The sequence below is a fragment of the Ohtaekwangia kribbensis genome (genome assembly GCF_042676245.1).
In the GTDB taxonomy this organism is placed as follows: Bacteria; Bacteroidota; Bacteroidia; order Cytophagales; family Cyclobacteriaceae; genus Ohtaekwangia; species Ohtaekwangia kribbensis.
In genome coordinates, this window is the sequence record NZ_JBHTKA010000016.1 from 346,028 (window position 1) to 403,698 (window position 57,671).

The following is a 57,671-nucleotide window of genomic DNA, read 5'->3' on the forward strand; positions in this document are numbered from 1 at the left end:
ATATGCACGATTTTCATTACCGTTTCCGGAGCAGGTATTTATTATGTCGGGTGGGACAATCAATGTCAGCAACCCGGAAGCGTCAACGTCATCCGGAGATGCGGTATACGGAGGGATTCACATCGGGTGTAACACCTCCAACTACAATGTTACTGGCGGAACCGTGAATGCTATACTTTCCGGTTCCGCTTCGTTTTTTAATATAGCGACTGTCGCTCCCTTCTGGGACTTCAACATTACACGAACGGGCGGTACACCGACCACCGTACGACTGGCCGGTATCGGTAGCGTTGGCGGAACGGTTACAACAGCACAGCCTCTGGTTGTGCTGAATGATTTTACCATCAACGGTACAAACACTCCAGTGTTCAATGCAAATGGATTGAATGTTACAATAGGTGGTGACTTCGCAATCAACAGTGGCGGAACATATACACCCAATGCGAACACGACTACCTTTAATGGTAGTGCCGACCAGATTTTTTCGAATGACGGTACCATCACATCCGGACTATATAATCTCACCGTAGATAAAGCGGCCGGTACATTAACATTGAGTGGTTCTGCTACAACCTATACGGTTACACAAATGCTTACGTTGCTGGGGGGTATCCTTAATGATGGCGGAAAGACTTTACAGGTTACCGGCAACATCTATAACGAAGCGAGTCACACAGGTACCGGCAACATTACACTTGCCGGAAGCACCACACAAACTGTATCAGGCGATGGCACGGGTATATTTGGTAATCTTATTCTGAACAATGCAAGTGTACCGGGAGTAACCGCTACATCTGATCTTGCCGTGAGTGGTATACTGACACTGGCCGGAACCAGCAATAGCTTATTTGATATAGCACACTATCGGTTGTCATTAACTTCTACCTCGGCAACTGCGCTGACCACAACCGGGAATGGATTCAGCAGTACAAAGATGATTCGTACTTCCGGCTATCAGTCCGATCGTGGTGTGCAGAAAACGTATGGTAACTTGTCGGCCTTTACGTTTGCGTTTGGTGTCGGCAGTAATTATACTCCGGCTACTATACAGCTTACCACTGCACCCAGTGTATATGGAACGATCACGGCACGTCCGGTTAACTCCAGGCATCAGTTTATAGTCGCGGCAAATACCAATAACCTTACGTGGTATTGGAAAGTAGTAAGTTCAGGATTTACCGGTATAGGTGCCACCGGTGTGTCACATAACTATCAATACGTGGAGTCGAGTGTATCTCCGGCCAACGATGACGCGAATTATGTGCCGGCACGTTACAATCCTACGAATTGGACAGTGCTTAACAATACTTCTTTTGTAAATGAAGGAACCAATATCATCTCATTCTCCAACGTAAGCTATATCGATGGTGATTTTACGGCAGGTATACCGGCATCGTTCGGTACGGTAAAAATATTCTATAGCAAGCGAAGCGGTAACTGGGATGATGCCGGGGCAGGAACAACACCGTGGTCAAACGTAAGTCACACGGGGCCGGATGCAACTACGATACCCGGTGACGGTGACCAGGTATTTATTGGTGACGGAGTAACGTACAATCATACCATCACGATTACCTCCAACAATCGCTCTTCGGGTGGACTTGAGATCAACTCCGGAAGCACGCTGGATCTAGGTATATATACCGGCCACAATTTCGGTCGTTTGGAAAATGTTCCGATCTCCGGCAGTGGCTTGTTACGAATATCATCAGCAACAGCCACAGCGGAATTTCCTGCCGGTGACTTTGGTAATTTTATACGTGCGAATGGTGGAACGGTTGAATACTATACCACCGGTACACAAGACTTTACCATTCCGACCGGTTCCAGTGTACCCACGAGTTTGCCACTCATCTCCTATAAAAACCTGGTGCTTAAACCGGCAAGTGGTCAATATATAGCAATGCCCAACCAAGACGAACGTATCTATGGAAACATAACGGTGCAAGGTGCATCCTCTACCGGTGTAGCACGTCTCAATGCGGCAGCATCACGCACGCTTACAGTTAACGGTAATGTTGTTGTAACCAGTGGTAATCTTCAGTTCATGAACGGCACCGCCCAGACACTTGAAGTTGATGGTAACGTAACCATTAGTGCAGGCGCTATTGTTAACCTTGCCAGCAACGGATCGGCTGCAGTCAATATACTTACTATTGAAGGTAATCTTGTAAACAACGGTACACTTGATCTGTCGAACACAGCTTCGTATGTGTGCAATGCTATATTTACCGGTACAGCCAATACCTCGATTACCGGAACAGGATCGGTAACGGATTTTAATATACTCACGGTGTCCAAAGGTACATCACAAACACCGGTGCTCGATGTAAATGCTTCAGCCTTCACACTATCCGGAGCAACGTTGCCATTGGTATTGAACTACGGTACATTCCGGTTGTCCAGCGCACAGACGGTTACCATTGCTACGAGTGCAGATTTTTCTATTCCGTCAACGGCCAGGCTATCCGCCAATGGGGGCACGCTGCAAACAACGGGAGGTGATGGTCATGATTTGCTGCTGGCAGGAACACTGGAGATACTGAGTGGTACGGTTAATATAGGAACGACAGCCAACGACAATGCTATTGAATATGCAGCAACAGGACAACCGACTATTGCTGCTTCAGGTGGTACACTGAATGTGAAGGCACAGATCAGAAGATCATTTGCCAGTTCGCAAGGTGCATTGATCTATAATCAGTCCGGGGCCAGTATCGTATCCGTTGGACGGGACAACGCAACGGTAACAACACGCGGTGTATTCGAGATCCTCAATACCGGAAGTTCGTTCACCATGTCAGGTGGCACGTTGCAGATTGTGCGTACCTCCGGCAGTACATCGATAGCAGATCTATACCTGCAGCCTGCATCGTATTCCGTTACCGGTGGAACGGTCGAGATCGGTACTGGTGCAACGTCACAAACGGTGGACATTAACTCGATCATTCCGGTTTACAACGTAACGGTTACCGGCACAACCAACGCTGCGCGCCTGGAGTATAACCCGCTTACACTCTACGGTTCACTTACCATCAACAGCGGAAATATATTTAACGCCAATACACTCAATGTATCTATAGCCGGTAACTTTGTCAATGCGAATGCAACCAGTACTACCGGCACTACGGTGGGAGGGTTTCAGGCCGGATCTGTTTCGCAGACCACCACGCTGAATGGTTCATCATCGAATCAAACCATTACCGGTACAAGCGGAAACCTGACCAACTTCGGAAACCTGGTGATCAACAATACATTTCCAGGAGGATCAGTTGCGTTGCAGGCGAATACGAATCTCCAGGTAAACGGTATACTCATGTTATCGAGTGGTATACTTGCCGGTGGTGCCAATACCATTACCGCTATAAGTACAGTATCAAACTCCTCAACGCATACCAGTACATCGGGCGGAAGTATAACTTTGGCGGGAACTTCCGCGCAGACTATTACCGGTAATGGCTCCGGTAAATTTGGCGATGTAATTCTGAATAATACAGCGGGTGCTGCGTTCGGTGCGAACCAGGAAATTACCGGAACGCTAACGTTCACCAATGGTGCGCTTACCATTGGTACATATGGGCTTGTGCTGTCCAACACCAGTCTTACATCGATTGTCAACGCAACGACTACAAAGTATATCATTACTTCCGGTCGGCTTTCGGATGGTGGTATTACCAAAGCATTTTCAGGTTCACTGGCCAGTGCCGGTTTTATATTCCCGATTGGCGTAAGTGGGAAATATACCCAGGCCGATTATACTATATCTACGGGTACAGCGGGTGGTACCATCACCATCAAGCCGGTTAACAGCAAGCATCCCAGTGCTACGGGTTCCGGTACATCCTATATTAATTATTACTGGAGTGTAAGCCATACCATTGCCAACCTAACAGCGCTTACGCATAAATATACCTACGTGGCAGCGGATCAGTCCGGGGCTCCGGGTAACTACCGTGATGCGCGCTTCAGCGGAGGTGCCTGGACCATTGGTGTTACCGCAGGCAATCCGAATACAACAACGCGCGTTATTACCTTTACCAATATAACGGATCTTACCGGTGACTATACTGCAGGGCAGGCTACTGCTTTTGTAAACCCGACAACCTATACAAGCATTGCTTCGGGTAACTGGGAATCGGACGCAGCGGTTTGGGATATAGATCCGCCCGGAACAAATATAGGGCCACCAGCAGGTTCGTTTGTAATTATCAGCGAAGGACATACGGTAACGGTTACATCCAACGCAAAACGTATGGCAACCTTGGAAGTGCGTGGCAGACTTCACCTGGGAACCACTACCGGTCACGACTATGGGACAGTAACAACGAGTGGTGCCGGAGCGCGTACGATCCAAATACAGTCTTCGACTTTCCCGACTGGTAATTTTACAAGCTTCACGGCAGCCAATGGCGGTACCGTTGAATACGATGGTGCTGTTACTTTGCCGACACAATCAACCTATAACAATATAGCGTTTACCAGTGCGGGTACAAAGACACTGTCCAATGTTGATCTTACCATCAATGGTAATTTAACAGTTGATGCAGGCACCGTTACCAATGCCGTGAGCAACCGCGATATAACACTGGCAAGTACTACCGGAGATTTTACAAACCGCGGCACATTCGTAACCGGTGCGGGTACTATAATAATAGGAAGAAACTTTACCAACACCGGAGCGAGCGCATCGTTTACTGCAGGTAGTGGTACCGGTGGATTGCGCATTGCCGGAAATTTTACAAACAGCACCAATGCAACATTCACGGCAAGCACAGATAGTATAGGAGTGCGGGGCAGCCTCACAAACAGCGCTACGTTTACCGCGAGTTCCGGTGCAATTCGTGTAACCGGAAATCTGAATAATACTGGAGGTACATTTACTGCGGGTTCTGGTACAGTGACTATATCAGGATCACTCATAAATAATGCCGTGTATGCTGCAGGTTCAGGTGCTACAACGGTGCGTGGATCGTATACCAACAGCGGTATAGGTGCCGTGCATCAGGCGAATGCCAATGCATTAACAATTAACGGAAGTTTTACCAATACACTGAGCGCGATCTTCAATGCGGGTAGCGGGTCCGTTGCAGTAGCCGGGAACTGGAATAACTCGGGAACATTTTCTCCGGCTACAAGCTCGGTAACTTTTACAGGCGCGTCTTCGCAGACATTAACGGGTAACACAACCTTTAATAACCTGACCCGCTCGAATGGCGGATCGCTTACGGTAAACAATGATATCGTAGTAGCGGGAAGTCTTACGCTTACCAGCGGAAATGTAGCTACAGGCAGTAACATGGTGCGCGTTACGAACACGGCCACACAATCAGTATCCGGCAGCGCGTCTTCATTCATTGATGGTATACTGGCGATCAGTTATCCGAACACTGCCGGAGCAAGCCGTATATTCCCGATCGGAAAGGGAAGTATATATCGTCCTGTAACGATTCAGCAAACCGCAGCATCCACCGCACCCGTTGTAAGCGTGGAAATGGTTAACTCTCCACCTTCGGGAAGTTACCCTTCTTCCATCGAAGGACTTTCGCCAGCACGATACTATGCGATCACACAGGTGTCGGGTACTATGAATTCGCCTACGGTGGAGTTGAGCTTCAATACAAATTCACCAACAGACGAACCGATTGCCGTACCCGGTAATGCACGCGTTGTACGAGCTACCGCTTCTTCCGGCCCGTGGACCGATGAGGGTGGCGCAGGAGTATATTCGCCTGCATCGCCTTCCGGGTATGCTACATCCGGAGTTACATCATTTGCAAGTCCGACTTATTTTGCACTGGGTTTCAAGAACCAGGTATTACCGATAACACTGAAATCTTTTGATGCAAAATTGAAAGGCGATGTTGTATTGCTTAACTGGGTTACCTATACCGAGATCAATAATGCATACTTTACCATCGAGCGAAGTGCAGATGGTATTCACTATGATTCGATCGGTTTTGAGGAAGGGGCCGGCTATAGCGCGGCAGTGCTTTCGTATCAGCAAACCGATTATCGTCCGTTATACGGTGTATCCTATTACCGTCTGAAGCAAACTGACTTCGATGGAAGATATAGCCATTCGAACGTTGTGCGAATTGAGAATACAAACAGTAAAGGTTCATCCATGGTAGTATATCCGAATCCATCGCAGTTATCAGGCAAACTGATGGTGCGGGTAAATGCCGACCAGGTAACCGGTATATATATGGTGATTACTCACGTATCCGGCAGAACTATCTTTAGTGATTATGTAACACTCAACGAAGATCTCGAAATAGACCTGTATAACCTGGATTCAGGTTACGCGCTGGAACGTGGCGTTTACTTTGTGAGTATAACTTCCGGAGGTCTCAAGGAAACTCAGAAACTGATTATTCATTAACAGAATAAGTAAAAAGAGGCAGACCGAAGTATAGTATATATTCTTCGGTCTGCTATATATTAGTTACTAAAAGTGTTACCCTTTCCGGTCGCGCGCTGCTTTAACAACTTTCTTCCGCATATCCTGTTTCTTTGCCTGGTATTGCTCAAATTGTTCCGGGCTTAATATAGCTTTCAGTTCTTTGTCCTTCGCATCGTCAATCGACTTGACATCTTTGAATTTTGATCTCCGGCTTCCTCCTTGTGCGCGAACCGATTCGGTTTGTTGCGCATACTTCAGGTTGATCTCGTGAACCTTCGGCTCCTGTTCGGCTGAGATACTTAATTCAGTCTTCATCCATTGTGTCCATTTGGTGGCACGTTCTTCCGGTGTCAAAGGCGTGCGCTCTTCTTCCTGTGCCCATGCACCTATTGTGATAAACGACATGCATACCAGCAAAGCAATGGATCGGGTTATGTTTCTTAATGACATACGTTTCGTTGTTAATACTATAAATTGATTTGAAATATACCTATGCCGCTTCTGCCGTACCGGTTGTCAGGTCCACTATATATACCGTTCCGTTGATCGTAACCTTAGCCGTTCCGTCTCCTTCAAATACAATGGTAGCTGTATAGGTAAATGAACCTTTACCTGTTACTGAACCTGTAATGGTTACTGAGGCACTTCCGCTCAATATCTTTTGACTGGTTTTGTCTACCGTAAGATCGTTGACTGAAAAATCAACCGTGCTGGTACTGGAGTTTTTGTTTCTGATCTTGGATTGGAATGATCCCGAACGATTATAGCCACCGTTAATGATATAGCTGGTTGCTTCGTCATCCAGGGCCGTAACCGTTAGCTCGCTGGTGCCGGAGTGTTGAGATGCGAGGCGTGGTGCATCGAATTGTCCGCTATAGGCAACGGTTGCTGCGAAACTTTGCGGCACATCATTTCCACACGTTAATATATAGCTATAATTATAGTCGTATGCATACGTAATGAGTGCACCGGGTAAACTGGTGGCAGCGAACGTAAGTTGATTGGTATAGCCACATGCTGCCGTGCGACCGCCATCACTTGATTCCAGCGCTGCGTCAGTTCCATCTACAGAGGCATTTACCACCGTGGTGAGACCTGATGAATTTACCGCCAGCGAAGAGCCAATCACATCCGCTGCTTCTTCCGATGTCATGGCTGATGAACTATCATCATCATCGTTACAGGCTACTGCTATAGACAAAAGACAAGCTGCCAGGAATAATTTTGTTGTTTTCATAATGGTGTAATTAAGATAGTATGACCGTATAGGGTTTAAAATTTTTATGGCACTTGGATACCGGCCGACATCAAAGGTTTAACGGCACTGGAAATTTTTTTACAGAAATTACTGTTTTGGCCGGATAACGCAGAATTTGGATAGAGCTGATCTGTAAAATAAATTCTAAAGATATCCTGATTCCTGTTGGCAGGATTATTTTTGTCAGGATAGAAACGTATGTCGGGTTATGGCTAAGACAACCGCTGGTATATTGCTTTACCGTTATTCGAATGGAATGCCGGAATTTTTCCTGGTGCATCCGGGTGGACCGTTCTGGAGTAAAAAAGATATAGGTGCCTGGTCTGTACCGAAAGGGGAGTTGAATGAGAATGAAGATGTTCTTCTGGCAGCCAAACGTGAATTTGAAGAGGAGACCAGTATAAAAGTGGATGGCGAATTTATAGCACTGAAAGCTGCGAAGGGGAGCAACGGTAAGACTATCCGCATCTTCGCATTGCAGCATGACGTTGATCCTTCGCTTGTAAAGTCTAATCTATTTTCAATGGAATGGCCTGCAAAGTCCGGTAAATTTCGGGAGTTCCCGGAAGTGGATCGGGGCAAGTGGTTTTCATTTGAGGAAGCTGTTGTCAAGATCAATAAACACCAGGTTCAGGTATTGCAGGAATTAAGAGAGAAAATTGATTTGCAGATATAGTATATTTTTAGGTGGAGAGAATGTATGCTCCATCATAAATTTTCAGGCTTGAACTTCCTTCGGTAACTCACTGATTTTCCCGAGATCATAAAAACACCATCGCCCCGGTAGTGAAGTGTTGTGGGATATTTGGGAGAACCCGGCACATGCGCTTTTACGACTTCCAGAATGAAGAAACTATATTTCCGAAGCAGGCTGGTGTCGGTTACTTTGCATTCAAAGTTTGCGTAACATTCTTTAATGAGCGGGGCCTTTACTTTATCAGCAGGTTCAGCGGTAAGCTTGAACTTTTGAAATTTATCTACTTCGCTGCCGGAGCAATTGCCGATACCCACCACTTCGTTTACAAGATCAGCTGTAGGAATGTTGATAACGCATTCCCTGCTTTTACGAATCAGCTCGAAACTATAATTAGCGCTGGTGATGAAACATCCTATACGCGAAGGAGAAAATTCCATTACCGTGTGCCATCCCATGGTCATGATGTTGTTCTCATTTTTCCAATGCGAGCTTACCAGTACAATCGGACCGGGCTCCAGATACCTGCGAATCATCTCCACCGGAAAATTTTTCTTTCTATAGGTCTTCATGAACAATAGCGTTTCTCAGTGAATAGCTACCGTAAATTATCATACCTGCCAAGCTGCTATTTATAGCTGTATATTTTGTATTTCAATATACTATATCCACCGTCAGGTTGCTTTTGAAAACGCAAGGTAGCCGCTGGCTGCGGAGGTGCATAGCCAAAACCATAGTCACCACCACCGGTGCCTTCATCGCCATTCAGCCTTCTGATCACTTGCCATTTTCCATTCACAAATTGTCCCTCCTCAATCGACTCAACATCCAGCCGCAAGGATTTGTCTGTTATGCGCTCGGGTATAAATGTGAGCAAGTAATCTTTGCCGATCACCACAAATTCATCTTTACCGGTATGTATAATAATTCCTCCGGCCACAGAGGGAGGAGGCGGTGGTGGAAGTCCGGGTATATTGGTAAAATTAGATTGTCTGCCGAGCTCCGCTTTTATCGTATAGCCTCCCAGCTTGAGGCGTTGTATGCGCTGCACCGTGTCCACCAGTATACCGGCCATGGTACCTTTACCCTGGTGCTGAAGGATCAGGTCCTTTACCTGTTGCAGCGTTGCGTAGGTTGGTGTTATAGGATCGTACGCAGCAGGATAATCATCAATACCAAAGGGTGCATAACCAAATATATCATACTGTCCAAAGGCCCAGAAGGCTTCGTGTGCCGAGCGCTCTCCCGGGCGAACCTCCGGTATAAAAAATGCATTGCCGGGCCGGTGGTATTGCTGCACGGTATAGCGTATATCGGGTACATATATATCCGGCACAATAAGATCGATAGCCGGTGCTGCAGCGCGCCATATATCCAGTGTGTGTGGTGTAGGTCCGCCACTGGGATATTTACCCGGCCATGCACCGCCCACACCCGGTTGCTTTATCCACGCGTTTACATACATCGGTAGCGGGTATGCTTCTTTTCCGGCAGCAGCTATTTTACCTATATATTTAGCGTAATGGTATACGGTGAATAATTCTTCCGTCAGGTGCGAAAGTGTTTTCCAGTTCTTGTCATCGAATATACTTTTTCCGAAAACTTCTTCCCAGGTACCTTTCAATTTATACCCGCGTATTTTTAAGACACTGTCCAATTCAGGCTGCAGCTTTCCTTTGTTTGCCGAGATATAGTCGGCAAGATCTTTGGGTATAGGCGATTGATAAGCCTTGTTTGCAGCGTCACTATAGTCGCGCGGTGTATTGAATAATCCCACTTCATTTTGTACCTGTACCATAATAACCGTCTGCTCTTTTTCATCGATGTTTCGTATATGTTGCATCATGGCACGAAAGGCGCGTGCGTCTGCCGTGGCTGTTGCGTCACCGAAAGCAGAAAGATGTTGTAACGTATTGCCCTTCGCGTCTTTGGCCCGCGGATATTTTTGTGTGTTGTTCTTCACCCAGGCCGGAGCATACATGGAATAGCCGTTCTTCCATGAACCAAACCAAAGTATAACCAGGTGCAAGTCTTCTTTACGCGCACCGGTAATCATGCTGTCGAGTAACGTGAAATCAAATTTACCTTCCATCGGTTCAACCAGTTCCCAATAAGCAGCAGCAATAACGGTGTTGAGATTTTTTGCTTTCATGTTTTTCCAGATCGGGCGCATATAGGCAGCTCCCGATGTGCTGGAGTTATGTAACTCTCCACCCAGTATCAGAAAAGGTTTACCCTTCACGATAAGTTGTGTGGTCGCTTCTTTTTTTATAAGGTGAGGAGCCGCTGAAGACTGAGCCAGTACAGGTATCGTAATAATTAAATAGAACAGAAGTGCGAGATATCTTTTCATTTGTCAAAAGTTAGAAACCAACAGTCAAGACTAGTATTGCAACGATCGCAGGCAGGCATTGTTGAATGACGTACTTTTCAGTGATTCACCCTGACGCAATTCCTTATTACAACGTTAAACATGCAGATCAGGTAAAAGTATTTCGTAAGGATACGACAGGATTTATACTTGGTGATGGAGATTTGGGAACATGAGCCAATCCGCTCCATGAAAGGTTGTATGACGTGACCAATGTCTCGTTTTGCGTCCATATTCGTCTTGTTTTCAACAGGGGCAGATATTAACTTCACACTATGCCTGCTCTTAAAACTATTTTGATAATCGATGATGATGTAGATGATCAGGAGATACTAATAACCGCTATTCAGGAGTTGGATGAGACGATCACATGCGTCACAGCTTTGAACGGTATAGAGGGGCTGGATAAGTTGAAGGCAAAAGAAGTAGTACCGAAGTTGATCTTTCTTGATCTGAACATGCCCGCTATGAATGGTTTTCAATTCCTGGAGCATGTAAAGGGTAACGATGAACTCAGCAAAATTCCGGTTGTTGTCTTTTCCACTTCTTCGAACTCTTCCGATGTGCAGCAGACTAAAAAGCTGGGTGCTATTGATTTCTTTACAAAGCCAGCGAGCTTTCTTAAACTGAAGCAATTATTAATTCCACGGCTTGAGTTTATCAGGTAGGTACAGGTATAATTTTTTTATAAGCCGGGATATCCTGGCCTTACGTGACGAACTACATGCGATGGAAAATGCTCTTCGTAAAATAGAGGAAAGGGAACAGCGATTCAGAGATCTTCTGAAGGAAGCTCCTGTCTCTACCGCGTTGCTAACGGGGCCTGATCTCATTATTGAAATAGCCAACGATATATCGCTTGATCTCTGGGGGCGTGATGCTTCTATCATTGGAAAAAAGTTACTGGAGGCTATGCCGGAGATGGAGTGGCAGCCTGCCTATAAAGAATTACTGAAAGTTTATTCTACGGGAGTTACGTATGTAGGCAAAGAAGTTGTAGCCTATCTGAAGAAGCATGATGTGCTGGAAAAGGTATATGTAAATTTTACCTATAAAGCCATTTTTGATTCGCATGGAAAAGTTACCGGTGTATTTGCCGTTGGTTATGATGTAACAGAACAGGTAATAGCGCGCGAACGGATACAGGATGCAGAGGAGCGTGCACGGTTGGCGATAGAGTCGGCCGGCATGGGCACTTTCGACCTGACGTATGAGACAGGAGTGTTGATTACGTCAGCACGGTTCAGCGAGATCTTTGGAATTTCAGGACCGCGTACGCGCGATGAATATATAGCTTTCGTTCACCCGGACGATCATCCTATATACCTGGCGGCCCATAGAACAGCCGAACGAACCGGAGTGCTGATGTATGAGTTGCGCATCATTCATCCGGATGGAAGTATACATTGGATCCGTTTGAACGGGAAAGTGTTTTACAACGATGACAAGAAACCGTCCCGGCTTATAGGCACTGCGTTGGATATAACGGAGCAGAAGCAATCGCAAAGAATGCTCATCGAAAGTGAACAGCGGTTTCGGACGTTGATCACAGAAACGTCTATGGTAGCCATGGGGCTATATATAGGCCCTGAGCTCCGGATTCAATATGTGAATGATGTAATGATGCAATTCTGGGGGAAGGATGCGTCTGTTATTGGTAAAACCTTCGAAGAAGCTATACCGGAATTAAAAGAACAACCCTTTCTGGAAAGGCTTCACCATGTATATACTACCGGTGAAACCTATGAAGGAAAAGAAGATATAGCACGGTTGGTTGTAAACGGTCAACCGCAGGATTTCTATTTCAATTATATATATAAGGCATTGCGTGATTCGGAGGGAAGAATCTACGGTATACATCATATCGCTATTGACGTAACGGAGGCGGTATTGGCCAAGACGGAGTTAACGGAACGCGAGATGAGTTTTCGTATGCTTATTATGCAGGCGCCTGTTGGCATTTGTATTGTACGGAATAATCCTGTTGAGGCAGAAGTTGTGAACGATGCTTTTCTTCAGCTCATCGGTAAAACACGGGCAGAGTTTAACAGCAAGTCGTATTGGGACGCATTGGATGGAATACGGGATGTATACGAACCTATTGTTACTTATGTGTTTAATACCGGAGTGCCCTTTGTTGGAAGAGAACATGCTGTGACGCTTACTCGCAATGGCCGGGAACAAAAACTGTTTATTGATTTTGTATGCGAGCCTTTCCGCGAGGTTGGTAACGCAGTAAAGAAAGTAATTATCCTTGCCATTGATGTAACGGATAAAGTAATTGCCAGAAAGAAGATTGAAGAATCGCGCGATTACCTGAGCTCCATTATGGAATCATTGCCACAGATGGCATTTGCTGCGAGTGCAACAGGTGAAGTTACGTATGTAAACAAACAATGGAAGGATTATACCGGATTGAAGAATGAATTGGATCATTTATGGATGACGTTGTTGTATCCGAATGATGCGGAAGCGTTTATAGCACAGTGGAACGCAGCTGTTACCAGTGGTATAACGTTCGAGCGGGAAGCCCGGTATAAAAAACACTCCGGTGAGTTTCGATGGCATTTTATACGGGCCGTACCCATTGTTAATGCCGGCAACCAGATCGCCAAGTGGGTAGGCACCTGCACTGATATTCATGATCAAAAACTTTCATTGGAAGGACTTGAGATCAAAGTCAGCGAACGTACACGCGACCTGCAACGGTCGAATGTTGAACTGCAGCAATTTGCCTATATAGCTTCACACGATCTGCAGGAACCTCTTCGTAAAATAGCAACCTTCACGGAATTGCTGAGCAACAATCTGGGCAACGATATCGATGAGAAATCAAAATCTTATCTCGGCAAGATCACCGCTTCTGCCAGGCGAATGCTGGCGCTTATACAGGGTGTATTGAACTTTTCGCAATTATCGCGGGGTGAAGAGTTCTTTGATATGGTTGACCTGAATGAAGTTATAGCAGAAGTAAAAAGCGATTTCGAGTTGACTATTGTTGAGAAGGGAGCCCGCGTTCATGCTGAGCGGTTACCGTTTATACCCGGCATCCGGTTGCAGTTAGTACAGTTGTTCTCAAACCTGTTAAGCAATGCATTAAAATTTTCGAAGCCGGGAAAATATCCGGAGATCTTTATAAAGGTATGCGACCTGGCATTGCGCGAGGTTAGCGACTATCCTGCGCTCAATCCGAGACGACCCTATATTTGCCTGGAGTTTAAAGATAATGGTATAGGTTTCTCGCAGGAGTACGCCGAGCAGGTCTTTGTAATTTTTCAGCGGCTCAACGATCGTCAGTCATATACAGGAACAGGCATAGGCCTGGCGTTGTGTAAGCGTATTGTGCTCAATCATAAAGGAGAAATTTACGCACGATCAAAACCCGGTGAAGGTTCTTCATTCTATATCATTCTGCCGAAAGAGCTGGATGAAGAACAGGCTGTGGAGGGACGGTTTGTATAAATCATGTGTAAGTTGGTATAAATCATAAATTTTATAGTCGTTTTAAATGCAGGTGCTATATTTTTGTATAGTTCTTTGCTAGATTCAATAGTTTATTTTTTCATCGATAAAACCAAACATGCTGAAACGAATAACAACCTGTGCCCTGGTGATGATGATTATAGTCACCGCCTGTCAGAAGAAAAACGTAGTGCGTACACTTACAGTAAAAAATAGTCTGGATATAGATCGTCCTGCTTCGACAGTATCCATACCGTTGGATACATTGCAAGAACTGGTAACAAAATACGGTGCTGATCACCTGGTAATAAAAGATCAGGATAAACTCCTGGTAACGCAGCTTGTTGATACGGAAGGCGATGGTATACCCAACGAGTTACTTTTTCAAACAGACATAAAAGCCGGTGAAGAAAAAGACTTTACCATAGAAGCAGTTAAAGATGTTGCTGCTTCTGCACCGGAGCATACAACCTACTCGCGCTTTGTGCCGGAGCGTATTGATGACTATGCGTGGGAGAATGATCGTGTAGCCTTTCGTACATACGGTCCGAAAGCACAGCAAATCACCGAATCGGGTAAACCTGGTGGAACACTTACCAGTGGTATGGATTGCTGGTTCAAGCGTGTAGCCTATCCGGTAATTGACAAATGGTATAAAAAGAACCTGGATACAGCCGGATACTATCACATTGATCATGGCGAAGGATATGATCCCTATCACGTGGGCAACAGCCGCGGATGCGGTGGTATAGGTATATGGGAAAGCGACTCACTCTATGTGTCAAAGAATTTTATATCGTGCAAGACTATAGCCTCAGGTCCCATACGAACCATCTTTGAATTAACGTATGCACCGTGGAGTGCGAATGGTGCTACAGTGAATGAGAAGAAAATTATCAGCCTTGATCTGGGCAGTAACCTGAGCAGGCATGAAGTACATATACAAAGCAATAAACCGCTGCCGAATATTACCACAGGCATTACGCTGCACGATCAGAAAGGAGAAGCAAAGCTCGATTCAGTAACGGGCTGGATTCGCTATTGGGAACCTATAGATGATTCTGAGCTGGGTACTGGTATCGTAGTAGCACCACAGCAAGTTATAGCGCTGAAAGAATATCGCACCAAGACCAAAGATCAAAGTCATGTACTGATAGTAGCAAAGCCTGAAGATGTAGTGGTATACTATGCCGGCTTTGGCTGGAAGAAGAGTGGACAGTATACTTCTGTCGCTGACTGGGATCAATACCTGACAAACTTCTCGAAGCAAATAGCTTCCCCGTTAACCATCCATATTAAATAAAACTATAAGATTGCTATAGCGATCGATAGAACTATAGCATATATAGTCTGGAGTGTTAAGTTTTTTGAATGACTATAGATGCATCAGAAACTTTTGAGTAATCTTGAACCGGATTTTAATTTTTTGAGCAAACATGCTGGCAGCAAAACAAGTACGAAGAGTCGCGATAGTAGGGTATAACCGCATTCCTTTTGCAAGGCAAAATACATTTTATGCCGAAGCTGGTAATAAGGATATGATGGTAGCCGCCTTGCAGGGACTGATAGATCGGTATAAATTGCAAGGCATGTTGTTAGGAGAAGTGGCAGGTGGTGCTGTGATCAAACACAGCTGGGAGATTAACCTGATGCGCGAATGTGTTATGGCAACATCACTCAACCCGGCAACGCCAGCGTGTGATATACAACAGGCTTGTGATACGGGTATAGAAACCGCAGTATATATCGCCAATAAAATTGCCCTCGGTCAAATTGATGTTGGTATAGCGGGGGGTGTGGATTCAACCAGTAATGTACCGCTGGTGCTGAACGAACGACTCCGAAATATATTACTCACGGCACGCAGGGCGAAAACTATAGGAGCAAGGCTTAGCGAGTTTCTGAAGATACGGTTGAAAGATTTATACCCGGTTGCTCCCATGAACATTGAACCTCGTACGGGTTTATCCATGGGCGGACATACGGAAATTACGGCACATTACTATGGTATAGCTCGTGAGGAGCAGGATGCTTTTGCTCTGGCCAGTCATCAGAAAATGGCGAAGGCGTATGACGAAGGATTTTTTCAGGACATGATAACACCGTATGCCGGTTTATCGCGCGATAATAATTTAAGAACAGATACCAGCATGGAAAAGCTGGCCAAGCTGAAACCCGCCTTTGATAAAGAGAAGGGTACACTTACAGCTGGTAATTCTTCACCGCTTACCGATGGGGCATCGTGTATACTATTGGCGAGTGAAGACTGGGCTCGCCAGCAAGGGCTGCCGGTGCTAGCCTATATAACTTTTGCAGAGCTTGCCGCCATCGAGTATATTGATCACAGGCATAACTTGTTGATGTCTCCGGTATATGCATCTACCCGTATGCTGAAGAAAGCAGGACTCACCTTGCAAGACTTTGATTACTACGAAATACACGAAGCCTTTGCCGCCCAGGTATTGGCGACTTTAAAAATTTGGGAGAGTAAAGAGCTTACTGCGCAGTTTGGTTTGGATGCACCGCTCGGCAGCATAGACCGGAGCAAGCTTAATGTGAAAGGAAGCAGCCTGGCGGCAGGTCATCCCTTCGCAGCAACAGGAGGACGGGTGCTGGCAACCATGGCCAAGTTACTGCATGAGAAGGGGAGTGGTCGCGGGTTTATTTCAGTTTGTGCTGCTGGTGGTCAAGGTGTCACGGCTATCCTGGAAAAGTAAAGAAAGTGTTACCACGCATATATAGAGTACTGCAAAACTTTTGCCTTCATAATTTTCAGACATAGGGGAAAAACAGAGTTGAATTGTCTTAAGGCTAAATGAGTATCTGCACACGTTGGAAATAGAGTAAAAGAGATGATTAATACTCTGAAACGAAGTGTGCAGGTCGATAAAAGAAATCGAAAAACAACGACAGAAGGTTTATTTGAGCCTTTTTATCGAATGAATTGGAACTTATAGAGCTTGTAAGACGTTTGCATAGACATTAAAAAATATGTTAAAAAATTTTTATCCTTGCATTAAAACAACATAAAGGAACTTCTAGTAATTTTAGACCCCAAAACGAAATCGTTCGAAAAATATTATACAATAAAAAATAGCTGCATACGACTATCAACAAACGGAAAAATCGGTCGTAACAGGTTCGTATAACTTTCGTCAAGCTCATGAGTAAACCATTACAAAAAAAAGTAGCCAACTATACCATTGCAAAAGAGGCACGGTTAAAAGGCATATACCCCTATTTCAGACCGATTGAATCAGCCCAAAGTACGGAAGTTATCATCGAAGGGAAGCGGGTATTGATGTTTGGCTCAAACTCATATTTAGGGCTTACGAACCATCCGGTTATTAAAGAAGCTGCTCAAAAAGCAATCAGCAAATATGGAACAGGTTGTGCAGGCTCCAGATTTTTGAACGGTACGCTTGATATACACATTGAGCTTGAAAAAAGAATTGCTGCCTTTACCGGTAAAGAAGATGCCCTGATCTTCAGCACAGGCTTCCAGGTTAACCTGGGTGTAATGGCATCACTCACCGGCCGTAATGATTATTTGATATTAGACGAATACGATCATGCTTCCATCTACGATGGTACACGCCTTTCTTTCTCGCGTGTTATCAAATATGCTCACAACGATATGCAGGATCTGCAAAAGAAGTTGAGTGTACTGCCGGAAGAATCGATCAAACTTATAGTGGTGGATGGTATATTCAGTATGGAAGGTGATATAGCCAAGCTGCCTGAATTGATTACCATAGCTGACCAGTTTGGTGCAACCATCGTTGTTGATGATGCGCATAGCCTGGGGGTTATCGGACAGAAAGGAGCGGGTACAGCTTCTCATTTCGACCTGACTGAAAAAGTAGATATTATCACCGGTACCTTCAGTAAATCACTGGCATCCCTGGGTGGTTTCGTAGCAGCTGATGCCGATACAATTGAATTCCTGAAACACCATGCACGTTCCCTGATATTCAGTGCCAGCATGACTCCGTCATCTGCTGCGAGTGTGCTTGCTGCTTTGGATCTGATTGAAACCGAGCCGGAGCACATGGATAACCTGTGGAAGAATACACATTATGCCATGCACCTGCTTCGTGAAGAAGGCCTGGATATAGGTGCCACCGAGAGTCCAATCATTCCGATATACGTACGGGATAACAATAAAACGTTCATGGTTACAAGCATGCTTCAGCAAGAAGGCGTATTTGTAAATCCTGTCGTATCTCCTGCTGTACCACCGGATTCATCACTACTTCGCTTTTCGCTCATGGCAACGCACACCTTCGGCCAGATTGAAGAGGCAATCGAAAAAATCTCGAAAGTCTTCAAGCGTGTGGGTATCGCCAATATAAAAGAGCCCATTAAATGAAACGTGTTCTCCCTGCCAGCAGCAAAAAAGACATAAAGGCTTTTATCGATTTTCAGCATGACCTTTATGCTGATGATCCCTGCTACGTTCCGGAATTATTCATCGCACAGCGCGACCTGCTTACACCGGGCAAGCATCCCTTTCACGAACATTCTGAAATACAGCTTTTCCTCGCCTATAACAATGATAAGATTGTAGGAAGGATCGCTGCTATCCTCAACAATAATCATAACAAATTCAACCAGGTTACAGACGGCTTTTTCGGATTCTTTGATTGCATCAACGATGGCGAGATTGCTTCGATGTTACTGGATAAAGCAACGGAATGGCTACGCGCCAAAGGTGCTACCAGTCTCATTGGTCCGGTAAACTTTTCAACCAATGAAACCTGTGGAATGCTCGTTTCAGGTTTTGATACACCGCCCTTTGTTATGATGCCGCATAACAAAGAATACTATAACGCGTTACTTGAACAGCTTGACTTCAGGAAGCGTGTAGACCTGCTCGCATACTACTTCGGTAAAGATGGCTACAATGACAAAGCTGTTAAACTTCAGGATGTACTCACGGAGCGCTTGAAGAACAGGGGCATCACCATTCGTCCGGTAAACAAGAAGAAGTTCCAGGAGGAAGTTGATAAGATCAGAGAGGTATATAATTCTGCGTGGGACAAGAACCTCGGTTTTGTTCCGATGACGGAGAAGGAATTCAACTATATGGCCAAAGATCTGAACCTCGTTCTCGATACAGACTTTTGCCTCGTAGCCGAGAAAGATGGTAAACATATAGGTTTTGCTTTGGCTTTACCGGATATAAACCAGGCATTAATTAAAGTAAAGCGCGGAAGACTGTTGCCATTCGGTTTATTCAAACTGCTCTTCGGCTTGAAGAAGGTAAACGGCATTCGCATTATTACACTCGGTGTAGTAGAAGAGTATAGAAAGGCAGGTATAGAAGCGTGTTTTTATGCTTCTATCATCAATGCATACCGGAAGAAAAAGTACGAGCATGCGGAAGCATCGTGGGTACTGGAACATAACGAACTGATGAATAAAGCCATTCAGCAAATTAACGGTATACCGCACAAGCGATACAGGATTTTTGAAAAGGCTATATGAAAGAGCGTGTATTGATAACCGGGGCCAGCGGATTTGTAGGGTTTCACCTCATCGAAGCGGCTCTTCAAAAAGGTCTTGAGGTATATGCAGCGGTGCGTCCATCGAGCCAGGTGGAACACCTGAAGCATTTGCCGATACACTATACCACGCTTGATTTTTCAAACAGGAATGCACTCGAAGCAAACCTGCACGAAAATAAATACAGCTATATTATTCACGCAGCAGGTGCTATAAAAGCAGCAGACTATGCGGAGTATGTAAAAGTAAATGCAGAGTATACCCGTAACCTGGCACATGCAGCACAGGAGTCTGCTATCGGACTGAAGAAATTTGTCTTCATCAGCAGCCTGGCGTCCATGGGCCCGTCCGGAACGGGTAAACCTATAACAGAGCAAGATCAGGCAAACCCGCTTACAAGTTATGGCAAGAGTAAGCTGGTAGCCGAAACATACCTGTCTGAACTGAAAGATCTGCCATTAATATCATTGCGTCCAACGGCAGTATATGGGCCACGCGAACGTGATATATTTATTATGATCAACGTCATTAACAAAGGGTTTGAACCTTATATAGGACGTATACCCCAGAAGTTGAGCTTCATCTACGTGAAAGATCTTGCATCGGTATCGATACAGGCTTTGAATAGTGCTGTCAATAACAAAAGCTATATCGTGGCCGATGGTTTGAGCTACGACCGTTACCAGCTTGGTGAGATCGTGAAAACGATTCTGAAAAAGAATACGATCAAACTACACTTGCCACTAGTGGTAGCAAAAGCTATAGCTGTATTGCAGGAAGGTGCCGGCTCCATCAGTGGCAAATCGCCTATACTGAGTCGCGAAAAGCTGGCCGAGTTAATTGCGCTTGACTGGTCATGCAATATTGAGCCGCTTCGAAACGACTTAGGCTTTGAGCCAAAGTATACGTTGGAAACCGGCATGGCAGAAACTTTGCAATGGTATAAAGAAAATAAATGGCTGTAAAAAAGCCTTTATATATACAGGTGGTATTTAAAATTTATAGTGAACGATTATGAAAAAACAAATTGAAGATGCTAACGGTAAGTTAGGTGTACTCATTCCCGGACTTGGGGCCGTGGCCACTACAATGATTGCAGGTGTGGAGGCAGTAAAGAAAGGTCTTGCTCAACCGGTAGGATCATTAACACAAACCGGCAATATCCGTTTGGGTAAAAGAACTGAGAACCGCTACCCGAAGATAAAAGACTTCGTGCCGCTGGCAGATTTGAATGATATCGTTTTTGGTGGTTGGGATGTATATGAAGATAACGTATACGAAGCTGCTGTAAATGCACGTGTACTGGAACTCGGTTTACTGCAAGCTATCAAGCCTGAGCTTGAGCGCGTAAAACCAATGAAAGCCGTATTCGATAAATCCTATATCAGGAACCTCGATGGTACCAACATCAAGGAAGCTGCAACCAAGTATGATCTTGCGCTTGCCGTAATGAAGGACATCGAAGACTTCAAAAAGAAAAATAACTGCAGCCGCCTGGTAATGGTGTGGTGCGGATCAACGGAGAAATATATCGAGGAGACAGACGTACATCAAAGTATATATGCTTTCGAAGACGGTTTGCGTAATAACGACCCGATGATTTCGCCAAGTATGATCTACGCATACGCTGCCATCAAAATGGGTGTACCGTATGCAAACGGTGCTCCGAACCTTACCTGCGATATACCTGCATTGGTTGAACTGGCAAGAGAGAACAATGTGCCGGTAGGAGGTAAAGATTTCAAAACAGGTCAGACCCTGATGAAGACTATACTGGCTCCGGGTTTACATGCACGTTCACTCGGTATACGCGGATGGTTCTCAACAAACATCTTAGGAAACCGCGATGGTCTTGTACTCGATGATCCGGATAACTTCAAAACAAAAGAAGTATCTAAACTTGGTGTACTCGAAGATATACTCAGACCTGAGCAGAGCCCGGAACTATACGGAGATATATACCACAAGATCCGTATCAACTATTATCCTCCGCACGGTGATAACAAAGAGAGCTGGGATAACATCGACATCTTCGGCTGGTTAGGATACCCGATGCAGATCAAGATCAACTTCCTGTGCCGCGATTCAATCCTCGCAGCTCCGATCGTGCTTGACCTGGCATTGTTCATGGACCTTGCGAAACGTGCTGAGATGAGTGGTATACAGGAGTGGTTGTCATTCTACTTCAAGTCGCCACAAACAGCACCAGAACTTCGTCCGGAGCACGATATATTCAAGCAGCTTATCAAACTGCAGAATACACTGCGCCACATGATGGGTGAGGATTTGATCACGCACTTAGGACTCGACTATTATCAGGATCTCGTAGAGGCTCTGTAGTGAGTAGAGCACATAAAATCATCGCTTCCTGTTTTGGAATCGGTCACCTGAAAGGTGGAGGCACCGTAGCGGCAGCAGTGTGCTGCGGTGCCTTACTTCTGGTTCGCGATGGGAAGCTTGATCCGATACTAATGCTTTTAATAACACTGATCGTCATAGACATCGGTGTCTGGTCGGCTGACGGTGTGGAACCCGAATGGGGAAAAGACAGTAGCCGTGTAGTTATAGATGAAATTGCAGGAATGTGCGTAAGCGTTTTGTTCCTGCCATTAACCTGGAGCACGATCATAACGGGTTTTATACTCTTTCGTGCCTTTGATATACTGAAACCGCTATATATACGGAAACTCGAAGCTGTTTCCGGAGGATGGGGCGTGATGCTGGACGATGTAGCGGCCGGTATATATACGAACATCGTTATGCAAGTGCTGATAAGATTTACGCTGTAGCTATAAGCTTATGCAAACGTTCATAAAAGCGCAGGGCGCATCATTCTTGGCCTGGGTGGTAGACACACTGGCGATGGTCTTTTGTGTCGAAGTCCTTTCGCTGCGCTATACGGTTGCCAGTGTAACCGGCAATGCTGCTGGTGCTATAACACATTTTACAGTTGGAAGAGGGTGGGTATTTAATTCACAAAAAAACATCAGCCACCAGATGTTTCGATATGCACTGGTATGGTGTGGATATGTATTTCTGACAACCTTCCTGGTATATCTCTTTGCCGACTACCTAAAAATCAACTACCTGGTATCGAAGGTAACTTCTTCTGTACTGGCAAGTATAGTTTATACGTATCCCTTGCAAAAATATTTTGTATTTAAATGAACCTGGTTCAACACACGATAATGATGGTAGCGATAGCGCGGAGGGAGCGGTTGATCCTCAGTATACTTTTTGTGCTGGCCGCAACGGTGCTTCACGCGCAAACAGTTGTTACCGGAACAATCATTGATAAAGAAACGAAAGATCCTTTACCATTTGTAAACGTGATCTTCGCAGGAACAGCAACAGGCTCTGTTTCCGATACCGAGGGAAAGTATAGAATTCATTCAACTGAAGCTTACACACAGGTACAGTTCTCCTTTATAGGATATAAAACCATTACCCGAAATATCAAGCCCGGTGAAACAAACGAGATCAACATACGACTCGAACCGGAAGCAACGGTACTGAACGAAGTAGAGGTTACCGTTGACAACAGAAAAGAAAAGTATAGAAACAAAAACAACCCGGCGGTAGACCTGGTGCGCGAAATGATTGACCGCAAGAAACAAAACCGCATGGAAAACTACCAGTTTGTAGAGTATGAAGAATACGAGAAACTACAAATGTCGCTGAGTAATGTTTCTGACAAGTTTAAAGAACGAAAATTATTCCGGAAGTATAAATGGTTGTTCGATAACGTAGACACCACTTCCATTGAAGGCAAAGCATTGCTGCCTATATATCTGCAGGAGACGATCAACGATCAATACTATCGCAAATCTCCGGAGAAGAAGAGGACTATCAAGAAAGCACATCAGAAAGTAAGCTTTGATGATTATGTTGATAACCAGGGATTGAGCACATACCTCAACTACCTGTACAATGATATCGATATATATGATAACAACATTACAATACTTACCAACCAGTTTTTGAGTCCAATTGCGGATGCGGCTCCTACGTTCTATAAATTTTATATCACCGATACGCTAAAAGACGTAACGCCTAAACTGGCTGAACTCGTTTTTGTACCGCGCAACGCAGGCGATTTCCTGTTCCAGGGAAAATTATACGTTACACTCGACAGTAATTACGCTGTGCAGAAAGTGGACATGACGGTGAACAAGAACATTAACCTGAACTGGGTTCGCGAACTCTATATACAACAAGACTTCGAAAAAGGTGAAGATAACCGTTACCATGTATCGCGCAGTAAAATGCGTGCAGACTTCGGCTTGTCCAAAGACAGAGGAGGTATATATGGTGAACGCCTCGTGTCTTATAAAAACTTTACAACAAACCACGAACGTCAGGATAGTTTCTACGAAGCTGAAGAAGGTGCTGCGACCTCTATACTTGATCCGCAGAACAGCGAAGAGTATTGGTTGGCACATCGTCACGACTCACTTTCTCATGCTGAATCTAAAGTATACCAGAATATAGATAGCCTGCAGAAGATGCCATCGTTCAGACGTACCATGGACATCGCTACGCTGTTGCTGGCCGGGTATAAAAGTTTTGGATGGTGGGAGTTAGGGCCGGTAAATACATTTTACAGCTTTAACCCGGTAGAAGGTTTCAGACTTCGCGTTGGGGGAAGAACAACAACCCGCTTCAGTGAAAGACTATACCTGGAAACGTATGGCGCCTATGGTTTTAAAGATGAGAAGTGGAAATATTATTTAGGTGCTACATACTCATTCACGGGTAAATCGATCTGGCAGTTTCCGGTGAAGTCATTGCGTGTAAGCTTTCAGCGTGATACAAAAATTCCGGGACAGGAACTTCAGTTCGTGCAGGAGGATAACTTCCTGCTTTCGTTCAAGCGCGGTGTAAACGATAAATGGTTATACAACGACATCTGGACAATTGATTACCTGAATGAATTCGATAATCACTTCTCGTACAGACTTGGCTTCAAGAACTGGAAACAAACACCTGCCGGTGGTTTGTACTACCAGGTGCGTGATGGCGAAACAACACGCGATATACAGCAACTGACAACAACGGAAGTATCACTGGAATTGCGCTGGGCACCGGGTGAGCAATTCTACCAGGGTAAATCGTATCGCATACCAATCCCGAATCGCTATCCTATTTTTACTTTGCGTGGTATCGGGGGTGTTAAAGGTTTATTCAACAGCCAGTATAATTATCAGAACGTAGCGTTGAATATATACAAACGTGTATACCTGTCTCAGTTCGGCTATACCGACATCGTAGCAGAAGGCGGGTATATATTTGGAAAGGTACCATTCCCGCTGCTCGGTATACACCGTGCCAACCAAACGTATTCATACCAGTTACAATCGTATAACCTCATGAACTTCCTCGAGTTTGTGAGCGATAAGTATGTAAGTGTTAATTTCGATCACTATTTCAACGGTTTTATTTTTAACAAGATACCGTTGCTGAAAAAGCTGAAATGGCGCGAGGTGGCAACCTTTAAAGTATTGTACGGAAGTATACGCAATGAAAATAACCCGCAATACAATACATCGCAATTCCTGTTTCCTGTTAATGATGAGGGGGTGGCAACAACATACTCCCTGCGCAGAGAGCCCTATATGGAAGCGAGTGTGGGTATAGCAAACATTTTCAAACTGCTGCGCTTCGACCTGGTGAAACGATTATCATATTACGATCATCCTGAAGTGGCTAAGTGGGGAATACGCGGAAGATTTAAATTTGATTTTTAGTTTATGGAGGATATAGCACAGAAGTCTATCAAGAATACAGGTATGGAATCAAAACCGATCCGGATTGTTTTACAACAACTCATTTACAAGGTCATCAATCCGTTTGTAAAGTTTCTGATCAAGATAGGTTTTACACCAAATGCAGTAACTACTACAGGGCTTATCCTGAATATAGGCGTTGCAGTTATTTTCATAATAGGAGCGGAAGAAGGGAACCGCGGAGACTTATCGTATGTTGGCTGGGCAGGGGCACTGATCTTGTTTGCAGGATTGTTTGATATGCTGGATGGACAGGTAGCACGCCTGGGGAATATGAGCTCTACATTCGGAGCGTTGTACGACTCGGTGCTCGATCGTTACAGCGAGCTTATCATGTTCCTGGGTATTTGCTACTACCTGATCGGCCACCACTACTTTCTGAGTTCATTGTTTGCCTTTATAGCACTGATCGGGTCCATGATGGTAAGTTATGTGCGCGCCCGTGCGGAAGGTTTGGGCATTGAATGTAAAGGAGGATTGATGCAGCGTCCGGAACGCGTTGTAACGGTAGGTGTAACTGCCATTGCATGCGGTATAACTGCGAGTATACTGGGAGGAAACTACAAACTATATATACCGGGTATTCCGTTCCAGGTATTCGAAACGATATCAATTTTTACAATACCGCTAACGGTGATGGCGATTCTGACAAACATTACTGCGATCAACAGGTTGCGTGATGCGAAGCGCTCACTCGAATTGAAAGAAAATAAATAAGACACGATGAATTTTTTGATCAGTCTGTTTTTTGTCGGTGCCATGTCGTTCACACCGGCAGCACCGGAAGAAGCATGCATCTGCAAGGGACAGGAAAAATTTCCGACTCCTCCAGCCGATCAGAATACTCTCTTCTATATACAGCGCACGCCCAATACCAATACAATCATTTACGCGCTTAACTTCGAAAAGAAGGATCAGCTTGATGCCGACAATCCGGTACATCCATACTGGATACGCTACCAGGAAGAAGGACAAAAAGAAGAGTTGTCATTCATACAACGCAATTACGCGTACGGATTAAAAACCGAAGATCTTGGAAACGGTAAATATGAATTGCGCTTTGTATCCTATAAGAAACTTCCGTTTTACCTCACCAAGTCTTCTCGCGATAACCAGTATCACATTCATGCCGTGATCAACAAAAAGAAAATCGAAGTGTCGCGCGTTTTTTTACAGATAGAAGGCGGATCTTTCTGGTTGCCCAATGTAGTTTGTGCAGAAGTAAAAGGTGTAGATCCTGATACGGGTGTTGAAATTGTTGAACGGTTTAAACCATGAGTGCTATGAAAAAGAATTTTGTTTCCAACTCGCAGGAGTCAACACGCATGTTTAAAAAAGATTGGATGGAGGCTTTGTCCAAAGTACATTTCTCTGTGCCCATCTTCATATTTGCTCCGGTCGTTCTCTATTTCTCATGGCGCGCGTTTACAGTAGCGCATAACAACATATTAACCTTTATCGCGAGCTTTGCAGGTGGTCTGTTCATCTGGACACTGACTGAATACGTATTGCATCGCTTTATATTTCACTTCGTGCCCAAGTCTCCGTGGGGACTGCGCCTGCATTTTATATTTCACGGAGTACATCACGATTATCCCAACGACCGGTTGCGCCTGGTAATGCCTCCTTCAGTAAGTATACCCTTGGCTACCGGTTTCTATTTTCTCTTTCAATGGCTTTTGCCGTTTGAATACCTGAACGGATTTTTCGCAGCCTTTATACTCGGATACCTGGTATATGATATATCGCATTATGCCATGCATCACCTGAATTTCAAGAACCCCATCATGAAGAAAATAAAGCAGCACCACATGCAGCATCACTATTCGGATCCGGATCGTGGCTATGGTGTAAGCTCAGCACTATGGGACAAAATATTCAGATCTGACTTTGAGAAATAACACCAAATACCTCGACCTGCCTGTGTTTAATTTTACGTTAAGGCACGTGCTTGTAGCCAGCGTGGTGTCTGCTATATATATCTTGTTATCATGGCTGCTGATCGGTTTTAAAACAGATCAACTCGTGCTGGCAGTTATATTCAGTGCGTGTTACCTGGCATCGTCCTTCACACGCAAATTCATTCTTGGCTTCTCGATCTTTATAGTTTATTGGATCATTTACGATTACATGAAAGCATTTCCGAACTATGCTTTCAACCCGGTACACATCAAGAGCTTATACGACCTGGAGAAAAGTATATTTGGTATTGCGCAGGGAGCCTCTATACTTACACCCAATGAATTCTGGCTGCAACACAGCTATACTTTTATTGATGTAATGACCGGTATATTTTATTTGTGCTGGATTCCCGTGCCACTGGCCTTTGCCGGGTATTTGTTCTTTAAAGACAAAGGCAGGTTTCTGGAGTTTTCGCTCACGTTTTTGTTTGTTAACCTGTTGGGCTTCGTGGTATACTATCTTTACCCGGCAGCACCACCCTGGTATGTACAGAAATTTGGTTTCGATTTTATAGCCTCAACACCGGGCAATACCGCGGGCCTTGTTCGCTTTGATCAGTTCTTCGGTATAAATCTGTTTACATCGCTTTATGCAAAAGGCTCCAATGTATTTGCTGCGATGCCTTCACTGCATTCCGCCTATCCGCTTATTGTAACGTACATCGGATTCAAGAGCCGGTTAGGTTGGGTAAATATCATCTTCGTTACCATTACGATCGGAATCTGGTTTGCAGCCGTATACACCAGTCACCATTACGTGCTGGATGTACTGGCCGGCATATTTACAGCAGCTGTAGGCATAGGCGGTTATCATTTGTTGATGAAGAACAAACGGTATATAGCATTGATTGATAGCTATAAGAAAACGATATCCTGATTTATATCGGGGAGTACATTACGGGTTGAGGTAGAACCGCACACCAACACCGGCATGAAGTATATCCCAAACGGTAAGATACCCGGTATTCTGCGCATAGCTCACCAGTTTTAATTCGTTCGTTCCAATTTCATAATATCCTTCCCAAACGGAATCGCGAACCTTGTGTCGTACTTTGCCTCCTATAAAGATATTGGCGCGTACAGCTTCACTCCACCAGTAATATCCATCCGGATACCAGGAGGGTAGATCAGAGCTATACCTTCCACCCATCGTATAGGTAAAATATGTCCCCGTTGAAAAAGGATAAATCGTAGTGGCTTTGCCGGCCCGGATTTTCCAGGGCGATGCGGTAAACTTGAGCGTTAACGTCTGGAGATCATGACCACCGATGGTGCCGGGTAAATAGCCAAATAGTATATCTACACTGGCTTTCTTATGAAAGATATCATAGCCACCACCTGCCGACAGAAAGCCTATACTCCCTGCATATTGCAAAACAAAGGAGTCTGGTATATACCACTTGTAGTGGCGCTTAAATGAGACACTGTCTTGAGCGGTAAGTGTGGCAGGGAGCGTATAGAGTATTACCAGGAGTGCAAAAGAAAAACGAATCATGTCAGTAGTATATCTCTTCCACATTGTACTTATCTCCCCACAGTTTCAGAATCAGGTACATGCGCTCGTTCATGCTGGTAGATACAATGTACTGTATACCATCTTCGTAAGGCTGCGTGTTTGAATACTTGTGTGTATGGCCATGCAACGATACGGCTACCTTGGTTGACTTTTTCAGGATCCGCGCATAGGCGAGTTCCATGGCCGGATCAAAGTCATTATCGAATGGAGGTACATGCGATGAGACAACGGCATGTTTAAAGCTATCTCCTGCCAGTTCATTCTTAAGCCAGGTTGTATCCGGCACGTGACCATTAAAATTGTACTCACGCGAATTCGTGTTGAGGAAAATGAATTTGAAATCATTGGTAATGAACGAGTAGTTCAGTGGTCCGTACATTTTTTCAAACACCAGTTCTCCGTTACCGGACAGATCATGATTGCCGATTACCGCGAGGTAAGGCTTGTTCAGTTTTTTCATGATGCTGTGTATCCAATGAAACTCATCATTTATACCGAAGTCCGTAATATCGCCATTCAGTATAACAAAGTCAGCAGTGTGCTGATTGGCGCTTGAGACAAAAGCTTCAACATCGTCATAGAAGCGTTGCGTGTCGCCCATGAGTATAAGTGTCATGGTATCTTTACCTGCGACACGCGCTTGTATAGTCTGGATGGAGGTTGCATTCAGATTTTGTTCATTATCCGGTACAATCACTTCGTAAGGATGATATTCGAATAAGGAGCAACCACTGAGTATAAAAATGATGATAGTATGAATACTTTTTCTTCTCACAAATCTCCGCCACATAATGTAATTTGGGTGATAGTATCCGTCTACGAAATTCTTTCTATTAGGTTTACAATATTAAGGTTAAAGATATATTACCAATAGCATGAGGAGATTCTCCTTTGATATCAGGCGATGAAAGCTTGTAGGTAAACGAGGCACTTACGACTTCAAAGGATACAACCCACCCGATATCCGCAGAAGTAAGAAAGCGGTTTACTACCGGGGCAGGAGCGGGTGAATGTTGCTCATTACTGTCACTGGTAAATATACCACGCTTAAAAACATTTCCTTCGATCAATGTATTGTGTAACACAATGTCAAAAGCAGGACGTATTATCAGATACGATTTCAGCCGCGGTGTATTGTTATAGGCAGCGTGTTGTTCTATGAATCCTGAAAAGTAAGGAGCCATTTTGCCTAGCCGTAACGTTGTGTAAAATTTAATGCCATCCCGCATCGTGCCCAACGCCACACTGGTTCCATACACGGCTTCCATGGGTTTTCGCTGGAGCAGTGACTTCTCAAAACTAACATTAAGATTTACCAACAGGGCAGGAGACAGTTGATGATCCCATCCCATTGGTTCAGGACTTTTCGTAATCTTATGGACGTAGGTCTGCAATTGTTCGCCATACGCATATTTACCCATTACCCCGATGATCCATTCGGTCTGGATAAGATACTTGCGTTTTGGATTGGATGAATGTATGGCATGTGAGACAAACAGCGATCCTGAGTATGGGTAATCGAAAGGATCAGGTCGTGTAGCCTCTATATTTGCAGGAGTATACATCATGTGCATGGCACCCCAGCTATAGGTGTTAATACTGCTGTCGCCAGCCTTTGGCAATAAGTTATTAAAAATGGATTTAACCGGTTTTTGTCTTCGGTAAAAAACATCGATGCGGGTTCCGTTTGTATAGCCCCGGTCGGAGCCGCGAAGTGTAAACAGATCGTTATCCTCATATAGCCTGAGCATGTGCACAGGCTGCGTCTGTGCCAGAGCGTTCATCGAGAGCGCCATGAGCATAAGTAAAAGTATACGCATGGCAGTTACGACTCAGCCCATACAGTCTGTTTAAGTTCAAGATTGTATAGTATATCGTGAATGGTTTTCAAGCCATCCGGATCATCGAATAGAATATCAGAATGCAGGGCATCTTCAATGTCAAGGATAAGCGATAGTTTCTCAGGATTGCGCAGTCCTAAATCGTGTGCAAGGTCAGCTTGCGGCTTAACGCGCGTAGCGGGAATGCCGTATTGGTATAGGATACTTTTGATCCTGTGCAGATTTTGATAGTAGTACAAATTTCTCATAGAGTTTTATCATGCTTAGACGTATATATAGCATTGTTTATTTTAGGGACTTCTCTTGTTTTGATTCAAGTATCACCGGCTGCAGTGACATACCCCACATCAGCTGCAACCGGTATACCGCTAATCAACTTCACGAACCATTTTCAGATATATAGTTTAATTTATTGTTTACAGGCACTTACCTTTTCGTAACGTACTATACAAGAGTATAGCAGCGTTGAAGAAACGGCAACCGATTAAGACGCCTTCTGCCTCGGTGTCGTATCCTAACCCCAGTCTTGAAAAAAAAGTGTCATGTATAGCAAATATTTTTTTATTCAATTGTCCTATCGCTTTTCGCAGGCAGTCCTGCTTTAATTATAGCGCATGCATGCGCCATAGCCAATACAGACTTCTGTTCAAGGTACGGGCTCCGGATGCTCGAGCGATCGATACTTATTTTATAAATGCATGAGCGTATCGGTAAAGCTGTGTATAGCTTACTTTTGCTCAGGCTTCGCTGAGTGACTATTGGGGTGTTTGCATTCAGCACTTAATATCGTTATACTATAACTTCTATTAAGTATATATTTTTAAAAACAGGGTCAGCTGTAAACATTTTACAGAGAGCAACACTGATTGACCGCGCACATTTTTTAAGTATATATACTTCATCGCTTCTGCGATAAACACGTGCGGCTTTTTGGTCAGTGATCTTTCGCTAACGCAATATTCGACTAAAATCGTTTTATAGTCTAAATACGGATAAAAAAAATATTAGTTTTTAAATCCGTTCGCTAAAAGATCAAGTATAATTTCCAGGCGGTCGCCTATCTTCTTAATGCGGTTATCCTCAAACAATCCCATTTCAATTCCTCTGAAAGCACAGAGCATTACGTATGCGAGATCGTCCAGGTCACCATCTTCAATTTTCTTGAACTCTTTTGTTTCAATGCCATACGAAAGTATAGCTTTCAATCCTTCGAGCTCGCGGGCTTCGTACGACTTTTTTAATTTCTTTATCAAGTTTGGATTCTCGGAGATCTCACCGAACACAATACTATAGAGTGCTGCTTTCTGCGTGAGTAACTTAATTCGATGAGAAGTAAATGCTTTCAGTTTTTCCTCCGCTGAATTTGCCTTTTCCACCGCAAGATTTACCACAGTCATAACTTCTTCCATATCTTCGCTTATTACGGCGTCAAAGATCTCGTCTTTGCTGGCATAGTAATAGTAGAGTGTGCTCTTACCCTTACCCGCAGCTTTGGCTATGTCTTCCATCGTGGTTTTGAACAAGCCAAAACGTTGAAAGAGCGCACGGGCAGCCTTCAATACTTCCGTACGAATGGCCTCGTCCTTTGTCATATGGAGGGTCTGACTCATTGAAATTTTAGACTCTATCCGTTTTCAAGTCCAAAAATACATCAAATATTTTAAAATCAACTACCAGAACCCAATTCTTTCGTAGAATCTGTTCAAAAAACTGATGTTTTAATGTATTTCTAACACATTGAACGAATAAAAAGAATGCCAGCGTGATGCTATAGTACCCAACGACACGTTACCTGCGCATACGACAGTCGTTGTGAGAAATCATTGTAAGAACAGAACAAGATGTGAAGTCTATATAAATAGAAAGCCACGATCTCGTGATGAGACCGTGACCATCTAAACATTATTAACCTAGTATAAAGTCGTTAAAGCTGTCTGGTCAGCAGACGTAAACGGACGATCCGTTCCGTTTGAGCACGCCAGCATCCAGGAGTTTGCAGACGGACCAGTAGGAGTTCCGCTGATGTAGATAGCGCCAACGCCAGCAGAGCCTTCGGTGCCGCCAGTTCCGCAGCTATATCTGCGTCTCATATAGTCAGTGTGACGGAAACCGATCGCGTGACCAATCTCGTGTGCTATTACCGTAGCAGCATCTGCACGTTGTGAGGAGTTGTTATAGTAATAGGTATTCAATTGGATAGGACTTGCCGGATCACCGCTGCTGGAAGGGAATCCTGCACTGAAACCAAGCGTGTTGCTTGCTTCGTAGAAAGACAGAATCTGAATGTCGGCAGCAGAAGCATTTGTTGTTGCCTGGAACGTTAGTGTAAGTCCCAACGCGTTATAGCGGCTCAACGCTGTGTTGAACGCACTCTGCATATAGGAACCAAAACCCGGATCCATATATACATATATAGTGCGTGGTGTGCTGGTAACAATGTTCGTGGTGCGATAGTGTTCGTCTTCAGCTACTGCTGATACACTTACAGGTGAAGAGAGTTCTTCAATGTCGTGATCCGTGAGGAATACATCGTACTCTACCATGTAACCGTTTTTGTAGCGCGACAGTCCTTCGCTGGTGTCGAAACCTGCAGCGGTTAACTTCGCTACAACATCAGATGAGACTTCGTTTGATTTCGCTGCTTCCTGTTCATTACAGGAAAATGCGGCAAAGAGCATTGCCACGCAGCATGATGCGTACATCTTTTTCATAAGTTTTTAAATTTAGGTAATGGTTAATTTTATGTGAACAAGTAAGTTATTTAGAATTAACTTCACAAGTTTTTAAATGGATTTATAGCCTAATACCGGATTAATCCGGTATATATATAGTATATAATTATGCGAATTTACCTTGGTATACTCTTTCTTTTAATTTCACTCAATATATATAGTCAGTCTCCGAAGTATATAATTGTCTCATCGCGCCAGGAAGTTAACGAGTTGTTGCGCAACCATGTTATTCAGTATGCAAAGGCGTTATCCTCAGGTAATTACCTGTGTATAGTTCAGGCGGATCAGAAAGTACAAAAACGATTGCAGCCCTCAGATTCATTGGACAATCGCTGGAAAATAGCGCCAGCATTGCTGCAGAGCAGATTCAATAACTCTATATATACTGTGCAGGTTACAGATATATATGCGTTTAAACAGTGGTTGAGTAAACATCGTGAATCATTTGGGGTACCATTTGAACATGCATCATCGCAAACATTTGTTGTCAATGTTTTAAAAGATATACATGCGCTGGATACATTGATTAATTGCAAATCTGTAACATTTGTGGATAAATATACTCACGTGATTGCGGATGAGACACCAAACAGTTTTCAGGATTTTAGCGTGAGTAAGGTAAATATAGTTCATGATGTATACCCTGAATTGAGTGGTGAAGGAATGAGTGTTTGTGTAAAGGAGCGATCATTTGATACTACCGATATAGACCTCGCAGGCCGGTATATTTATTCACCGCTGGCGGATGCCGAGCAATCCCTTCACGCAGGTCAAATGGCAACCATTATAGCCGGTGGCGGTAACACGACACCAAAATCAAAAGGAGCGGCCTGGAAAAGTAAGGTGATGTCATCCAGCTATAATAATTTATTTCCGGATGATCTTGCCATGTTGACATCGAGAAACGTCTGGCTACAAAATCATTCATACGGAGTGAGCGTCAATAATGTATACGGTGCAGAAGCCCGTGCGTATGATGTTAACGCAAACACAGATCCCAGCATGCTATATATATTTTCAGCCGGTAACTCAGGCACCACCGTAAGTACATCCGGCACCTATGCCGGTATAGCAGGCTATGCCAACCTGAGCGGCAATATGAAAATGGCCAAGAATATACTTACCGTAACGGCTGTCGATAAAGAAGGAGTTATTAACACACTGAACTCCAGCGGCCCCGCATACGATGGTCGCGTAAAGCCGGAGCTCACAGCATTTGGATCAGAAGGTACCTCCGATGCAGCCGCGATGGTATCGGGAATTTCATTGTTGGTACAGCAAGTATATAAGGAACACTATCAACAGTTGCCGGATGCAGCACTCGTCAAAGCTATACTCATTGCATCATCGCAGGATATAGGTAAAGCAGGCATCGATTTCATTTCCGGGTATGGATCGGTTGATGCGTATAAGGCTTTGCAACTGGTAAAGGCATCGTGGTTTATGAATGGATCGATAAGCAGTGATGAAGAGAAGCAAATCACGATCGATGTACCTGTTGGTATAAAAACATTGAAAGTAGCATTGACATGGAATGACCCCGCTGCGGCTGCCGGAGATGCTATCGCCCTCGTAAATGATTTGAACAGCACACTTATATATAAGAGTAACCAGTGGAGACCCTGGGTGTTGAACCACTATCCTCACCTTGATTCGCTAGCGTTGCCGGCCGTACGAAGGGAGGATCATCTGAATACTGTAGAGTATATCACGGTTGACAATCCCGCGGCAGGCTCGTACCAGCTTACGGTAACGGCTGGATCGCTCGCCACCGACTTGCAGAATTTTAACGTAGCCTATTGGTTGGACTCAGCCGATATATTTCAGTGGACCTATCCAACGAAGTCCGATCCGTTGGAGGCGGCACAACCGGTGTACTTGCGTTGGAACAACACCTTCAATCATACCGGCATGCTGGAGATAAGTCTCGATGGCGGTGCGTATCAATCCGTAGCCGAAGATGTTACCCTGACCAATGGCTTTTATGCCTGGACAACACCTGCCGGAGTGCATACGGCTGTAGCACGCATGCAGGTTAATGGTATATATATAGTGTCTGATACTTTTACTATCGCCCCCGCGATGCAGGTGCAGGTTGGGTATAATTGTACAGAGGAGGTGATGTTGCAATGGAATAAAGTACCAGGCGCACAGCGCTATCGTCTGTTCACCATGCAAGGCAATTATATGACTCCCGTTATGGATGCTGCCGATACAGCGTTTATCTTCCGGAAAGATCAGTATACATCTTCCTATTTTGCAGTTCAGCCGGTGGTTGATGGTAAATCAGCGTTGCGAAGCGAGTCTTACCATTATGGTGATCAGGGGGTGCATTGCTATTATCGTAATTTTATAGCCACGCTTACTTCAGATAATGCAGCACAGCTCGCGCTGACGCTGAGCACCCTGTATACCGTTGAGACTGTAACTTTTGAAAAGGAGGAGAGCGGGATATTTGCTCCACTGCATACAACGGGAGCCGATGACAATTTTTTATATGCGTATACCGATGAAACCCTGCAGGGCGGTGTAACACGATACAGGGCCGCGATTACTTTGCAGAACGGAAACATAGTTTACTCCGATACGGCTGCGTTGTACTATGGAGATGATCGCACCTATATTGTTTATCCGAATCCTATCCATGCATCGCTACAATCCCTGGAGGTGCTGACGGATGGAGACAATCTCACGATGGTGTTTTACGATGCCACCGGCAAAATTGTAAAAACACAAGGCCTGTACAATTCACTCTTTCGATTCTCAATGACCGATGTCAATCGCGGCTTCTACATCTATCGCATCTTCCGCAACGGGCAAGCAGTGGCCAGCGGGCGATTGATGGTAGAGTGATGGTGCATCTATAGGTTTTATGAACGATACTAATTTTTGACAGTGTCGTCCTGCCTGATCATTTCTATATTTGGTTAAACGAATATACCAACTATGGAAATTGAACTCAATGATTCAAAGCACACCCGCAATAGCTGGATGGAACGTTTTGAAACATATCTGCCGGAAGTTGTATACGGATCGATCGATGGTATTGTCACAACCTTTGCGGTGGTAGCAGGCGCTGCCGGTGCAGAACTGCAGATCAATATTATACTCATTCTTGGTATGGCGAATCTTTTTGCCGATGGACTCTCCATGTCGATCGGAAGTTACCTGTCCAATAAATCCGAAAGAGACAACTATCAAAAACATTTGCACATTGAAGAATGGGAGATTGAAAACATGCCGGATGACGAACGTAAGGAGATCGAAATGATCTACAGGCAAAAAGGCTTTGAAGGAAAAGAGCTGGAGATGGTGGTGAACCGCATAACATCCAACAAAAAAGTATGGCTCGACACCATGATGAAAGATGAGCTCGGACTGTCGGAGCAAAAGAAGTCACCGCTTAAAGCCGGGCTATCTACACTGGTGGCGTTTATTACTGCCGGTGCTATACCATTGGCAGCGTATATACTGGCGTATGCCGGCAAGTACCAGATAGACCCGTTTATACTCTCTTCACTCGTAACGGTGTTTGCGTTCATACTCATAGGCTATATCAAAACCTATGTAACACAAATAGGCTTGTTGCGAAGTATACTTGAAACATTATTGCTGGGTGCAGCAGCAGCCATGGCCGCATACTTTCTGGGAGATTATCTCGAGAAATTACTGGTATAGTAAAAATTATTCCACACCTCTGATAGTATTAGAATTTGATTAAATCACCATGCTATCCATACTACATTTTACAGTTTCCGGAGCAGCGATAACATGCATGTTTAAGCAAACAAATAAATGCTCACATCGTGATATATAGCGCGGTGTAAAGCTGTAACTTCGTCAGACTAACAACAACGCAGACGGATGGTACGGGAGGAAGTAACTACTATACAGGACCGCGAGCAAGCGGGGTACCTGCTCAGTAAAAAACTGACGGTACATAAAAATACAGATGCACTGGTAGTGGGTATTGCGCATGGCGGGGCCGTTGTAGCCTATCACCTGGCGCGTGCACTTCATCTTTCTTTTGCCGTGGTTCCCTGCCGTAAGATCAAACATCCGGCAAATGATATGCAAACAATCGGGTCGGTGAGTATAGATGATGTATTGATCCACGAAGATATACATGATATACCGCAGGACTATATATACCACCAGATACTGATGGCGCGCATCGGCATCGAACGTGAGTATAATTATTATTACGCCAACAAGCCACGCCCGGTATTTTCAGACAGAACAATCATTATTGTGGATGACATGCTGCAGGAGAACGATGCCGTGCTTGCGTGTCTGCGCAGTGTGCGCAAACAAAAGCCCACAAGCCTGATTGTGGCTGTGCCGGTTATTGCATTCTCAGCACTGCGTACAATACGTGAAGAAGCGGATGACGTTGTATTTTCGCGAATGGCCTCCGGGTTTGATTCCGTGCGAAATATATATAGTGCGCTACCATCCGTTAAAGAAGAAGAAGTCCGAGACCTATTGTCTCATTCGCTGGAAGCTGTTATCCACGGCTGATTTCCTTACTTTATTTTTTTGTCTCGTAAACGTTATAGCATCTCCATGTCGATGTATAGCGGCCTGAAAACGTTTACAGGGCAATACAAAAAACACTGTCTCAAAAAAATATTTTTTTCATCTGGATCTTTTTTCTATAACTTTAAAGGCAGTGTTACGCAGATGAACTACACGTTATTACCGGATGAAGAGCTCCTGAACCTTGTGAAGCAACACGAGGACGAATCTGCTTTTCGCGAAGTATATAACCGCTACTGGCGTGAAGTTTTCATGGTGGCGTATCGCAAAGTAAAGAATAAAGAGATTGCGGAAGAGCTTACGCAGAACTTGTTCCTGAGCATTTGGGAAAAGCGTAAGGACGTTGTAATCCTGAATCTGCACCCGTGGTTGCTGGGCGCTGTTAAATATAGCGTTATCAATTACTATAAGTCGCAGATCGTGCACGAAAAGTATATCCGACATATACATAGCACAGCGCAGGGATCTGTTTCCACTACCGAGCAGATGACGCTGCAGGCCGATCTAACCGATGCCATTGAAAAAGGCGTATCGCTACTTCCTCAAAAAACACAACAGGTATTCAAGCTCAGCCGTTTCGAAAATCGTTCGGTAAAAGAAATATCGCGCGATCTGAATATATCCGAGAAAGCTGTTGAGTATCACATAACACAATCGCTCAAGTGGATGAAAGTATATCTGAAAGACTATCTCATCACACTTCTACTGGCCTCATCGTGGCTTGATCTGTAATACAAACAGAACGTCCGTTCGCCATACATCACAACTGTTAAAAAAATGTTAAAAAATTTCCGGTGATCGTTTAGGGATCATCGTGAGCTTCTTTACATATAGAGTACACCAACTTAAACCGTTGCATGAGCAAAGATGCTTTTTATAGTTTGCTGGAGCGCTACCAGCAAGGTACTTGTACTGAAGAGGAAAAGCGCATCGTTGAACAATGGTATGGCATTCTGGACGATCATGAATTGCCCGCCATCAGTGAAACCGAACTATCCGCTATTGATAAGCGGCAGTGGGATGTTATTGAAGAAAAAATTCGCGAACGCAAGTCTCAAAAGAAAGTCCGTAAGGTTTGGACAACGCTGGCATGGGCCGCATCGCTTATCGGTATATTGGCTATAGCTGGCTATCTCATCACGCTTCCTTCCGAGGAGCCGGCATTTATATCTGAAAATAAAATATCCATCATCCGGAAAGAAAATCCCGGTAAAGAGGCAGTCACGTTGTTGTTGCCGGATAGTAGCAGTGTGGTGCTGCAACCCGGAGCAACGCTGTCTTATCCGTCCGAGTTTACACCGGCATCACGCGAAGTGGTGCTTACCGGTGAAGCCTTTTTCGAAGTAACAAAAGATAAGACAAGACCCTTCTTTGTGTTCAGTAACAACCTGGTAACACGCGTGGTGGGTACGAGCTTCGTAGTAAAAACAGGCAACGGAACAGAAAGTGAAGTGTCGGTGCTTACCGGTAAAGTAATTGTAACACAGAACGAAGATCGTAAGCGATTGCTCCCGGCTATATTCAGCAAATCACAATCCGTAACGCTTACTCCCAATCACCGCGCTATATATCAATCAACCACAGGCAGGCTAATGGTTACGCTGGTAGAGAAGCCAATTGAAGTAAAACCGGAAGAAGTAGTGCCGGCCACACGCTATATACTCGACTTCAATGAAGCGCCCATGGCAGATGTATTGAAAGCACTGGAAAATACCTATGGCATTTCGATCCAAACCGGAAATACAACAACACCGGCAGCATGCAAATTTACCGGAGACCTGCGCGGGCAGGATCTGTACGCCATGCTTGAACTGGTGTGCCGTTCAGTCGGTGCAACCTATACTATAAAAGATACAACTATACTTATCTCTGGCGGAGATTGTATACCCTGATACCACCTAATACTTGAACCTAAACCCCATGTACTATGCAGAAGAATTTTTACCAGGATACCTGATTTAAAAGTGAAAGCTGACAATGTAGGAGCATTGCCAGCTTCGGCTACCCGCGGGTAGTTGTTTTGTTCGAATTCTCAATACAAAACTTTTAAAGGTATGAAAAAACAGCGACTTGTTGCTTCGTTGAAAGCAACAATGCGGACCGTTATTGTGCCATTGGTAACAACATTTATACTGGGTGTTACCATCGTAAACCCGTTGGCTGCTCAAGTACTTGATCAGAGAATTTCAGTTTCAGCGAATGAAACCGAAGTCCGCGAAATTCTCAACATCATTCACGAAAAGACCGGTGTGAAGTTCGTATACAGTTCCACTGCTGTACCGGTCAATCAGAAAGCATCTGTTGATGTAAACAACGAGACAGTTCAAAAGATACTGGCCGATTTACTGCATGCGTTGGAAATTCATTTCAAAGTTATCAACGGGCAGGTGTTGCTATATGCTGCTGATAAAGATGCGAGTCCTAAAGATAAACCGAATCCTGTAGGCGGTAACGCTGAGCGATGGGTGTCCTTCACCGTAAAAGGTAAAGTTACCGACCAGCGCGGTGAAGGTATGCCAGGGGTAAATGTTATCCTCAAAGGTACTACCATCGGTACAACTACGGATCGTGATGGCTCGTTCGCCCTTTCACTTCCCGATGAACATAAAGAAGGAAGTCTCATTTTTTCATTTGTAGGATATCAGCCGCAGGAAGTTGCTATAGGCAGTCAGACCGATATAGTAGTAAAACTTGCCGAAGACCTGAAGGCTCTGAATGAAGTTGTTATCAACGGGTATACCGAAATACGGAAAGAAAGTTTTACAGGTACTGCCATTACTGTGAGTGGAGAAGATCTGAAAAAAGTAAACCCGATCAATCTTTTTAAAAGTATACAGGCCTTCGATCCTTCCTTTCGTGTGGAAGTAGACAACCAGTTTGGCTCCGACCCGAATAAACTTCCGGATATTACCGTGCGCGGTGAAACCGGCTTGCCATCCACCAATACAACCGCGGGTAATGACAATCTGGTAAGCAGAAGAAATCTGAACAACCCGAACAATCCTACCTTTATACTCAATGGATTTGAAGTCGGCATTCAAAGTATATATGACCTCGATATCAACCGCGTTGCTTCCATCACCATTCTTAAAGATGCTGCGGCTACCGCTATATATGGATCGCGTGCTGCAAACGGAGTCGTGATCATTACACTCAAAAAACCGGAAGAAGGTAAATTGCAGTTCTCGTTCAACTACGAGCTGACAACAAACAACCCTGACCTAAATGTATACGATGTACTGAACGCAGAGCAAAAACTTGACTATGAATTGCTGGCCGGTGTATACGATGCTACACGCGACTATAACAACACTTATACACAAGATCAGCATGATCAACGCTATTACCTGCGCAAGAAAAATGTAGTGAGCGGTGTTAACTCCTACTGGTTGTCTGAACCCGTTGAGACTTCCATCGGGCACCAGGCTTCGCTCGGTGTGGAGGGGGGCTCGGATGTGCTGCTATACAATGTTACGGCACGTTATCAAACCATGAAGGGTGTAATGAAAGGCTCCGAACGGAATCGTGTAGGCCTTGACGTTATGCTTGGATATAACCTGAATAGATTTCATTTCAACAATACACTTTCTGTAGCACAGGTAAATGCGCAGGAGTCTAAGTATGGAAGCTTCTCGGATTACGTGCGCATGAATCCATACTATCCCAAACACGATGCGAATGGTAACATCATTCAGGAGATCGATTCCTGGAACAGGCGCGAGACCGAACCTGGTAAAGAAGGAAACAGCAAGATCGTTCCGGAGATTGTATTAAACCCAGCGTACAATGCTACGCTTCACGGCTTCAATAAGAATGACTATACGCAGATCATCAATTCATTTTCTGTGTCCTGGAACATTACAAATGCACTTGATCTTCGCGGACAACTGAGTATCAACAAAACATTAAACAGCGAAGACCTGTTTGTGTCACCGTTCAGCAATCAGTATTTCACCTGGACGAGTGGTGATGATCTGAAGAAGCGTGGCGAATACCAGTACAAGACCAACGATGAAATGACATACGATGGTAACATGATGCTGTCGTTTCACAAAGCGATTAGTAAACATTTTATAAATGCTACACTCGGAACAAACATCCGCGACTATAGCTCTGACTTCAGTGGCTTTCGTGCCATTGGTTTTGCCAACGACCGTTTCGATAATGTAGGCTTTGCCAATGCTTATAAAGATGAAGATCACCCGGTGGGTTGGTATTCACAGGAAAAATTACTCGGCTACTTCCTGAGTGGTAATTACTCGTGGTCGGATAAATACCTGGCGGATATATCGGTGCGTGTAGATGGCTCTTCAAAATTTGGTGCTGATAATAAATATGCACCGTTCTGGTCAGTAGGTATAGGATGGAACCTGCACAAGGAGAAATTTCTGGCCGGATCAAAAGTTATCAACCAGTTGAAAGTGCGTGCCAGCACCGGACTAACTGGAGAGGTATCGTTTGATTCTTATCTCGCGAGCACCACGTACGAGTATTATCAGGACTGGTACTCCAGTGGAGTAGGGGCTGTTGTAAAAGCGTACGGTAATGAAGATCTGCGCTGGCAGCGTACACAGAACTATGATATAGGTATTGAAGCAAACCTGTTTCAGAACCGTATATACTTTTCACCACGGTACTACTACCGGCTAACAGACGATCTTGTGGCGGATATTATTGTTCCTCCATCACTTGGCTTTGTGTCCTATAAATCAAACTTAGGACAGATGGAGAACCGTGGTTTTGAATTCAACATGCGTGCGAATGTACTCCGCGGCAACAAATGGTTTGTCGATATATTCGCAAATGGCTCACGCAATATCAACACCATTAAAAAGATATCGGAATCGCTGAAGAAGTATAACGATGAGATTGATAAACAGCAGGACGATAAAGATAACAAGTCTGTGCCGCTGCTTCGTTACCGTGAAGGCGAATCGCTTACCACTATATATGCTGTTCCGTCAAGAGGTATAGATCCGGAGAACGGTAAAGAAATCTTTATACGCAAGGACGGATCACTAACCTATAACTACAGCGTGCGCGACATTGTGCCGGTAGGAAACGCTGCACCGGACCTTGAAGGAAACTTCGGGACAGATATAGGCTACGGTAATTTTATAGTAAGCTTTTACTTCTTTACCAAGTTTGGTGGCGACATGTTTAACCAGACACTCATTGATCGTGTAGAGAATGCAGACCCGCACTACAACGTTGATGTACGTGTCTTGAACGACCGCTGGAAACAACCGGGAGATCATGCTATGTATAAGGATATCACCGACTGGGAGCAGACGCGTGCTTCATCACGATTTGTACAGCAGGAAAATACCGTAGAACTGCGCACGGTAAACCTGTCGTATGAAGTGCCCGGTGCTATTGTAAACAAGTGGCGCATGCGTACGCTTCGCTTCTCGGTTACAGCAAACGATCTGTGGCGCAAGTCCAGCATTAAAATGGAACGTGGTATCGATTATCCATTTGCACGCACGGTGACCTTTACCATTCAATCCCGATTCTGATTTTGCCATGATAAAGAAAATTATACTCTGGACAGCGATCGTTGCATTGGTAACATCCTGCTCCGATTACCTGGAAGTACAACCGAAATCGCAGGTTGACCGCGATGTACTCTTTAGTACACAGGAAGGCTTCATGGAAGCGCTCATCGGTATATATGTGCGCTGTACGCAAACCGACAGTTATGGCAATGAAGTTACGTTCGGTTTCCCGGATGTACTCGCACAGAACTACGATGCCGTGGATTACAGTGATACGTATGATGCTGCCAAATATCAATACCAGCAAACGCTGAAATTCAATTATGGTGATCAATACTTCATCAACCGTAAAGATGCGATGTGGCTGGCGCTCTATAATGCTATCGCCAATTGTAATTTACTGTTGGAGAACATCGATGAAAAGAAAAACCTGTTTAACTACGAGAGCGATTACCTGTTGATAAAAGGTGAGGCGATAGCATTACGGGCATACTTGCATTTTGATATATACCGCATGTTTGCACCAGCCTATAGTGTTGACCCGGAAGCGAAAGTAATTCCGTATGTAACAACGTATGGCAAGGAAGTAACAGCACAGGCTACTGGTACGGAAATATTGGACAAAGCTATAGCTGATTTACTGGCTGCAAAAGAACTGCTGCGCGATACCGATCCTATACGTACCGAAGGCTATAGCATCGGCTATCCCGGAGATGTAACCGAGACGGAAGAAGAAGGCCGCATCTTTCTGCACAACCGCAGGCATCGCCTGAATTACTATGCGGTGTGTGGTGAACTTGCGCGTATATACCTCGCGAAGAATGACAAGCCGAAAGCGCTGGAGCAGGCATTGGAAGTAATCAATTCCAACAAGTTTCCCTGGACAAAGAAGGAAGATTTTAATGCGGATAAGGAAGAGGAGAAAGACCGCGTGATGTATAAAGAGTTGTTGTTTGCGTGGGATATAGCGAAACGCAGCGATGACCTGGGCGATCGTTTTCGCGAAGATAGAACACGCTTGCATTGCACCGTGCCCGAAGGTGGCGCCATCTTTGAAACCGGCAGTGTGGGAGGGAATGACTATCGCTTCAAGCAATGGCTGCGCGAAACTTCTTCCGGAGGATCATCTGCACTCTATGTACGAAAGTACAAGCGTGAGTTGAACAATCGCCACCCGCTGGTAGCCCCTGCGTTGCGTCTCAGCGAAATATACTATATCGCTGCCGAAGCAACGTTTGATACTGATCCGGAAGCTGCCTGGAATTATTTTAACAAAGTCCGCTATAACCGCGGCATAGGGCAGGAGATACACGGTGAGGCATCGCGCGATGTTTTCATTACCGAATTGCTCAAGGAAGCACGTAAAGAATTTTTTGCTGAAGGACAGATCTTCTATATGTATAAACGCCTCAACCGGAATCTCATTGGCATGGGCGGTATATCCATACCCGCCAGTAACCAGATTTTTGTAGTACCGATGCCAAACGATGAGATTGCTTTTGGCCAGCGTGAATAATACAAACTGTAAATGCTTACAATCATGAAACGAACAATACTCTTAGCATGGATAGCAGCCGCAGTTTGTGCAGGCTGCGCAGAAGATCATGCCAATGTATATACCGGCAGCGACAATATTTACTTTGACTTTGATCCGGAGACAAAAGAACGGGACAGCATCATTTATACGTTTGCTTTTACACCCGGTGTGAAAGTGGACACGGTATATCTGCCGGTGCGTATTTCGGGAAGGCGAATTCCCGTGTCACGACAATTTACAATCTCGGTTGTGGAAGATGCCAAACGCACCACAGCACAAGCGGGTTTACATTATGAACCGTTGGAACCGTTCTATACCATACCGGCTGATTCCGGTACAGCACAGGTTTCGTTCATTATCTATAACGAAGATCCTGAACTGGAGAATCGCAGTGTCGGCATTACCATGGTGCTTACTCCTACTGAAGATTTAGGTGTTGATCTGCCTGATCTCATCACAGCTAAAGTTGTGTTCTCAAACCGGCTGGAGATGCCGGTGTGGTGGCCGATGTGGACCAGCGAACTGCGTGACTATACGCGCACCAAGCATGCGTTGTATCTCATCGCAGTCGGAAATATCGACTTGATCTCTTCGTATGAAGGTAATAATCATTTGATACCGTATAACCTGTTCCTCATCGACAAACTGAGACGTTTTCTGCGCGAGCCTTTTACATGGGTAGAGCAAAACCCGGATTATATACTCGAAGAGAAAAACACAGGTATATATGAATTTTACCGGAATGATTTGCCGGATATACGCTATACACTGTCGAAGTATGCAGCCGATGGTAAATATTATTTCATTGACGAGTTTGACGAGCGCGTCATTATAAACTAACCTCTCCTGGAAGCTATGAAAATAAAGATATCAATACTGTGCAGTGTGCTGGCGTGTCTGTTGCTGGCAACGGCCTGCTATAAAGATCTGGGTAACTATGACTATACGGCACCGGAAGAACCTGTTGTTACCGGGTTGGAAGATACGATCTATACAGCGTTTATCGGTGATACACTCCGCATCAAACCCGAAGTGAAACACAGCCTGACGGGAACGGAGGAGCTTACCTATCAGTGGAAGATTGGATTTCCATATCCGCCTTTTGAAATTATATACGAAGGTCCTGAACTTGAAGAAGTGTTTGCCCTCAACCCCGGTATATATAATGGTTTGTTTACCATTTTCGATAAGACAAACGGCATGAAATACTATTACCCGTTTCAGGTAGAAGGTAAAACGGAATTTACAAAAGGTACTGTTATACTCAGCGAGGAAGCCGGTGGTTCGGAAATTTCATTTATCAAACCGGACAATACATTGCTGACTCGTTTGTATGAGACAATTAATAATGAAAAACTTCCGGGTAAACCGTTGCAGATATTACCCGTAAACCGCGGTTGGCAACCAGGTAATGCCAACCTGAAAAACTTCTGGTTATTGTTTGGTGAAGGAGAGGACCCGGGTATAATCGTAGATGTTAACACGTTTATCCGTTCATCCTATATCAGCGAAAACTTTTACGACAGGCCAACCTCGATTTCGATTGGAGCGCTTCGTACCGGTATATCCGGAGTTACATCCGGTGTGATCAATGGTAAATTTTACCGTGGTTCCACCAACAGTGACCCATCCGGAAGCGCCTATGGTAAATATGGAAATGCATCGGCCGGTGACTATACATTGTCACCCAGCTTTATCTTCGTAGAGTTTCAGTACTATATCGGGTACGATACAAGTAAGAAAAGATTTGTACGCTTTACCAACGATGGTGTTTACTTTGGAACAGACTATACTGTTATACCGATCGGTACGGGTTTCGATCCTACCAACGTAGGACTCGACCTGGTACACATGCAATATCTGAACAGCGCTTCAAGTATGGCTTACCTGAAAGACAATACCGGCAAAGTATACGAGTATAATTTCTTTAATTCTCCGGATACATTCTTCCCCAACTACAGGCGTGCATTTAAAGGAAGCGACCTCGTAACGGCCAATACCAAATGGGCAGGCTCTCTCCTCCAGGTTATTTACTTCTCGTCTGGTGATAAAATATATAAGTATAACCCGGTGAACGAAGAACTGTTGCCACTCGAAGCTGACTTCGAAGGTCGTGATGTTTCGCTGGTAAAACTCACAACTTCGGGCGATACATTAGTGACTGGCACCGAGGGAAATCTATATTATCTGGATGTAAGTACGGGTAAAAACGGAAACGTCATTACCCGCTATGAAGGTATACCGGGCAAACCGGTCGATGTGGTGATCAGACGTTAAGTTTAGGGCAAACTGTTCCCGGGTTTATGACGATCGTAAGCCCGGGACAGTTTGATATACAGCCGCATAAAAAAATAATGTATATACTCCTTAGGGATACATCGTTGTTGTGCTACATCTAATCGTTGACCGAAATTTAACAAAACGTGATAAAGCAAATCAGGAAAATAGTATACATCGCTGTTGCTGCAATAGCCATGTGCAGCACTGCGGTACGGGCTCAGAGTTCGTATACCTTTACCGAAGGCGTTATCGAAGATGAAGCGATCTATACCCGGCTGGAAACCGAAGGACGCAAACTCATCGATAATCAGCAGATCGTACCGATGTCCAAACTGGCATCACAACTTACCAATACACAATGCCAGGCAGCACTGGTAAAGCCATCCGGTAAATGTATAACCGATGCAGATCTCTATGCCCGATGCAAAAGCGGTGTGTTGGTAGTGGGTACGTTGTATAAATGTTCACATTGTCCAAACGATCACCTGCGTGCCGCTACGGGTTTTGTAATAGATGAAAGCGGCATAGCCATAACGAGCTATCATATATTTCGAGGGCAGGCAACAGACGAAGCCACTGACATCACGGTAGTCGTGATGGATATAGCCGGAAATGTATACCCCATCACCGAAGTACTGGCAGCAAGTTTAAAAGATGATGTTGCCATTTTCCGCATCAATACAAACCGAAAAAAAATGTATGCACTACCGTTGGCAACAGCAGCGCGTGCAGGCGATGATGCCAACGTGATCGGCCATCCGCACAATATGTATTATTCCTTTACAACCGGAACGGTCTCCAGACTATACAAGCGTGAGGGCGGAGATAAAATGTCGGTCACGGCTGATTTCTCGCAAGGCTCCAGCGGTGGTCCCGTGTTGGATGACAAGGGTAATGTTATTGGTATAGTATCTGCTACGCGATCGCTCTACAACACTGCGCAGCACCTGCAAATGGTTTCGCGTGAGGCCATTCCCGTAAGTGCCATCTATACACTTCTTAAAAAGTAGTTTTTATTCATTCATGTAATTCATAAAAAATGAAATCAATAATTCTGACGCTGGTCGCTTTTTTTCTGTGTTTAAATTTAGCAAGCGCGCAAGAGCGGGGCTTTGTGGTTACCGGTAAACTTGAAGGACTCAAGCCTTCCTATTTGTTTATGTATCATTCCTATAAAGGAGTGGAACATCGAGACTCGCTGATGGTGAAGGATGGTACTTTTTCATTTAAAGGTAAAGTACACGAGCCATCCATGTGCATCATCTTTTCCAAGGAAATTCGTTTTCAAAAGGTATTCTATGTCCAGAATGCCGATATGAAATTTACCGGAAGTGTTGAGGCTCCGGATAAAATTGTTATCACCGGGTCGCCTGTACAAGATGAGTATAGTGTATTAGAGAAACGTATAGCCGAGCATCGCAGCAAGGCCATGGCTATTTACGAAAGGGCAGAAGCTGTGCGCAAGGACGGTAAGACAGAAGAGGCGAACCAATTAATGGCAGAGTTTGATAAACTATACCGGGGCGAGGGTGCTATACGCAAGCAGTTTATTATCGATTTCCCCAAGAGCTATGCAGCGCTGGGAGAGTTGCTATACTGGACTACCGAATCAAACTATAAAGAAGCTGCGGAGCTATATGCTGCTATAGCCACCGAACTGAAAACAACCGATAAAGCCAAAGAAATAGAAGCGCATATCAAAAACCTGGATGTTACCCAGGTGGGGAAACCGTTTGTAGATTTTACCATGAACGATGCTCAGGGTAAAGCTGTACAACTTTCGTCATACAAGGGTAAATATGTATTGCTCGAATTCTGGGCAAGCTGGTGCGGTCCGTGTCGTGCCGAGAACCCAAACCTGCGCGAGCAGTATGCGAAGTTCAAGGACAAGGGTTTCAATATACTGGGTGTATCACTCGATGATAAAGAAGATCGCTGGAAGAAGGCACTTGAAAAGGACAACCTTCCCTGGACACAAGTTTCTGATCTGAAGGGCTGGCACAATGCAGCCGCTATACAATATGGCGTGCGTGCAATACCGGCTAATTTTCTGATCAGCCCGGAAGGTAAAATTATAGCACGCGATCTACGTGGCGAAGCACTTAACGCCAAGCTTTCCGAGATATTTCCTTAACCAGCACGGCACACGGAAAAAATTTACTTTCAGGTTAAGAACGCTATTCTTAATTTGAACGGCTAAGCTTTAAACTTTTAATCCACCATGAATAACATACGCATTAGAGTATCGCTGCTGGTATATATAGCAACGCTGAGTATACTTTCGTATCCGGTAGCAATGGCGCAGAAGACTTCCGGTCAAAATACTGCAAAGTCTCTCGCACAACTCCAGCAGGAATTTGTAGACCTGCGGTTTGGTATGTTCATTCATTTCAACATACCAACCTATATGGATCATGATTGGGCGGACCCCGATGCATCACCAGTTATTTTCAACCCGACCAAATTAAACTGTGACCAATGGGCTAAAGCTGCGAAGACAGCCAGCATGTCGTACGGTTGTCTTACCACCAAGCATCACAGCGGATTTGCTATATGGAATACAAAAACAACAGACTATAATGTGATGAACAGTCCGTTGAAGCGCGATGTGGTAAAAGAATATACCGATGCGTTTCGAGCGAACGGATTAAAGGTAATGCTCTACTATTCTATACTGGACACGCATCATAAACTTCGTCCGGGCCATATCAGCAAACAGCATATTGATATGATCAAGGCGCAGCTTACCGAGTTACTTACGAACTACGGTGAAGTTACCGCGCTGATCATTGACGGATGGGATGCTCCGTGGTCGCGCATATCGTACGATGATGTGCCCTTTGAGGAAATATACTCTTTGATAAAGTCCATTCAGCCGAACTGTCTTGTGATGGATCTTAATGCAGCCAAGTATCCGGCAGAAGCTTTATACTATACCGATATCAAATCATACGAGCAGGGAGCCGGTCAGCATATATCCAAAGAGACAAACCGTTTACCGGCATTATCGTGTTTACCGATCAACGCCAACTGGTTCTGGAAAACGTGGTTTCCGCGCGAGCCGGTGAAAGATCCTGCTAAGATGGTTAACGAAAATATTATACCCTTCAACAATGCATATTGTAATTTCATTCTGAACGTGGCGCCCAATCGCGATGGACTATTGGATGATAATGCAATTGCTGCATTGAAAGAGATCGGTAAACAATGGAAACACCAGGGGCCGGTAGCCAAACTGCCGGTAGCCGATGCTCCGATCATATCATCAAATATAGCAAAGCGTCAGCCTGCCAATAGCAGTTGGAGTGATGATATGTGGATTATGGACTTTGCCAACGATGATGACTTTACTACTTCGTGGGCGTCTAACCCTACCGTTAAGCGCCCGTGGCATGAAATTGATTTTGGTCGCGAGAAACCGTTCAATGCTATTACTATATATGAGCACGACAGCCGCATTCGTAAATATCATATCGAGTATTATGAGAGCGGTGTATGGAAGACACTTCTATCCGGAAGCCAGGCCGGTAAAATAAAAATTCATCGGTTCGATCGCCTGTGGGGCGGTAAGATTAAAATAGTAATTGACGAGTTCAGCGATACACCTTCCATCGCTGAAATAGGTGTGTATAACGAAAGGCGATGATGTAATTCGTTCCCGTTTTTTATCAGAATATATATAGCAGGCTCTTTGTAAAAGGAGCCCGCAGGAGATACTTTTTTATAAATTTTAACCGATACTACATGAAACGTAAAATTATTCTGTGCTTCCTGCTGATCATGAGCAGTGCGACTTCATACCTGTTTTCACAACATACCGAAACGATCCGGAAGCGCGGGTATATATTAACCGTTATCAACCACGACAAAACGTTTGACCCGAAAGTGCGCGAGCGTATGATCAAAACTTTTTTTGATGTATACCCGGTACTGATGAAAGCCTATAATGCGAAGGCTGCGAAGGAGATAACGTTCGAGATCGATACAGCTTATAACGGTGTAGCAGAAGCATCCGGTACACATGTGCGCTATAATCCGAAATGGTTTCATACCAATCCCGGAGATATAGATGTCGTGACACATGAGATCATGCACATTGTACAGAATTATCCTGGAGATGCCGGACCGTGGTGGATTACTGAAGGCGTTGCTGACTATGTGCGCTATGTGTACGGTGTTGACAATGCCGGTGGTGGCTGGGCATTGCCACCTTATATAAATGGACAACACTATAGCAACGGGTATCGTGTAACGGCACGCTTCCTGGTGTGGATGGAGAAGCAGGTAAAGCCGGGTATAGTGAAGACACTCGACCGTGCGATGCGCACGGCAACGTATACCGATGCGATCTGGCAACAAGAGACTGGTAAAAATATTGACCAGCTGTGGACTTCTTATACGGAGAATCCGATAGTTGCTAGGAATTAATTTAGGGTTTGATATTTTCGTGCATGATTCTCAGAACTATCCTATGCTGCACGATCATCACGTGCATTTCAATTTCTGTGCGTGCACAGGAAATTGCCAAACCTTATGCTGATCTTTCAGAGTATGTAAACCCGTTGATCGGCACTGCCTCTACACATGCATTGTCCAATGGTAACACATATCCTGCTATAGCATTGCCATGGGCTATGAACTTCTGGATGCCACAAACCGGACCGATGGGCGATGGCTGGGCGTATACCTATACGGCCAACAAGATAAAGGGCTTCAAGCAAACGCATCAGCCTTCACCGTGGATGAATGACTATGGTCAGTTTTCCATTATGCCAGTAACCGGTAAATTGAGACTTAAGGAAGAAGAACGCGCCAGCTGGTTCTCGCATAAAGCTGAAGTTGCCAAACCCTATTATTATAGTGTATACCTCGCAGATCATAATGTTACGACTGAATTAACACCCACCGAGCGTGCTGCATTTTTCCGGTTTACATTTCCGAAATCAGATTCGTCCTATATCGTGGTGGATGCGTTTGACAAGGGCTCCTATATCAAAATTATACCGGATCAAAAGAAGATCATTGGTTATACTACACGCAACAGTGGTGGTGTGCCGCAGAATTTCAAAAATTACTTTGTTATATACTTCGACAAACCCTTTGCATCCGCGAAGACCTGGAATAAATATCAGCTTCAGCAAGGTGTGGAATTTACCGGTGATCATGCCGGTGCTGTTATTGGTTTCAAGACTTCGGTTGGTGAACAGGTGCATGTGCGTGTAGCCTCATCGTTTATCAGCTTCGAACAGGCCGAGCTTAACCTGAAAGAGATCGGCAACGACAACTTTGAGACCGTAAAACAAAAAGGACAAGCTGCCTGGAATAAAGAGCTTAGCCGTATCGTTGTAGAAGGCGGTACAGAAGATCAGTTGCGTACATTCTATTCGTGCCTGTATCGTTCATTACTTTTCCCGCGCAAGTTTTATGAGCTTGATGCTTCCGGTAAAGTAGTACACTATAGTCCGTATAACGGGCAAGTATTGCCAGGCTATATGTTTACCGATACTGGTTTCTGGGATACATTCCGTTCATTGTTCCCGTTCCTCAACCTGATGTACCCGGAGCTGAGTGCACACATGCAGGAAGGATTGGTAAACGCCTATAAAGAAGGAGGATGGTTGCCGGAGTGGGCAAGCCCGGGCTATCGCAATGTTATGATCGGATCGAACTCTGCATCGATCGTATCGGATGCCTATATAAAAGGAATGCGTGGTTATGATATCAATGCACTCTATGAAGCTGCATTGAAGAATGCAAACAACGAAGGACCGCTTACTGCTGTAGGTCGCGCAGGTGTAAAAGACTATAATACGCTAGGCTATGTTCCGTATGATGGTGGTGTGAATGAAAATGCAGCGCGTACGCTTGAGTATGCGTATGATGACTTCGCAATCTATCAATTAGCAAAAGCATTGAACAAGCCTAAAAAAGAAATTGACTTGTTTGCCAAGCGTTGCCAGAATTACCGTAATCTCTTTGATAAGCAAACCGGCTTGATGCGTGGCAAGAATAAGAATGGTACATTTCAATCGCCATTCAATCCGTTCAAATGGGGCGATGCGTTTACAGAGGGTAACAGCTGGCATTATACCTGGTCAGTGTTTCATGATGTACAGGGATTGATTGACCTGATGGGAGGCAAAGAAAAGTTTGCTATGAAACTTGATTCCGTATTCACGCTGGCTCCTGTATTTGATGACAGCTACTATGGATCCGTAATCCATGAGATACGTGAGATGCAGATTGCAGATATGGGGCAGTACGCACACGGCAATCAACCGATACAACACATGATATACCTGTATAATTATGCGGGTCAGCCGTGGAAAGCGCAACAGTGGGTACGCGAAACCATGAACAAACTATATTTACCGACACCGGATGGTTATTGTGGCGATGAGGATAACGGACAAACTTCTGCCTGGTATGTTTTCTCAGCGCTGGGATTTTACCCGGTGTGTCCTGCCACGGATCAATATATACTGGGGACACCATTCTTCAAGAAAGCTACATTACATTTAGAGAACGGCAAGCAGGTGGTAATCAATGCACCGGCCAACAGTAAAGAGAATTACTATATAGCTTCGTCATCAATCAACGGACAGACCTTTACACGAAGCTGGATAACCCACCAGGAATTAACCAATGGTGCTACCCTTGACTTCACGATGGCGGCACAGCCGAACAAACAGCGCGGTATAGCAGCAGAAGATGTTCCGTATTCGTTCTCGCTTGAGAAGAAGGCGGAGGAAGTGAAAGGTGGAAAGAAAAGTAAGAAGTAAGTCTATTTAAATGCCTCAAGTTAGTTTTGTGATGATGATTCGAAAATTGGTTTTTGTGTTCTTTGTGTTTGTGGCGTGCAGCCGTACCGTTGCACAGGACAACCTGATCCAGCATGTGAATCCGTTAATCGGTACGCATAAGATGGGGCACACCTATCCCGGAGCTACTGTTCCGTTTGGAATGGTGCAATTGAGTCCGGAGACGGATACGATACCGTATGAAGTGGACGATCATTACAACCCGCTGGTATATAAATATTGCGCGGGGTATCAGTATGATGATCCTACCATTGTCGGTTTTAGTCACACGCACTTTAGCGGTACCGGGCATTCTGATCTGGGCGATTTTCTGATCATGCCTGCTGCGGGTAAACTTCAGTTGAATCCAGGCACCGAACAAAATCCGAAAAGTGGTTTTCGTTCTGCTTTCTCACATAGCAACGAGCAGGCTGCTCCAAATTACTATAAAGTAAAACTGGATGATGATAACATTGTAGCGGAGCTCACCACCACTAATCGTGTAGGCTTTCATCAATATACTTTTCCGCAGAGTGATGAAGCTCATATTATACTCGACCTGATGTATGGCATCTACAACCATGCTGATAAAAATGTATGGACGTTTGTTCGAGTTGAAAATGATACGCTGATAACGGGCTATCGCCAGACAAATGGCTGGGCTCGTACACGCACGGTATATTTTGCCATGACGTTTTCGAAACCGATAAAGCAATACGGTATGAAAGATTTTTCGAAGCCGAATGTATATAAAGGTTTCTGGCGGAAATTCGATCAGACGAAAAATTTTCCAGATATAGCAGGCGAGCAGATCAGGATGTACTTCGATTTTCAAACCAAAGAAGGAGAGAAGATCAAAATCAAATTCGCATTGTCACCAGTGAATATGAAAGGCGCGTTGGCGAATCTGCAATCTGAACTCCCGCATTGGGATTTTGAAAGAGCAAAACGCGAAGGACAACAACAATGGGAACGTGAACTGCAACGTGTAAAAGTAAAAGCACTGAACCGAAATGACTTGGTGAATTTTTACACCGCGATGTACCACACGTTTCTTGGCCCGACAACCTATATGGATATTGACGGCTTGTATCGCGGACTCGATCAGAGCAATCACGAAGCGAAAGGATTTATAAACTATACTACATTTTCATTGTGGGATACGTATCGCGCGCTGCATCCGCTGTTCAATGTTATACAGCCAAAGCGTAACAGCGATATGGTAAGTTCCATGATGGTGCATTATGATCAGAGCGTTCATAAAATGTTGCCGGTGTGGTCGCATCATGCCAACGAGAACTGGTGTATGATCGGCTACCACAGTGTTTCTGTAATTGCCGATGCCGTGATCAAAGGAAATTACCAGGGCGATGCTCACCAGGCGTTGGAAGCATGTGTTGCTACGGCCCGCCACAAATCATACGATGGTATAGAATACTATATGCAGCTTGGCTATGTTCCGGAAGACAAAAACAGTTCATCAGTTTCAAAAACATTGGAGTATGCTTATGACGACTGGTGTATTGCACAAATGGCGAAGAAGCTCGATCGTCCTGCTATATATGAAGAGTTTATGAAGCGCTCACAGAACTGGAAAAATGTATACGATGTATCAACAGGCTACATGCGTCCAAAGTTGAGCGATGGTAAATTCAGGAAGGAGTTTGATGTATTGAGCACACATGGACAGGGATTCATTGAAGGCAACGCGTGGAATTATAGCTTGTATGTGCCACATGATCCGGAGCAGATGATTGCTGCGATGGGGGGGAAGAAACGTTTTGTACAACATCTCGATTCTCTCTTTACCATGAATCTGCCGGATGAATTCTTCGCGCACACGGAAGACATAACACGTGAGGGCATCATTGGTAATTATGTACATGGCAATGAACCTGCACATCATGCGGCGTATCTCTATAATTGGACCAATCAGCCATGGAAAACGCAAGAGCGTGTGCGTATGATTCTCAAGAAACAATATCAACCAACCCCCGATGGTTTGGGTGGTAATGATGACTGCGGCCAGATGAGTGCCTGGTATATATTTACTTCACTGGGCTTTTACCCGGTAGCGCCCGGCTCTGATCAATACGCACTGGGAAGTCCTGCAATACAATCAGCTACCATTGCCTTGGAGAATGGAAAGACATTCGAGATTGAAGCGGTTAATCAAAGCGACAAGAATGTATATGTACAGAAGGTGTTGCTGAACGATAAACCCCTAACGCGGCTTTACCTGACGCACGATGACATCGTGAAAGGCGGCAAGCTTACATTCTATATGAGTGCAAAGCCGAAGAAGTAATTAATTGCAGATTGATTTAGGGATTCGCCCGGCTTTCTTTACATCTATAGGGGGGCTCCTATAAAAAGCAAGGCCGGGGTCCATAATACGTTGAGTATACTTCATACTTCATGTAGCAGTTTAGAGAAAAGGTTAATTCGTTAGGGTCCCGGTCCTTGTTTTCTTAAACTGCATTTGTCATAGCTTCACTGTATCGAATTGAAATAAAAAATCCCCTGCGGTTCTCACAGGGGATTTTTACTTTTAAAGTATATATCAGTTATGCCTTCACATTCTTCACAGCATAGTCAACCGCACGTGCTGACAACGCCATATAGGTGAGTGACGGATTTTGTGTTGATGTCGAAGTCATGCAGGCGCCATCCGTTACAAAAACATTTTTGCAGGCGTGAAGCTGATTCCATTCATTTAACAAGGATGTCTTCGGATCGCGTCCCATGCGTACACCACCCATCTCGTGAATATCAAGCCCCGGAGCCTGCTTCGAATCGAATGTCTGTATATTCTTGAAACCCGCTTTGGTATACATCTCCGTAAGCTGCTCATGGAAGTCTTTGATCATTTTTTCATCGTTGTCATCATACGCGATGGAAATTTTCAGTTGAGGCATTCCCCATTCATCTTTCGCAGTCGGATCGAGTGCAACGTAGTTGGTTTCTTTCGGAATGGTTTCGCCCATCATGTGCGAGCCTACACGCCACGGACCTAATTTAGTCTGCGCCAGTTTCTCTTTCAGTGAAACGCCCAGGCCGTCATTGTCCATTTCGTTATAACGACTTGAATCGAAGCCGGCAGCATATCCGCGAAGAAAATCAGTTTCCTGTTTGAATACATTCCGGAAGCGAGGTATATATCCGCTGGTTGGTCTACGGCCCTTCGTAGTCGAATCCATGAATTCTCCATCATACTCAGCAGAGATTCGTGCACGATAATTATGGAACGCTACATATTTACCCAGCAAGCCGTTATCGTTACCTAAACCATTCTGGAAACGGTTTGACTTGGAATTTAAAAGTATAAGATTGGTATTGAGTGCAGCAGCATTTACAAAGATGATTGGTGCATAGTATTCAACCGAGTCTTTCGTCAGGGTATCAATAACCTGTACACCTATAGCTTTACCTTTTGCTTCATCGTAAATGATCGAATGTACGATGGAGTTAGGACGCAGCGTAAG

General features: G+C 44.6%; 43 protein-coding genes (2 of these 43 running past the window's edge). 32 read left to right on the top strand and 11 right to left on the bottom strand.

Annotated features, from left to right (window positions below):
* Window positions 1-6,382, top strand: the 3' portion of a protein-coding gene (locus tag ACFQ21_RS29945; RefSeq protein WP_377586434.1) for a T9SS type A sorting domain-containing protein. Its footprint begins 1,316 nt before the window's first position; only the last 6,382 of its 7,698 coding nucleotides appear in the window; its start codon lies beyond the left edge, outside the window; the stop codon is at window positions 6,380-6,382.
* 75 nt (window positions 6,383-6,457) lie between these two features.
* On the opposite strand, the gene ACFQ21_RS29950 is transcribed toward ACFQ21_RS29945, so the two are convergent.
* Together ACFQ21_RS29950 and ACFQ21_RS29955 are read right to left on the bottom strand one after the other, a co-directional pair.
* Entirely contained in the window at window positions 6,458-6,853 is a 396-nt protein-coding gene (locus tag ACFQ21_RS29950) for a hypothetical protein (protein WP_377586436.1), read from the bottom strand.
* Between the two features lie 40 nt (window positions 6,854-6,893).
* Window positions 6,894-7,640, bottom strand: a complete 747-nt coding sequence (locus tag ACFQ21_RS29955; protein ID WP_377586438.1) for a hypothetical protein — start codon at window positions 7,638-7,640, stop codon at window positions 6,894-6,896.
* A 229-nt stretch (window positions 7,641-7,869) separates the two neighbouring features.
* Between ACFQ21_RS29955 and ACFQ21_RS29960 the strand changes: the two genes are divergently transcribed.
* Window positions 7,870-8,337 carry an NUDIX domain-containing protein gene (locus tag ACFQ21_RS29960; RefSeq protein WP_377586440.1) on the top strand — a complete coding sequence of 156 codons (468 nt, stop codon included), beginning with the start codon at window positions 7,870-7,872 and terminating at the stop codon, window positions 8,335-8,337.
* A 32-nt stretch (window positions 8,338-8,369) separates the two neighbouring features.
* Here the strand turns inward: ACFQ21_RS29960 and ACFQ21_RS29965 are convergent, their stop codons facing one another.
* Together ACFQ21_RS29965 and ACFQ21_RS29970 are read right to left on the bottom strand one after the other, a co-directional pair.
* The gene (locus ACFQ21_RS29965; protein WP_377586442.1) at window positions 8,370-8,927 is read right to left on the bottom strand and encodes a flavin reductase family protein; all 558 of its coding nucleotides are present in this window, start codon (window positions 8,925-8,927) and stop codon (window positions 8,370-8,372) included.
* A 56-nt stretch (window positions 8,928-8,983) separates the two neighbouring features.
* On the bottom strand, window positions 8,984-10,708 hold the full coding sequence (locus ACFQ21_RS29970; RefSeq protein WP_377586444.1) for a GH35 family beta-galactosidase: 1,725 nt from the start codon (window positions 10,706-10,708) through the stop codon (window positions 8,984-8,986).
* Window positions 10,709-11,001: 293 nt separating this feature from the next.
* Here ACFQ21_RS29970 and ACFQ21_RS29975 point away from each other — a divergent pair, with 293 nt between their 5' ends.
* The 15 genes from ACFQ21_RS29975 (at window position 11,002) to ACFQ21_RS30045 (ending at window position 28,320) form a co-directional block, all read left to right on the top strand.
* A complete protein-coding gene (locus tag ACFQ21_RS29975) occupies window positions 11,002-11,394 on the top strand; it encodes a response regulator (protein WP_377586446.1) in 393 nt (130 codons plus the stop codon).
* 61 nt (window positions 11,395-11,455) lie between these two features.
* Window positions 11,456-14,188: a PAS domain-containing sensor histidine kinase gene (locus ACFQ21_RS29980; protein WP_377586448.1), complete on the top strand. Its 2,733-nt coding sequence runs from the start codon at window positions 11,456-11,458 to the stop codon at window positions 14,186-14,188.
* Window positions 14,189-14,306: 118 nt separating this feature from the next.
* The gene (locus ACFQ21_RS29985; RefSeq protein ID WP_377586450.1) at window positions 14,307-15,491 is read left to right on the top strand and encodes a DUF4861 domain-containing protein; all 1,185 of its coding nucleotides are present in this window, start codon (window positions 14,307-14,309) and stop codon (window positions 15,489-15,491) included.
* 133 nt (window positions 15,492-15,624) lie between these two features.
* Window positions 15,625-16,905 carry an acetyl-CoA C-acetyltransferase gene (locus ACFQ21_RS29990; protein ID WP_377586452.1) on the top strand — a complete coding sequence of 427 codons (1,281 nt, stop codon included), beginning with the start codon at window positions 15,625-15,627 and terminating at the stop codon, window positions 16,903-16,905.
* 446 nt (window positions 16,906-17,351) lie between these two features.
* Window positions 17,352-18,560 carry a serine palmitoyltransferase gene (spt, locus tag ACFQ21_RS29995; protein ID WP_377586454.1) on the top strand — a complete coding sequence of 403 codons (1,209 nt, stop codon included), beginning with the start codon at window positions 17,352-17,354 and terminating at the stop codon, window positions 18,558-18,560.
* Window positions 18,557-19,678 (top strand): hypothetical protein, encoded by a 1,122-nt coding sequence (locus ACFQ21_RS30000; RefSeq protein WP_377586456.1) that lies wholly within the window; start codon window positions 18,557-18,559, stop codon window positions 19,676-19,678. The genes spt and ACFQ21_RS30000 overlap by 4 nt, the downstream gene beginning before the upstream one ends.
* Complete coding sequence (locus ACFQ21_RS30005; RefSeq protein ID WP_377586458.1) at window positions 19,675-20,661, top strand: NAD-dependent epimerase/dehydratase family protein; 987 nt, start codon at window positions 19,675-19,677, stop codon at window positions 20,659-20,661. The genes ACFQ21_RS30000 and ACFQ21_RS30005 overlap by 4 nt, the downstream gene beginning before the upstream one ends.
* Window positions 20,662-20,710: 49 nt before the next feature.
* A complete protein-coding gene (locus ACFQ21_RS30010; RefSeq protein WP_377586460.1) occupies window positions 20,711-22,036 on the top strand; it encodes an inositol-3-phosphate synthase in 1,326 nt (441 codons plus the stop codon).
* Complete coding sequence (locus ACFQ21_RS30015; protein ID WP_377586462.1) at window positions 22,036-22,485, top strand: phosphatidylglycerophosphatase A family protein; 450 nt, start codon at window positions 22,036-22,038, stop codon at window positions 22,483-22,485. Before ACFQ21_RS30010 ends, ACFQ21_RS30015 begins: the two co-directional genes overlap by 1 nt.
* Window positions 22,486-22,495: 10 nt before the next feature.
* The gene (locus ACFQ21_RS30020; RefSeq protein WP_377586464.1) at window positions 22,496-22,864 is read left to right on the top strand and encodes a GtrA family protein; all 369 of its coding nucleotides are present in this window, start codon (window positions 22,496-22,498) and stop codon (window positions 22,862-22,864) included.
* On the top strand, window positions 22,861-25,443 hold the full coding sequence (locus ACFQ21_RS30025) for a DUF5686 and carboxypeptidase-like regulatory domain-containing protein (protein WP_377586466.1): 2,583 nt from the start codon (window positions 22,861-22,863) through the stop codon (window positions 25,441-25,443). Before ACFQ21_RS30020 ends, ACFQ21_RS30025 begins: the two co-directional genes overlap by 4 nt.
* Window positions 25,444-25,446: 3 nt before the next feature.
* Window positions 25,447-26,199, top strand: a complete 753-nt coding sequence (locus ACFQ21_RS30030) for a CDP-alcohol phosphatidyltransferase family protein (RefSeq protein ID WP_377586468.1) — start codon at window positions 25,447-25,449, stop codon at window positions 26,197-26,199.
* 6 nt (window positions 26,200-26,205) lie between these two features.
* A complete protein-coding gene (locus ACFQ21_RS30035; protein ID WP_377586470.1) occupies window positions 26,206-26,760 on the top strand; it encodes a DUF4833 domain-containing protein in 555 nt (184 codons plus the stop codon).
* Window positions 26,761-26,765: 5 nt separating this feature from the next.
* Window positions 26,766-27,383 carry a sterol desaturase family protein gene (locus ACFQ21_RS30040; protein WP_377586472.1) on the top strand — a complete coding sequence of 206 codons (618 nt, stop codon included), beginning with the start codon at window positions 26,766-26,768 and terminating at the stop codon, window positions 27,381-27,383.
* Window positions 27,373-28,320, top strand: coding sequence for a phosphatase PAP2 family protein (locus ACFQ21_RS30045; protein WP_377586474.1), 948 nt, complete (start codon window positions 27,373-27,375; stop codon window positions 28,318-28,320). Before ACFQ21_RS30040 ends, ACFQ21_RS30045 begins: the two co-directional genes overlap by 11 nt.
* A gap of 18 nt (window positions 28,321-28,338) precedes the next feature.
* On the opposite strand, the gene ACFQ21_RS30050 is transcribed toward ACFQ21_RS30045, so the two are convergent.
* The 6 genes from ACFQ21_RS30050 to ACFQ21_RS30075 all read right to left on the bottom strand — a co-directional run bounded on the left by ACFQ21_RS30050 (window position 28,339) and on the right by ACFQ21_RS30075 (window position 33,511).
* Window positions 28,339-28,938 carry a hypothetical protein gene (locus ACFQ21_RS30050; RefSeq protein WP_377586476.1) on the bottom strand — a complete coding sequence of 200 codons (600 nt, stop codon included), beginning with the start codon at window positions 28,936-28,938 and terminating at the stop codon, window positions 28,339-28,341.
* A gap of 1 nt (window position 28,939) precedes the next feature.
* Entirely contained in the window at window positions 28,940-29,749 is an 810-nt protein-coding gene (locus ACFQ21_RS30055) for a metallophosphoesterase family protein (RefSeq protein ID WP_377586478.1), read from the bottom strand.
* A gap of 49 nt (window positions 29,750-29,798) precedes the next feature.
* The gene (locus tag ACFQ21_RS30060) at window positions 29,799-30,779 is read right to left on the bottom strand and encodes a lipid A-modifier LpxR family protein (protein WP_377586480.1); all 981 of its coding nucleotides are present in this window, start codon (window positions 30,777-30,779) and stop codon (window positions 29,799-29,801) included.
* A 5-nt stretch (window positions 30,780-30,784) separates the two neighbouring features.
* A complete protein-coding gene (locus tag ACFQ21_RS30065; protein ID WP_377586482.1) occupies window positions 30,785-31,048 on the bottom strand; it encodes a hypothetical protein in 264 nt (87 codons plus the stop codon).
* 756 nt (window positions 31,049-31,804) lie between these two features.
* Complete coding sequence (locus ACFQ21_RS30070) at window positions 31,805-32,392, bottom strand: TetR/AcrR family transcriptional regulator (protein ID WP_377586484.1); 588 nt, start codon at window positions 32,390-32,392, stop codon at window positions 31,805-31,807.
* A 318-nt stretch (window positions 32,393-32,710) separates the two neighbouring features.
* Complete coding sequence (locus tag ACFQ21_RS30075) at window positions 32,711-33,511, bottom strand: M57 family metalloprotease (protein ID WP_377586486.1); 801 nt, start codon at window positions 33,509-33,511, stop codon at window positions 32,711-32,713.
* 129 nt (window positions 33,512-33,640) lie between these two features.
* Here ACFQ21_RS30075 and ACFQ21_RS30080 point away from each other — a divergent pair, with 129 nt between their 5' ends.
* From ACFQ21_RS30080 to ACFQ21_RS30150, 15 genes are all read left to right on the top strand, one after another.
* Complete coding sequence (locus tag ACFQ21_RS30080) at window positions 33,641-36,385, top strand: S8 family peptidase (protein WP_377586488.1); 2,745 nt, start codon at window positions 33,641-33,643, stop codon at window positions 36,383-36,385.
* A 93-nt stretch (window positions 36,386-36,478) separates the two neighbouring features.
* Window positions 36,479-37,210 carry a VIT1/CCC1 transporter family protein gene (locus tag ACFQ21_RS30085; protein ID WP_377586490.1) on the top strand — a complete coding sequence of 244 codons (732 nt, stop codon included), beginning with the start codon at window positions 36,479-36,481 and terminating at the stop codon, window positions 37,208-37,210.
* Between the two features lie 186 nt (window positions 37,211-37,396).
* Complete coding sequence (locus ACFQ21_RS30090; protein WP_377586492.1) at window positions 37,397-38,053, top strand: phosphoribosyltransferase family protein; 657 nt, start codon at window positions 37,397-37,399, stop codon at window positions 38,051-38,053.
* A gap of 162 nt (window positions 38,054-38,215) precedes the next feature.
* A complete protein-coding gene (locus ACFQ21_RS30095; protein ID WP_377586494.1) occupies window positions 38,216-38,803 on the top strand; it encodes an RNA polymerase sigma factor in 588 nt (195 codons plus the stop codon).
* A gap of 125 nt (window positions 38,804-38,928) precedes the next feature.
* Window positions 38,929-39,963, top strand: coding sequence for a FecR family protein (locus tag ACFQ21_RS30100; protein WP_377586496.1), 1,035 nt, complete (start codon window positions 38,929-38,931; stop codon window positions 39,961-39,963).
* A gap of 162 nt (window positions 39,964-40,125) precedes the next feature.
* Window positions 40,126-43,590 carry a SusC/RagA family TonB-linked outer membrane protein gene (locus tag ACFQ21_RS30105; protein ID WP_377586498.1) on the top strand — a complete coding sequence of 1,155 codons (3,465 nt, stop codon included), beginning with the start codon at window positions 40,126-40,128 and terminating at the stop codon, window positions 43,588-43,590.
* 7 nt (window positions 43,591-43,597) lie between these two features.
* A complete protein-coding gene (locus tag ACFQ21_RS30110) occupies window positions 43,598-45,085 on the top strand; it encodes a RagB/SusD family nutrient uptake outer membrane protein (RefSeq protein WP_377586500.1) in 1,488 nt (495 codons plus the stop codon).
* Window positions 45,086-45,109: 24 nt separating this feature from the next.
* Entirely contained in the window at window positions 45,110-45,946 is an 837-nt protein-coding gene (locus ACFQ21_RS30115) for a DUF4843 domain-containing protein (RefSeq protein WP_377586502.1), read from the top strand.
* A 15-nt stretch (window positions 45,947-45,961) separates the two neighbouring features.
* Window positions 45,962-47,383 carry a PKD-like family lipoprotein gene (locus ACFQ21_RS30120; RefSeq protein ID WP_377586504.1) on the top strand — a complete coding sequence of 474 codons (1,422 nt, stop codon included), beginning with the start codon at window positions 45,962-45,964 and terminating at the stop codon, window positions 47,381-47,383.
* Between the two features lie 146 nt (window positions 47,384-47,529).
* Window positions 47,530-48,396, top strand: a complete 867-nt coding sequence (locus ACFQ21_RS30125; protein ID WP_377586506.1) for a S1 family peptidase — start codon at window positions 47,530-47,532, stop codon at window positions 48,394-48,396.
* A 29-nt stretch (window positions 48,397-48,425) separates the two neighbouring features.
* On the top strand, window positions 48,426-49,520 hold the full coding sequence (locus ACFQ21_RS30130; RefSeq protein ID WP_377586508.1) for a redoxin domain-containing protein: 1,095 nt from the start codon (window positions 48,426-48,428) through the stop codon (window positions 49,518-49,520).
* An 87-nt stretch (window positions 49,521-49,607) separates the two neighbouring features.
* A complete protein-coding gene (locus ACFQ21_RS30135; RefSeq protein WP_377586510.1) occupies window positions 49,608-51,032 on the top strand; it encodes an alpha-L-fucosidase in 1,425 nt (474 codons plus the stop codon).
* 98 nt (window positions 51,033-51,130) lie between these two features.
* Window positions 51,131-51,814, top strand: coding sequence for a basic secretory protein-like protein (locus tag ACFQ21_RS30140; RefSeq protein ID WP_377586512.1), 684 nt, complete (start codon window positions 51,131-51,133; stop codon window positions 51,812-51,814).
* A 23-nt stretch (window positions 51,815-51,837) separates the two neighbouring features.
* The gene (locus ACFQ21_RS30145) at window positions 51,838-54,168 is read left to right on the top strand and encodes a GH92 family glycosyl hydrolase (protein WP_377586514.1); all 2,331 of its coding nucleotides are present in this window, start codon (window positions 51,838-51,840) and stop codon (window positions 54,166-54,168) included.
* A gap of 34 nt (window positions 54,169-54,202) precedes the next feature.
* Window positions 54,203-56,494, top strand: coding sequence for a GH92 family glycosyl hydrolase (locus ACFQ21_RS30150; RefSeq protein ID WP_377586666.1), 2,292 nt, complete (start codon window positions 54,203-54,205; stop codon window positions 56,492-56,494).
* Between the two features lie 259 nt (window positions 56,495-56,753).
* On the opposite strand, the gene ACFQ21_RS30155 is transcribed toward ACFQ21_RS30150, so the two are convergent.
* Window positions 56,754-57,671 carry the 3' portion of a GMC oxidoreductase gene (locus ACFQ21_RS30155; protein ID WP_377586516.1) on the bottom strand. It continues 789 nt past the right edge of the window, so 918 of the gene's 1,707 nt are visible here — the last part of the coding sequence; its start codon lies beyond the right edge, outside the window; its stop codon occupies window positions 56,754-56,756.

What these genes read in the sequence shown, in the direction of transcription:
- ACFQ21_RS30010 (WP_377586460.1), top strand. Translation starts at nt 20,711, where the DNA reads ATGAAAAAACAAATTGAAGATGCTAACGGTAAGTTAGGTGTACTCATT.
- ACFQ21_RS30095 (WP_377586494.1), top strand. Translation starts at nt 38,216, where the DNA reads ATGAACTACACGTTATTACCGGATGAAGAGCTCCTGAACCTTGTGAAG.
- ACFQ21_RS30085 (WP_377586490.1), top strand. Translation starts at nt 36,479, where the DNA reads ATGGAAATTGAACTCAATGATTCAAAGCACACCCGCAATAGCTGGATG.
- ACFQ21_RS30135 (WP_377586510.1), top strand. Translation starts at nt 49,608, where the DNA reads ATGAATAACATACGCATTAGAGTATCGCTGCTGGTATATATAGCAACG.
- ACFQ21_RS30050 (WP_377586476.1), bottom strand. Translation starts at nt 28,938, where the DNA reads ATGATTCGTTTTTCTTTTGCACTCCTGGTAATACTCTATACGCTCCCT.
- ACFQ21_RS29950 (WP_377586436.1), bottom strand. Translation starts at nt 6,853, where the DNA reads ATGTCATTAAGAAACATAACCCGATCCATTGCTTTGCTGGTATGCATG.
- ACFQ21_RS30120 (WP_377586504.1), top strand. Translation starts at nt 45,962, where the DNA reads ATGAAAATAAAGATATCAATACTGTGCAGTGTGCTGGCGTGTCTGTTG.
- ACFQ21_RS29970 (WP_377586444.1), bottom strand. Translation starts at nt 10,708, where the DNA reads ATGAAAAGATATCTCGCACTTCTGTTCTATTTAATTATTACGATACCT.
- ACFQ21_RS30080 (WP_377586488.1), top strand. Translation starts at nt 33,641, where the DNA reads ATGCGAATTTACCTTGGTATACTCTTTCTTTTAATTTCACTCAATATA.
- ACFQ21_RS30105 (WP_377586498.1), top strand. Translation starts at nt 40,126, where the DNA reads ATGAAAAAACAGCGACTTGTTGCTTCGTTGAAAGCAACAATGCGGACC.
- ACFQ21_RS30040 (WP_377586472.1), top strand. Translation starts at nt 26,766, where the DNA reads ATGAAAAAGAATTTTGTTTCCAACTCGCAGGAGTCAACACGCATGTTT.
- ACFQ21_RS30000 (WP_377586456.1), top strand. Translation starts at nt 18,557, where the DNA reads ATGAAACGTGTTCTCCCTGCCAGCAGCAAAAAAGACATAAAGGCTTTT.
- ACFQ21_RS30020 (WP_377586464.1), top strand. Translation starts at nt 22,496, where the DNA reads ATGCAAACGTTCATAAAAGCGCAGGGCGCATCATTCTTGGCCTGGGTG.
- ACFQ21_RS30090 (WP_377586492.1), top strand. Translation starts at nt 37,397, where the DNA reads ATGGTACGGGAGGAAGTAACTACTATACAGGACCGCGAGCAAGCGGGG.
- ACFQ21_RS30030 (WP_377586468.1), top strand. Translation starts at nt 25,447, where the DNA reads ATGGAGGATATAGCACAGAAGTCTATCAAGAATACAGGTATGGAATCA.
- ACFQ21_RS30060 (WP_377586480.1), bottom strand. Translation starts at nt 30,779, where the DNA reads ATGCGTATACTTTTACTTATGCTCATGGCGCTCTCGATGAACGCTCTG.
- ACFQ21_RS29985 (WP_377586450.1), top strand. Translation starts at nt 14,307, where the DNA reads ATGCTGAAACGAATAACAACCTGTGCCCTGGTGATGATGATTATAGTC.
- ACFQ21_RS29980 (WP_377586448.1), top strand. Translation starts at nt 11,456, where the DNA reads ATGGAAAATGCTCTTCGTAAAATAGAGGAAAGGGAACAGCGATTCAGA.
- ACFQ21_RS30035 (WP_377586470.1), top strand. Translation starts at nt 26,206, where the DNA reads ATGAATTTTTTGATCAGTCTGTTTTTTGTCGGTGCCATGTCGTTCACA.
- ACFQ21_RS30100 (WP_377586496.1), top strand. Translation starts at nt 38,929, where the DNA reads ATGAGCAAAGATGCTTTTTATAGTTTGCTGGAGCGCTACCAGCAAGGT.
- ACFQ21_RS30140 (WP_377586512.1), top strand. Translation starts at nt 51,131, where the DNA reads ATGAAACGTAAAATTATTCTGTGCTTCCTGCTGATCATGAGCAGTGCG.
- ACFQ21_RS30075 (WP_377586486.1), bottom strand. Translation starts at nt 33,511, where the DNA reads ATGAAAAAGATGTACGCATCATGCTGCGTGGCAATGCTCTTTGCCGCA.
- ACFQ21_RS29975 (WP_377586446.1), top strand. Translation starts at nt 11,002, where the DNA reads ATGCCTGCTCTTAAAACTATTTTGATAATCGATGATGATGTAGATGAT.
- ACFQ21_RS29960 (WP_377586440.1), top strand. Translation starts at nt 7,870, where the DNA reads ATGGCTAAGACAACCGCTGGTATATTGCTTTACCGTTATTCGAATGGA.
- ACFQ21_RS29965 (WP_377586442.1), bottom strand. Translation starts at nt 8,927, where the DNA reads ATGAAGACCTATAGAAAGAAAAATTTTCCGGTGGAGATGATTCGCAGG.
- ACFQ21_RS30065 (WP_377586482.1), bottom strand. Translation starts at nt 31,048, where the DNA reads ATGAGAAATTTGTACTACTATCAAAATCTGCACAGGATCAAAAGTATC.
- ACFQ21_RS30150 (WP_377586666.1), top strand. Translation starts at nt 54,203, where the DNA reads ATGATTCGAAAATTGGTTTTTGTGTTCTTTGTGTTTGTGGCGTGCAGC.
- ACFQ21_RS30055 (WP_377586478.1), bottom strand. Translation starts at nt 29,749, where the DNA reads ATGTGGCGGAGATTTGTGAGAAGAAAAAGTATTCATACTATCATCATT.
- ACFQ21_RS29990 (WP_377586452.1), top strand. Translation starts at nt 15,625, where the DNA reads ATGCTGGCAGCAAAACAAGTACGAAGAGTCGCGATAGTAGGGTATAAC.
- ACFQ21_RS30130 (WP_377586508.1), top strand. Translation starts at nt 48,426, where the DNA reads ATGAAATCAATAATTCTGACGCTGGTCGCTTTTTTTCTGTGTTTAAAT.
- ACFQ21_RS30025 (WP_377586466.1), top strand. Translation starts at nt 22,861, where the DNA reads ATGAACCTGGTTCAACACACGATAATGATGGTAGCGATAGCGCGGAGG.
- ACFQ21_RS30110 (WP_377586500.1), top strand. Translation starts at nt 43,598, where the DNA reads ATGATAAAGAAAATTATACTCTGGACAGCGATCGTTGCATTGGTAACA.
- ACFQ21_RS30005 (WP_377586458.1), top strand. Translation starts at nt 19,675, where the DNA reads ATGAAAGAGCGTGTATTGATAACCGGGGCCAGCGGATTTGTAGGGTTT.
- ACFQ21_RS29955 (WP_377586438.1), bottom strand. Translation starts at nt 7,640, where the DNA reads ATGAAAACAACAAAATTATTCCTGGCAGCTTGTCTTTTGTCTATAGCA.
- ACFQ21_RS30070 (WP_377586484.1), bottom strand. Translation starts at nt 32,392, where the DNA reads ATGACAAAGGACGAGGCCATTCGTACGGAAGTATTGAAGGCTGCCCGT.
- spt (WP_377586454.1), top strand. Translation starts at nt 17,352, where the DNA reads ATGAGTAAACCATTACAAAAAAAAGTAGCCAACTATACCATTGCAAAA.
- ACFQ21_RS30115 (WP_377586502.1), top strand. Translation starts at nt 45,110, where the DNA reads ATGAAACGAACAATACTCTTAGCATGGATAGCAGCCGCAGTTTGTGCA.
- ACFQ21_RS30145 (WP_377586514.1), top strand. Translation starts at nt 51,838, where the DNA reads ATGATTCTCAGAACTATCCTATGCTGCACGATCATCACGTGCATTTCA.